We start from the raw sequence: 53986 nt of genomic DNA on the forward strand, positions 1-53986 counted from the left end.
AAGCAGTCCAAGATCCGCGTGCGTCGCATCAGCTGAGCATCGGTGTCCCGCCGCCGCGGGCGCGGGGGCGGGGCCGGTTAAGGTGGGGCGGCGGGGCACGGGGAGGTTGTGGGGGACGGTGTAAGCGCCCCCCCCCCCCCCCGCCACCCCCGGCCCCCCCCCCCCCTTTCTCATGTGCTTGATCGGTATCCTATTATCCACTTGGCCAATAGTGGAGAGTGTGATGCGCAAACTGATCGACACCCCTCATCGACTCGTCGCGGGGATCATGGCCCTGCTGGTCACGAGCTCGGTGGTCGTTGGGACGGCGATGACGGAAGCTGCGACCCCGACGCCGGTACCGGCGTCGGCGCCGGCCGACACGTTCAGCTCCGACCGCGCGTTATCCCGGCTCAAGGAATTCGCCACCGAGCCGCGCCCGCTCGGCAGCGCGGCCAGCGATCGGGCCAAGGACTATCTGGTCGAGCGACTGCGTGCCCAGGGGCTGACCGTTGAGGTCCAGCGAGCCGTCGGCGCCCGCACCGGTGACGGCCTGGCGATCTTCGGAAGGACCGACAACGTGGTGGCCACCCTCCCCGGCACAAATCCTTCCGGAACCGTGCTGGTCGTGGCCCACTACGACTCCGTCCCGACGGGACCGGGCGCCGCGGACGACGCCGCCGCGGTCGCCGCGATGCTGGAGACCACTCGTGCGCTGGCCGTTCAGGGTCCGCTCCGCAACGACGTGGTCCTGCTGATCACCGATGGCGAGGAGGACGGGCTGCTTGGCGCCGACGCGTTCGCCAGAGAACATCCGCTGGGCCGCCGTGGCGGAGTGGTGCTCAACTGGGAGGATCGCGGCGTCAGCGGACCATCGCTCATGTTCCAGACGTCGAAGGACAACGCCCGGCTGATCGAGCTGTTCACCGACGCGGTGCCGCGGCCGCGCGGCGACTCCTCGATGGTCGAGATCTACCGGCTCCTGCCGAACGACACCGACTTCACCGTGCTCGCCAAGGCAGGCTTCAGCGGGCTGAACTCCGCCTTCGTCGAAGAGCCCGCCCGCTACCACACCGCCGACGACTCGATCGCCCGCCTGTCCCGGTCGAGTCTCCAGCACCACGGCACGAACATGCTCGCGCTGACCCGCGCATTCGGTCAGGCCGACCTGCGAACCCTCGCCACGGACCACGACAGCACCTACTTCGCGGTCTTCGGGTTCGTGATCAGCTACTCCAACGTCCTGGTCCTGCCGCTCGCGGCGCTCGCCGTCCTGCTGCTGGCCGGGCTCGTCGCGGTCGCGCGCAGGCAGGCAGTGCTCAGCCTCCCGCGCACGCTCGTCGCGATGGTCTCGGCGGTGGTGCCCGTGGCCGTGTCCGTCGTGCTCGCGCAGGCCATGTGGACGGCGCTGGTCGCGCTGCGTCCGGGCTACGAACCCATGGACGGCCTGCTGTACCGCCCGTTGAGTTATGAACTGGCCATCATGGCGCTGACCGCCCTCGCGCTGCTGTGCTGGTATCTCCCGCTGCGGCGGCGGCTGGGACCGGCGGCGCTGGCTGTCGGCTCGCTGGCCTGGCTCTGCGTCCTGGCCGTGCTCTGCGCGGTGACGGCGCCCGGAGCGGCGTTCGTGTTCACCGTCCCCGCACTGCTCGGCGCGCTGGGCGGCCTCCTCGCGCTGGTGCTGCGGCGGTTCCCGGTGTGGTCGGTTGTCACGATGTGTGCCGGAACCGTGGGTGCGGCGCTGACGCTGCCGTCCCTCGCCTTCGGCTCGCTGGGCGCGACCGGGCTCACGCTGGGCGGCATCGGCGCCGTGCTCTTCACCGGGTACGGCTTCGCCTTGCTCCCGGTCATCGAGCTGCTCTTCCCCGCCGTCGATCGCGGCGTGGGCAGGCTCACGGCCGTGGCCGTACCCTCGACCGCCATGGCGCTGGCGCTGGCCCTCGTCGGCACCGGCCTGGCCGTGGACGGCTTCGATCGCGAGCATCCCGAGAGCGCGCACCTGGCCTACGTGCTCGACGCCGACACCGGCGTGGCGAGCTGGGTCAGCGCGGACGCCGAGCCCGCCGGCTGGACGAGGCGCCACGTCACCGGCCACGACCTCGGCAGGCTTCCCGACGGTTACGCCCGGGGCAACCCGTGGACCGGCCCCGCGCGAGCGATCGACGTCGAGGGGCCGCGGGTGAAGCTGTCGGCCAGGAAGGGCGACGTCCTCACCCTGCACGTGGCCTCGGCGCGTGCCGCCTCGAGTGTGACCCTCCGGCTGGACCAGCCGATCGCCGAGGTGAGCGCGAGCGTCTCCGGTGACGCCCCGGTGGCGGTGCCCGTGACCGGCACGCGCTCGGGCGGCTGGCCAGGCGAGATCCGCCTGCGCGACCTGCCCGCTGGAGGGGCCGACGTCACCGTGCGGGTCGCCCGGACGGGTCAGGTCAGGATCACCGCCATGGACGAGACGCACGGGTTGTCCGCGCTCCCGGGATTCACGCCCAGGCCGCCGGGGCTGCAGGCGTCGATCCGCGCGGACGGCGACCTCGTCGTCGTGACGCGCGCCTACGCCTTCTGAGGATGGTCTTCGGCGGGCTCCAGCCCGGACTCTTCCACCATGTGGCAAGCCAGCATCATGGTCAGCTGCTCGCGGAACTCCGCCTCGTGCGCCGGATCGTCGGGATCGTGTCCCATGCCCGCCAGCCACGACCGGCTGCCGATGGCGAACCCGTAGGCCGCCGACACCCCGGTCAGCGCCACGGCCTCGATGCGGGAGCGGCTCGGAACCGGCCGTCCCGCCAGCGCGGACCGGATCCCCGCCTCGATCGCGTCGATCAGTCCCCGCAGGTCCGGCCGTACGGCTCCCTGGTAGTCGGCGTGCATCTCGGCCCAGACGAACAGCCGCAGGTAGCGCCCGTCCGCCAACGTGTCGAACAGCACGCTCGTGATCCCGTCGGCGGTCGGCACCCCGTGTTCGGCCTGGATCCGTTCGCGGATCCGCTCCTGGATGCGCTTGTCCTCCGACAGCAGAACCTCGCGGACCAGGGCGGCATAGGTGCCGAAATAGTGGGTCACCAGCCCGTGGGCGACGCCCGCGGCCTCGGCGACCTGTCTCAGCCGGACGTTGTCAGGGCCGCGTTCTTCGATCAGCCGGGCCGCCGCCGCCAGGAGTTCCGCGCGCGCCTGCTCGGGGGTACGCCTGCGCCGTTTGGGTTTCACGATCTCACCCTATTGTCGTGTCCCGCCCGAGCCATTGTCGTGTCCCGCCTGAGCCGACCGGCTCAGGCGGGATGTTCGGCCCAGGCGCGTGACAGGGCGGCTGCCGCGTGGTCGAGCAGCGCAGGGGGCAGGGCGAACCGGACAGCCCGAGGGCGGGGTCTGGCGCAGTCGGCGAGGGGTTCTCTCAGTCTTCGGCGGCGGCGGGCGGTAGCTTCATCCAATCGGGGACGTCCTGGCGGGCGAGCTCGCGAAAGTTCTCGCTTCCCCCGTCGGTGTCCCCGCCATAGGCGCGGCGCAGCAGATCGACGTTGGCGCCGATGAGGTCCTGCGCGTACTCGGGCAGTTGCTGCCCGGCGATGAGCGCCTCGACCAAGGGGGTGATCGCCTCACGGAATCGGGCTCCTTCGGCCAGCACATACCCCAGGACGGTGAGGCTCTGAACATAGTCGGGGAGGTAGCGTCGCGGTTGAGTTCGGCCAGCTCCCGGCGCAGGCCGAGGGCTTCCGCGCTGATCGGCACCGCCGCCTGGCGCTGCCCGCTCTCGGCCAGCCGAAGGGCGTGGTTGGTCAACCTCGCGGTCCAGTCAGAGAGCCGACGGCGGGCGGCAGACCGTGCCCGTCGGCGGCAGCTTCAGCTGTGTCAGATACCTGTTGGCGTGGGCGATCGTGCAGCTGTCGCCGGTGAGGTAGAGGCCGTGTCCTGGGCCGTCGAACCGGACGGTCCCCGAGCCCGGCACCCGCATCGCGAGGTCGGCGGTGCCGTCGTAGTCGGTCCAGGTGCCCGCGCCCAGGAACGGCGGCAGCTTGGTGGTGGGCATGGCGGTGGGCGGGTTGGTGGTCGGGGCAGGCCAGCCCACGCAGCCCAGCGGGTGCCAGAGTCTGTTGCCTGCGAAGTGCGGCGAGAGCCGCTCGCCTAGGGCACGGTTGCGCTCGTACTCGGCGTAGTCCGCGAAGCGCATGCCGTCGGCGCAGTGAACCATGTTCACGCCGCTCGTCGAGCGCGCTTTAAGGCTGCCCGTTCCCACCTTGATGTAGTCGGCGAACCCAGAGGCGTCGCCGCGCTCGGCCTGCTTGATGGCCTCTGCCAGCTGCCGCCACCGGGGGTACTCGGACGCCGCGCCAGGGCCGAACAGGTTCGGGCCGACCGCGAGCTTCAGGTCGAAGCCGCTGTAGGCGGCCCGCTGAGACTCGCCTCTGACCGGAATGGGTGACCTGTCGGCTCTGGCGATGAGCTCGCGCCAGGTCGCGCCCACGTCCCGCCCGTGCAACGGGCTGGTCGCCGTAGCGTCGGACCAGGCGATGAAACGGGCGAACATCGCTTCGGTCTCCGCGTACGTCTTGCGGGCGTCCGCTTCGGGGTCGAGGAGCTGGTTGACGATGCCATCGAGGTACATGGCCCGGATTCGGCCGGGGAACAGCCGGGAGTAGGCGACGGCGGGCACCCCGCCGTAGGAGGTGGCGATGAAGCTCAGCCGCTCCTCGCCGAGAGCTGCGCGGATCGTGTCGATGTCCCTGGCGACGGAGGCGGAGTCCATGTGGTCGAAGAACGCGGGGTCGAGGTTTCGGCAGCGCTCGGCGGCCTTCTGGTTGGTCTCGGCCAGTCTGCCGTACTCGGAGCTGTTCTTGGGCGGGACGATCCACGGGCCGGAGAGGAAGCAGTCTTTCGTCAGCACGCCCAGGTTCCAGCCATTGCGAGGGACGAAGCTGACCACGTCGAAGCGGTCGCGCAGGGCTGTGAAGTTGCCGGCGTGGTTTTTGAGGTCCTCGACGCCCGATCCGCCAGGCCCGCCGGGGATGGCGAACACTGTGCCGATCCGGTGTCCCGTACCGTTCGTGGCGAGTCTGGCGAGCGGCAGGGTGATCGTGCGGCCTTCCGGCTTGGCCCAGTCGACGGGCACCTGGATGACGGCGCACTCCAGGCCTTGCGTACCGCACGCCTTCCACCGCAGCGTGGAGGTGGTCGCGGCGGTCGGTGCGGCCACCACCGCTCCCAGTAGGGCGGTCACGACCAGACCTGCGGCCAGGGGCCTGATCCTGCGCCCGCGCGCGGCGATCGCGACCGCTCCGGCGGCCAGCGCCGCGACCGGGTAGGCGAGCAGCAGCGCAGCGGCCGCAAGTGGGGAGAGCAGGCCGTTCCCGGCGATCTGGCCCGGCAGGTTCTCGATCATGAAGGCGCCGATGCGCGCGCTACCCGGACTCGGCAAGGTCTTGGTCGCGACCGGCAGAACGAACAGGATCATGATCAGCACGACCAGCGACCCGGCCGTGGAACGGATCACCGCGCCCAGGCCGAGCCCGATCAGGGCGACCAGCGGCACCGACGCTCCGGCGATCAGGACGCCTGCCAGAACCCCGGGCTCGGACAGGGACGCGCCCATCGTCTGCCCGTTGAGAAGCACCAGGCCCGCGTGCCCGCCGAGGATGGCCTGGCTCGCGAAGTGCATCGCGAAGGCCAGCACCTGCCCGGCGACCAGGCCCACGACCAGGAGGGTGGGGATCTTGGAGAACAGCAGGATCTGGCGTCGCGGCACGGCGGTCAGGCTCGTGCGAATCTGCCCGGAGGCGTGTTCGGAGGTGATGGACAGCGCGCCGAGCGCGCCGACGATGAAGTAGGCGACCGACAGCCCGGTGCCCAGCCCGTCACCGACACCGGTGAACGTCAGCCTGTCCTCGGCCGCGTTGCTGTCCAGACCGCGGCCGATCATGAACGCCAGGCCTGCGCTGATCAGTACGGCCAGCACCGAGACAGCCAGCAAAAAGAGGTTCGAGCGGAGCGAGCGGAACTTCAGCCACTCCGAGGCGATCACGTCAATCATCTGAACTCCACACTCTGCCTGGTCAGTTCCATGAATGCCTCTTCCAGCGAGGCACCGCGCGGGGTCAGCTCGTGCAGCACGATCCCGTTCGCGTACGCCAGGTCGCCGATCTCCGAGGCGTCGAGCCCGGTCACCGAGAGCCCGATTCCTTCCTCATCCACACCCGCGCCCTGCTCCCGCAACACCCTCGTGAGCGAGGCCGGGTCGGTGGCGCGCACGAGTACGCCCCGCTGGAAACGTTCGATCAGCGCGGACATCCTCGTGTCGAGGATCAACTGCCCGCGCCCGACGACCACGACCTGATCGGCGGTGAGCGCCATTTCGCCCATGAGGTGGCTGGAGACCAGGACCGTGCGGCCCTCCCCGGCGAGCGAGCGCATCAGCTCGCGAATCCACCGGACCCCCTCGGGGTCCAGCCCGTTGACCGGTTCGTCGAAGATCAGCACTCCGGGGTCGCCGAGCAGCGCCACCGCGATGCCGAGCCGCTGTTTCATGCCGAGGGAGAACCCGCCGATCCTCTTGTGCGCGACTCTGGCGAGTCCCACCAGCTCCAGCACCTCCGCCACCCGGCCTGAGCCGATGCCGTTGCTCCGTGCGACCCAGGCCAGCATCGCCTGAGCGCTCCGCCCGCCATGCACCGCACCGGCGTCGAGCAGCGCCCCTACCCGATGGATCGGCCGGTGCAAGGAGGCGTAGAGGCGGCCCTCGATCAACGCGGTCCCCGCGTTCGGGACGTCCAGGCCGAGGATCGCCCGCATGGTGGTGGACTTGCCCGCGCCGTTGGGGCCGAGGAAGCCGGTCACCAACCCTGGCTTCACGGTGAACGTCAAATCGTCGACGGCGAGGGTGTCGCCGTACCACATGGTCAATCCGGTCACTTCGATCATGGGTCTCAGGTTTCCGGCCCGCGTGTCTTGCCTCCATGGGCGTGCGCCCCCCACGGGGGTAGGGCTGGGCCTACCCCCGTGGGAGCGTTGATCGGACACAATGCGGGAGTGCCCAGGTTGAGACGCGCACTCGTCGCCGCTGCCAAACTGCCGCTGAACGCCGTCACCGGCCTGGCCGCGCTGGTGCTGCTGATCGTCGCGGCGCCCTGCCTACTCCTGGCCCCCGGCCTTTTCCGCGCGGCGGCCCGCAGACTGGCCCGCTCCGACCAGGGAGACCTGCGCCTGCTCGGCTGGCTGGCCGTTCAGTGCGTCTTCGGGCTCGGCGGCCTGGCCGTGGTCACGGCCATGTTCTCCACCCTTGAGGTCATCCTGCACCTGGGCCCCTTGCCGGGGAGCCTGGCGGTGACGCTCACCCTGAGCCTGGCGATGCTGGCCATCGCGGCGTTGTGCGTGGTCGCCGCCGCCCTGGCAGGGCTCGCCCAGGCCCGCCTGTCCGAGCTGGTCCTGCACCCCGCCACCTCCCTGGCCCAGCGCGTCAGGGATCTGTCGGCCTCCAGGGCCGCCGCCGTGGACGCGCAGGCGGCCGAGCTGCGCAGGATCGAACGCGACCTGCACGATGGCGCCCAGGCGCGGCTGATCTCCGTGCGGATGAACCTCGGCCTGGCCAGGAGCACCACCGACCCGGCTATGAGCAAGGAGCTGATCGAGGACGCGTGGGAGTCGGTCGGGCAGGCCCTGACCGACCTGCGCGACCTGGTGCGCGGCATCCACCCGCCGGTGCTCGCCGACCGGGGCCTGGCCGGCGCGATCCAGGCGGCGGCCCTGCTCTGCCCGGTCCCAGTGACCGTCGAGGTGGACCTGCCGGGACGGCCCGAGGCGCCGGTGGAGTCGGCGCTGTACTTCGCCGCGGCCGAGGCTCTGGCCAACGTGACCAAGCACAGCGCCGCCCACACCGCCTGGGTCCGCCTGAGTCACGTCGATGGCGTATTACGTCTGGTCGTGGGCGATGATGGACGCGGCGGCGCGGACCCCGAGGCCGGGAGCGGCCTGCGCGGCATCCGGCACCGCCTGTCCGCCTTCGACGGCACACTCACCGTGCGCAGCCCGGTCGGCGGGCACACCGAACTCTTGATGGAGCTGCCTTGCGTGTTGTCATCGCCGAAGATCTAGCCCTCCTCAGAGACGGCCTGATCCGCCTGCTGTCCGCCCACGGATTCGAGGTGGTCGAGGCGGTCGACAACGGCCCGATGCTCTTGTCCGCCCTGATCCGGCACCGCCCCGACGTGGCCGTCATCGATGTACGGCTGCCGCCGACCCTCACCGACGAGGGCATCCGCATCGCCCTGGAGGCGCGTCGGCAGGTGCCGGGGCTGCCCGTGTTGATCCTGTCGCAGTATGTGGAGCAGCTCTACGCCCGCGAACTCCTGTCCGACCGCTCCGGCGGCGTGGGCTACCTGCTCAAGGACCGCGTGGGCGACGTCGAGCAGTTCGTCGACTCTGTCCGCAGGGTGGCGGCGGGCGGCACCGCGATGGACGCCGAGGTGATCTCGCAGCTCCTCACCCGCCGAAGCAGGGACGAGCCCCTCGGTGAGCTCACCCCCAGGGAGCGGGAGGTGCTCAACCTGATGGCGGAGGGCCTGTCCAACGGGGCGATCGCCGCCCGCCTGCTGGTCACGGACAAGGCGATCGGCAAACACACCAACAACATCTTCGCCAAGCTCGGCCTGCCACCGTCAGATGATCACAACAGGCGGGTCATGGCGGTCCTCACCTACCTGGAAGCCTAGGCCAGGTTGCTGCCGCATGATCCGCCAGTGCCCTCGAGATGTTCGAAGCCCGACATCAAGGTCCTTCTCACCGCTAATGGCTGTTCACCTGCCGCACACGGCCGCCCCGGCCCGGCCCGCAACCCGGCGATCGCCACCCCGAGCCCCGCCACCGCGACGAACAGGCCGAGCACACCGGCCCACTGATCAGCCCGCTCCAGCCCCACCTTCACGAAATAGGCACCCACCCCTGCCAGCGCCGCCATCGCGACCACGGCCCCGCCCCATATCAGCCCACGCCCGCGCATACCGGCATCATCGATCCCCAGGCAGGGTCCACGCAACGCGGTTACGGGATCACGCATCGAACGTGCCCGAACATCCGGAAAGCAAACAGTCCCGGACACCAGCAGGAGTACCCGATCACCCGGCCACGCCCACGGGACACCGCAGTCGACCCGGCCAGATACAGCCGGAACTTCCCGGCCACGACCGGGGTCTGGCGAACTGGATGGGGAGTGATCACACAGCGCGACTTCAGAGCAGCCAGTGAGCCCGTGGTAACGGTGGTGTCGATCGCGATCTGGCAACTCGTCGCGCATGAACACGACCGCCCTGTCACGATCTGGATCGCCAAGATCAGGATCATGAAGAGCGGCCGTGGAGGTCATTGTGCTGCACGAGCTCAGCGACAGGGAAGTCAATCTGCTGCACACGCTGTTCCCGCACCTGGCGGGACTGGTCCTCTCCCAGGTCGTGGACCAGGGAGAGAGCGTGACGATCGTGGCCCGCACCGGACCGGGGCCGGTGGCGCCTGCCGCGGGTGTGGAAGGCCACCGGCGCGGGTGCACGATCGGTACCGGCGTGCTGGACGCCGGTGGGCGGCGACTGGGACTTGGTGGCGAACAAGTCCGGCTCGACGCGGCTCGGCCTCGTGCTCACTGGGTCCAGGGCTACTTTGGACTTGGGCGCAGCTTCGGGAGTAGAGGGCCGTCTCCATGAGTTCGCGCCCGATCCCGGGGGGCGGCGGACGGTTCGCGTCGACCTGTGCGGCCGCTCGGGGCCTGGGCACGCCGTGGCACCGGCCCCGTGGTGCTGATGTTCACGCAGCTCAGGCCGCGCACCGAGCGGCTGGCCTGGTTCCCCAACTACACGGTGTGCCCCGGGTGGCCGGTGGCTCATTGAACTCCGGAGCGTCGCCCCCGGCGGCCAGACCCGGTCGTGCCGCTCACACCGGCGCGAGGCGGGCGACGGTGGCGGCCGGCCCCTGGTCGTGCCGCTCACACCGGTGCGGCGAGGCGGGCGACGGTGGCGGCGAAGGCGTCGGGGTTGTCCAGCATGATGTTGTGGCCGGAGTCCGGGATCTCGACCACATCGACGCCCGCCTCGCGCAGGCCCTCGGCGTCGTGCGGCGGATCGGCGTCCGGGTACAGGTAGGCCCGCGGGATGGACATCCGCACCAGCATCTCGCGCATGGTGGGCACCGTCGCCCTGGCCAGGCTCGCGGCGGAGCGGTACAGGCCCACCGGGTGGGCCAGGCGCATCGTGGCCCACCAGTGTTCGCCCACGCGGTCGCGCACCTCATGCCGGCCGTACGCCAGGAATTCCTGCTCGGTGTAGCCGGCGATGCCGCTGCCGGAGGGGGCGCCGGGTGTCGGCGGGCGGGGGTCGAGGTTGCCGTCGACGATGACCAGGCGGGACACAACCTCGGGATGGCGGGCCGCCAGGACGATGGCGACCGCGCCGCCCATGCTGTGGCCGATCACGTCTGCGCCGGCGACGCCGGCCTGGCCGAGCGCGTCGGCGAGGGTGTCGGCGTGGTCCTCGAGCGTGTAGCCGAAGTCGGCGGGATGGTCGCTGATGCCGAACCCGAGCAGGTCGACCAGCAGCGAGCGGCGCCCGGCCAGCAGAGGGTGGGTGGCGACGCCGGCGAAGTACGGCGCGGCGCAGGCACCAAGCCCGTGGATGTAGACCCGGGCGGGGCCGGGGCCGGTGCCGGGCAACTCGACCCAGCGGATCTTGGCACCACTTGGATGGACGATCGTGGTCTGCATGACAACCTCCCGATGTATCGGAGGCAAGGTATATCGATACCGAGGTATCTCGCAAGCGAGGTATATTGACGGCATGCTGGAGCTGGCGATCCTCGGGTTTCTGTACGATCGGCCGTCACACGGGTACGACCTGCGCAGGCGGGTGGCGGCATTGCTGGGACACGTACGCCCCGTGGCCGACGGGACGCTCTATCCGGCGATCAAACGGATGGAGTCGGCAGGATGGCTGGTGCGCCAGGACGAGCCGGGCGTGACCGCGGCGCCCCGGCGCACACTCCACCTGACCGACGCGGGCCGCGCGGAATTGCTGCGGCGGCTGCGGGAGCCTGGCGACCTGGAGACCAGCGACGAGAACAAGTGGTTCGTGCTGCTGGCATTCCTGCGCCACCTGGACGACCCGGCGGCGCAGGCGGCGGTGCTGCGGCGGCGGCTGGAGTTCCTCGCCCAGCCGAGCAGCTTCTTCTACGAGGGTGATCGGCCGGTCAGGGCCGAGGAGTTCGACGACCCGTTCAGGCGGGGGCTGCTGTCCATAGCCAGGGCCACCAGCCTGGCGGAACTGGCATGGCTACGGGAAACCCTCGGCTCCCTGGAAACCTAGCCAGGCCGTCACCGGTGCCCGCCTTCCTGGAGGGCACGGCCAGGCCGCCGCCACCGGTGCCCGGTTGTCTGGAGGGCACGGCCAGGCCGCCGCCACCGGTGCTGGAGTGGCCATGCGAAAGGGGGCATGAGCGCCGTCGGAACGGCCAGAGTGCGACAGCGGGCTGAAGATCGCTGGGTTAGCGCCGCCGGCCGTACGGATGCGGGTGGCTGGGATTCGGGTCGTTCCGCTGGTCGCCGCCGTCTTCTGTGGGTCGGTTGGACGGCACTCGGGTTCCGGAGACGGAAGCGCGGGGCTCCTTGGGCGCGGATGTCTCAGGTGGTCAGGTGCAGCGCGCGGGCGACGTCGGTGGTGTCGGCCGAGGTCGGGGTTGAGGTGTAGCCGTCGCGCAGGGATGCGTCGAGGTCTTTGAGTCCGTTGCCGCTGAGGGTGATCACGATCGTCTGCCCTGGGGCGAGGTGGCCTCGTCGCCGTTGGTCGAGGATGCCGGCGATGCCGGCGGCTGAGGCGGGCTCGGCGAAGATACCGTCGTGGCGAGCGACCATGCGGTAAGCGTCAAAGATCTGGTCGTCGGTGACGGCAGAGATCAATCCTTGGGAGTCGTCGCGGGCGGCGATGGCGCCGTTCCAGGTCGCGGGGTTGCCGACCCGGATCGCGCTTGCGGCGGTCTCGGGCGCGGCGACGGGTGTGCCGTGGACGAGTGGTGCCGCGCCCGCCGCCTGGAAACCCCAGATCCGCGGCAGGCGGGTGGCGAGACCCGCGGCGGCGTAGGCCTGGTAGCCGCTCCAGGTGGCGGTGATGTTCCCGCCGTTGCCCACCGGCAGACAGTGGATGTCCGGGGCATCGCCCAAGGCGTCCACGACCTCATAGGCGACTGTCCTCTGCCCGGCCAGCCGCAACTCGTTGTTGACGGAGTTGACCAGCGCCACGGGGTGGTGAGCGGCAAGGTCGCGGGCGATCCGCAAACAGTCGTCGAAGGTTCCGGCGATCTCGATGATCTCGGCTCCGTATCGCACGACCTGGGCCAGCTTGCCGAGCGCGACAGCTCCCTTGGGCACCAGCACGGCGGCCGTGATGCCGGCGCGGGCCGCGTAGGCGGCTGCTGAGGCGCTGGTGTTTCCGGTCGAGGCGCAGACGATCGCCTCGGCCCCGCGCCCGGCCGCATGGCTCACGGCCACGGTCATCCCCCGGTCCTTGAACGAACCTGTGGGATTGGCGCCCTCCACCTTCAGCCAGATCTCGCAGTCCGTCAGGGACGACAGGTGATCCGAGCGGAGCAAGGGAGTGTTGCCCTCGTGGAGGGACACCACCGGGGTGCTGTCGGTGACCGGCAGCCAGCGCCGGTAGGCGCTGTTGATCAGACCATGCCAGATGCTCATGGCATGCACCGTAACATTCGTTTCACTTTCCTCGCTAACCGGCAGAAGGTGTAACGTTCGTTATCATGGAGCCCCTTGAGACCCGTCTCAGCGCGATCTATTCGGAGTTGCCGTCTGGTGAGCGCGCGGTCGTCCGCGTCCTGCTGGACGACTATCCGTTCGCGGCACTCGGCTCGCTCCGGGCGCTCGCGGAGCGTGCCGGGGTCAGCCCGCCGACCGCCTCACGCTTGGTCAGCCGCCTGGGCTTCGACGGCTTCGCCGACTTCCAGGCCGCGGTGCGGGCCACCGCGCGTGAGCAGGACCGATCACGGCTCCGCGAGTTCGTCACCCAGCACAGTGATACCGATCGCGCGGCGGAGAATCTGAAGGCTGGCCTGGAAAGCGCCCTCACCAGCGCGACCGGGCCCCTGCTCGCCGCAGCAGCCACCCGACTGGCCGAGGCAAAGGAAGTCTGGGCTCTCGGCGGCCCGTTGAGCGAGCTTGCCGCCGAGTACCTGATCCGGCAACTGGCAGGCCTGCGCCCCGGAGCGCACCGCGTCCCCGACTCCCCGCACGCGCGTGCCCGCACGTTGCTCGACATGAGCCCGTCCGATGTGGTCGTCGCCTACGATTTCCGCCGCTACTCCGCCGACACCGCGCGCTATGTCCACGCGGCCCGGTCTCGGGGCGCCCGCCTGGTCCTGGTCACCGACGCCTGGGAGTCACCCCTCGCAGACCAAGCCGACGTACTGATCCGGCTCCCGCGCGAGGCCGCGGGACCCATCGCACCCCTCACCCACGAAATCGCCGTCACCGAACTGCTCCTGGTCGCCATCGCCGCACAGCTCGCCCCCGCCACCCGCCTCGCAGAACTCGACGCTCTCACGCACGATCTGTTGCCGCCTACGTCATGAATCCAGAAGCGGCTCGCCGTCCCGGGAACGACCGCCGGCACCCGCGGCGCCCGGCCGAGGCTGCGCGCCGCGTTGGACATGCAGAAGCCGGGCGAAACTCTAGTGATCCACAAGCCGGGCCCGATCGCCCAGCTCCCGGTCCCCTTGGAGGGCAAGCCGCACGCGTGAACCTGGAGATCCGCCACCGGCTGGTGCCGCCGGTCGATGACGGGGCTCAGCCGGGTTGGCGCCCCAGACCGAGGACGTGGTCGACCAGGGCGTGGATGCGCTCGGCGGAATGCGCCCCCAGGTGCAGCAGGCGCCGGTAGTAGATGGGGCCGTACAGCAGCTCGATGATCAGCTGCAGGTCCGCGTCGGCCGGCAACTGCCCCTGCTGTTGCGCCTGGCGTAGCCGCTCGGTCGCGGCCGAGACCCGCGGCTTGACCAGTTGCTTGGCCAGGGCCTTGGCGAGCTCCTCGTCGTGCTGGCTTTCCGCGATGAGCCCCGTATAGGCCGATCCGGTCAGTGGGCTGGCCAGGAAGTCCAGCACCGCCGTCATCTGCGTGCGCAGGTCGGTGGCGAGATCGCCGGTGTCGGGGAAGGGGGTGCTGGACTCGGCGATCTCCCCCATCGCCTCGAGGATGACCGCTCCCTTGGCGGGCCACCAGCGGTAGATCGTCTTCTTGCTCACCCCGGCGCGATCGGCGATGGCCTCCACGGTCACGTTGCCCGGCCTGCTGCTCCTGTCGGGCCGGCTCGGCGACCTCATCGGCAGCAAGAAGGTGTTCCTGGCCGGGCTTGCCGTCTTCACCCTCGCCTCGCTGCTGTGCGGCGTGGCGACCGGCCAGGACATGCTGATCGCCGGACGCTTCCTGCAGGGAGTCGGCGCCGCGATGGCATCGGCAGTCGTCCTCAGCATGATCGTGGGCCTCTTTCCCCAGCCGGACGAGCAGGCCAAAGCCATGGGCGTCTACAGCTTCGTCTCGGCGGGCGGCGCCTCGGCGGGGCTGATCGCCGGCGGGCTCATCACCGAGGTGCTCGGCTGGCACTGGGTCTTTCTGATCAACCTGCCGATCGGCGCGATGGCTCTGGCCGCAGGCGCCCGGCTGCTCGCGCCGCAGAGCGGCCTCGGCCTGCGCGCCGGCGCCGACACCGTCGGCGCGGTCCTGGTCACGGCGGGCCTGTCCCTCGCGGTGTTCACCATCTCCCAGATCGCCGAGTCAGGACTCAACCTGTGGTACGGCGCCACCGCCGTCGTGCTGCTGACCGCCTTCGTCGTGCGCCAGGCGACGGCGACCAGACCCCTGCTGGCACTGCGCATCTTCCGCAGCAAGGAGATCGTCGGCGCCAACCTCGTGGTGGTGCTGGTCTTCGCCGCCGGATTCGGCTTCCAGTTCCTCAACGCGCTGTACCCGCAACGCGTCCTCGGCTTCGACTCGATGCAGACCGGCCTGGCCTTCCTGCCCGCGCCGCTGGTCATCGGCGCCATGTCGCTGTACTTCTCGGCCAGGCTCACCGCGCGGTACGGCACCCGCCGCGTGCTGCTGACCGGGCTGCTGGCGCTGGGCGCGGGCCTGATGTTGCTCAGCCGGGCACCGGTCGGCGGCGACTACTGGGCCGACATCGCACCCTCGCTGCTCATCCAGGGCCTCGGCATGGGCCTCACGATCCCAGCGGTGATCATGCGTGCCATGTCGGGCGCCGAACCCGCCGACGCCGGGCTGGCCTCCGGCCTGAACAACACCGCCCAGCAGGCCGGCGCCGCGGTCGGCCTCGCGGTACTGGCGACGGTCGCCACCGCGCGCACCGGCTCACTGCTGGGCCAGGGCACGGCTGCCATCACCGCACTGCGTGACGGCTACAGCCTCGCCTTCCAGATCGCGGCCGGGTTCGTGTTCCTGGGCTGGGCCGTCACCTACGTCGTCCTCAAGGACACCCGCGCGCGGGAAGAGGTCGCGGCATGAGCTGCGCGCACGCGTCACGCGCTCCGCCTGTCATCGCTGCCGGTTCCATCCACCGGCGAGCCTCGCCGAAGCGGGCGCCGACCAGGAGACCGTCCCTGCGCTGTCCCGTGACTTCGATGATGGGAGGTCCCTGCCGCGCATCGCCCATCACGCTCGAACCAGCATCATCCGATCGGATGATGCTGGTTATCCGACCCGCCCGAACCCCGGTCAGTCCGGGTCTCGTACGGCAGGCACGACGTCATCGGGTGGTGTGGGCAGCGTGGCGAGCGGGGCCGAGCAGGCGGATGAGGTGGCGGGATCAGCCGGTCAGTCGGGACGAACGGGGGGCGGGGGCGAGCGGCCTGCCCACCCTGGCCACGTGCAGGAGGGTCTCCGGGTCCGCGACGCCCAGCTTCGCGGCCAGGCGTTCGCGGGTTGCGGCGCAGTCGATGATCTGGCTGAGCGGGTGGGTGGTGTAGCCGAGCGCCGTCAGCGCCAGCCACTGCCGCATCAGCACCCGGCCCAGCTCGACCTGCTCCTCCACCGGCTCCTCCACTGGGCCGACCAGCACGAGCACGTCGCCGTCGTAGTCGAGCAGACCCCGGGCTGCGCCCGCCAGCAGCCTGGGCAGGCCGAGACGGCGAAGCGCAGGGTAGGCGGCGAGCGCGGCGCGCAGGCCCACAGTCTCCGCCCCGCTCAGCGCCAGCGTCTTGTGGGTGAGGCCGTCGAGCGGGTAGCGGGGGTGGCGCGGGGTCAGCCGCAGCCATGCGCGCAGCTCGCCGGTGACGGCGGGGTCGTCCCACTGGTGCAGGTCGGCCGCGTGCAGCAGGTCCGCCAGGTCGCGGCAGGCCAGGCGGCGAACCTCAGCCTGCCCGTGGGGATCGTGGCCGCGCAGCCGCTCCACGACGTCGCCGGGCAGGCGTCCCGGATGGTAGCCGCCGCGGTTCGTGCCGCGCCGCCGTACGTCGTCGGTGGTGAAGGGCGTCTGGTACGGCTGGGCGGCGCCGTACAGGACGCCCACTCTGCCGGGGCCCGGATCGGGCCGGAAAGCGACGCGCAGACCCGCGGAGGCGCAGACGATCAGGCAGCACTCGACGAACGCGCCCAGGCTGAGGCGCAGGTCACGGCCGGTGGGGTCGCTCGTCGGCAGGCAGCGGTCCTGATCCCAGCCGATCACCGCCTCCGTGTCGGCGTAGGTGAGGGTCCACGGCTGAGTGTTGTGCGCGCTGGGCGCGCGCCAGAAGTCCGGTTCGAGGGCCCGAAGCTCGTTCACCGGGTTTCTCCGAGGAAACCCCAGCCTTCAGCAGGTCGGAGAGGAATCGGACTCCTGCGGAGCGGGGCACGAACAGCTGATTCGCCCCCTGGGCGGATCAGAGTCCAGTAGGGTCGCGTCCGCGGGTTGCGAGAACCAAGCCTCCCGCGCGTGCTGATCGAGAACCAAGACAGCACATGCACCTCCAGGCTTGCCGTACCAAACCGGGCAGGTTCCGTCCCGGCTGGTGTTGAGGGTGTAAGACCTTGCTGGTCGCTGACCTGCGGGGCTTCCTGAGCCAGGAATTCCCCTGTTTCAGCTGGGGGAGGGTTCAAGTGAGGGTCTTCTCGTAGAAGGTGTAGCCGTGCAGGGGACGGCCGCCCATGGCGACGTACTGGGCGGCCGAGCCCGGGTTGGCGCGTTCGACGTAGGTGCTGCGCAGCGCCTGGTAGCAGCCTCGGCGCAGGCCCGCGTGCAGTTCGCGCGACAGCAGGCGCATGTAGCCGTGGCCCTGCTCGCCCGGGACGGTGCCCTTGATGATGAGGACGGCTTCGCGGCGGTGGTGTGCGCGGGTGGCCAGCAGCCTGAGCTGGTTAACGAGGTGCAGGTTGCCACCAATTTTCGCGATAAATCGGGAAATGTCAGGTAGGCAGAGGACGAAGGCCACCGGCCGGCCCGCCTTCGTCAGGTACAGCAGCAGCGACTCATCCAGCAGGAAGGCCAGGCCGTCGGTCTGCTCGGCCAGTTGCTCGGCGGAGATCTCGGTGTAGTAGCCGAGCTGGGCGAAGCTGGCGTTGAGCATCTCGCGCAGGATCGGCAGCTGCTGGGCGATGCGCCGCCTGTCGCCGTGGTGGATCTGGAGCCGCTCGGCGGCCAGGCGCTTCTCGTCGAAGGCGAAGACCGGCTCCTCGGGCACGGGGCAGATCCAGGTGTCGGCCTCGAACCTGCGGGTGAAGCCATACATGTCGTAAATTTCGGGATAGTACGGGTGGTTCCAGGCGCTGTCGATGAACCCGCGCTCCTCGAAGCCCGACGTGATGACCCCGCCCGACTGGTTGGGCAGCAGCGACACCGGCCCGAACGCGACCCGCCTGCCCGCCGCCCGCCCCGCCGCGCAGATCGCCTCCAGCAGCTCCTCCCCCGCCTCCTTGGTGAACTCGGTCAGCCCGAACAGCTGCGCGGCCGTGCCCAGCTTGGCGTCCAGCGCCGCGTCGGTGTGCAGGGTGGTCCGCCCGACCACCTCTCCCCCACGTCCCCCGCGTTCGAGCAGGCACAGCCGTACCCCGCGCCGATGCCACGCGCGGACCGTCGCGTGCAGCGGCGGGACGAAGCGCGCATCGCCGCCGTAGATCCGGTCGGTGAGCGCGAGGAAGGCGCGCAGGTCGCGCCTGGACTCGACGGGCCGCAAGCTCACCTACGGCTCACCTTCGGCCCCTCGCCTTCCTCCCCCGACAGCGGCGTGAACGTCTCGATGTGCGCCATCGGCCCGCCCTCCGCCCGCCAGACGCCGTTGGAGTAGCCCTCAGGCTCGGCGTTGTACAGGCGGATGTATCCGCCCGTGGCGTTCTTCGTCCCGTCGGTCACCCACCGCATGAGCTCGCGGTGATGGCGGCTGCGGGCGAAGCGCAGGAGCGCGTCGCGGTCGTCGAAGAAGGCCAGCGTGCCGAGCGTGAAGGGGAACTCCCAGTACACCTTGTGCCAGCGGTAGCCGCGCATCCGCCTCATGTCGCGCACCATCCGGAACCAGGTGAAGGTCAGCGTCAGGATCGACAGCGGCCCCCGGTAGCGGGTGGCGCCGACGAACATGGCGGTGGCCTGCCCCTGGGGCGGCGCCTTGCTGAAGTCGCTGGTCCTCATGCGTGCTCCACCAGGTAGACGTTCTTCATCTTGGTCAGCGCCGCGAACGGCCCGCCGTCGCCGTCGAAGATCCTGACGCGCAGGTCGGCGGCGGACGGGTCCTCCTTGAGCGACTCGGCGAAGTCGCGCGAGACCCGCCCCAGGTGGGCCACGACGCCCTCACGGCAGATGCGGGCCAGCTCGTCACGGTCGACGTCGGCCTCTTCACGCAACTCGACGTTGATCACCGGCCGGTACTCCAGTCCCGGCAGCTCCTCCAGCGACAGGCAGAACCTGGCGATGCTCGCGGCGTACGGGTTGCCCTGGTAAAGGCCGTACTCGACGTCCTGCGGGTAGAGGTTGGCGCCCATGTAGGAGATCGTGGAGTCCTTGCGGCCGAACAGGAACAGCAGCGGCAGGTTCATCCGCTCGTCGGTCCAGGTGGCGGCGTAGTCGGCGCCCAGCGCGCGCCTCACCTCGGCCAGCGTGTGCAGCCTGGCCTCGTCGCCGACGTTGTAGCGCAGCTTCGGCTGCAGGCAGCTCTTGGTGTTGATCGTGCACAGCAGCTCGCCGGAGCCGTTGACCTCCAGGAACGTCTCCAGCGGGTTGTAGTGGAAGATCATCGGCAGCCGCTGCTCGCCCGGGCCGAGCAGGATGTCGCGCAGCCGCTGGTCGGTGGCCAGCCGCTTGCGCAGCCGTACGGTGAACCCGCTCTCCGCGCCCATGCCGATCGTCAGATCGCTGGCGCCGTAGCCCGAACGCACCTCCTCGAAGCGCTCCTCCAGATAGTCGCGCAGCGCCTCGGTCATGCCCTCACCGCCGACCATGCCGCGGATGCGGTAGTCGTGCCAGCGGAAACCCGCCGCGTCGAGCCGGTCGCGCAGGTGCTTGAGGAACGGCGGGTAGGCGGCCACGACGTAGTCGTATCCGGGGCCGAAGTGCTCCAGCGTGTCAGCGATCTTCTCCAGGTCGGGGCCGGTGTTCTTGACCATCGCGATGCGGGCCATGGCCGCGCCGGTGGTCGTGCCGGTCGCCCAGGCGCCCATCGAGTAGGCGTTGATGACGAACAGCCGCTCGCCCGGGAAGACCAGCTCGATGTATCCGGCCGCGTTGCGGTAGATGCCCTGCAGCTCCCGCGGCCCGCGCACCCAGTTGTACGGCTTGCCGCTCGAACCCGACGACTCGTCCACGATCACCCCCGGCCGGTGCAGCCTGCCCTCCTGGCAGCGGCTCTGCTCGTCGTAGACGGAGGCGTAGTTCTGCTTGGTCGTCTCGGGGAAGTCCTCCAGCCGTCTGGCGTGCTCGGCGCCGTTCTCGCGAAGGAAGTCCCGGTAGGCGGGCACGTCCACGGCGGCGAACTGGCAGGCCACGCGGGCATGCCTGCGGGCCAGCCGGTCGAGGACCGGATGGTAGGAGCGGGCCATGAACCGCCACACGGCCGGGCGCGTGGCGCCCAGCCGGTAGGCGCCCGTCAGCAGCCACGAGTAGGCCTGCAGCCGGGCCCTGCGCCAGTGCTGGCGCGGGGTGAGCGGCCCCATGCCGGGACTCTTACGCGTCATAGTCGCGTAACTTAGCGAACACCAATCAAAAACCGCTCAATGACCGTCAATCGGACGGCGAGCCGACTCCATCTCGCCGAGCGGCGACCAGTCCTGCTGCGGCACGTTCGCGTTCACGATCCGCGGCGTCTGCGCCAGGTGGCCGGGAAGCGTCCGCTGAGCCTGCCTGAAATGCTCGGAGCGAACGTGCGCGCCTCCGGCCTCCTCATCGCGGAACGCCTCGACCAGGACGTACTCGGCAGGATCCTCGACGCTGCGCGACCAGTCGAACCACAGGCACCCGGGTTCGGCGCGCGTCGCGTCGGTGAACTCCCGCGTGATCTCGGGCCACCGGTCGGCATGCTCGGGCAGGACACGGAACTTCGCGGCAATGAAGATCATGTGATGCTCGCTCCTTCACGCTCGGTAAGTCGTGCTGTCCTACCCGCCGCGGCCTGGCCGTACTCCGCGTGCGCGGGGATGTATGGGCTGCTGAAGTGGGCTATGGTCACGAGTATGTCGATCCGGGGTGTGCGCAGCCCCGCCGCCTTCAAGGCGGCGGTGGGCCTGATGCTGCTTGCCCTGGTCATGTTCGCCGCAGCGCCGGGCTGGGCCGGCGACTCCGGCCAGCGGGCCCGCGCCTACACCGGCGACATCATCACCCCCGTGACCCAGGCGGCGACCGTCTCGACGTTGCCGCCGCCGTCGGCCAGGATCCCCGAGCACCTGTCGCGGGCGTGGGCGACCGTCGTGCGCACCGCGTCGGTACCCCAGCGGCCGGAATCCGGCTGGGCGGATGCGGGCTCGGCCGCCTTCCGCACTCCTCAGCGGTACGGGCATCACGCCCCGGGCTCGCGCAGCCCGCCGCAGGCGTAGAGATTCCTCTCCTCAACCCCTGTGCCGCGCCGTGAAGGCGACGGCACCAGGGGCTCATCGGTCTGCCCGCCGCCCATAGCCGCGGGCGACCGCTTGGATTCTCCACGCTAGGAGCGATGCCGTCATGGCTTCTTTGCATGCCCTCATCCAGGACTACTACCGGCACCACGCCCAGCTCGACGGGCTCCGCACGGTGCTGCACGAGCACCTGGCCGAAGCCCGGGCCGAACTGGAGCGTGCCACCCGGCGGGCGGCCACCCGCCAGGCCGGCCGGGCCCAGCGGCGCATCACCGTCATCGAGGCCGCCATCGAGCGGATGGACCGCGGGCTGTACGGCACCTGCCGCAGGTGCGGCTCGCTCATCCCGCTCGCCCTGCTGCGGCGCGCCCCGCACGAGCAGCACTGCGCCCGCTGCGCCGACCTCTGCGCGGCAAGGACCGCGGCATGAACGGCGGCATGAACGCCGCCACGGCCCTGCGCGAGCGGGGTGGCCGAAGCGCCGCACTCGACCTGGGCACGGCCCGGATCCGGATGGTGGGCCTGACCCACCCGGTGATCATCGACCAGCCGTCCCGCCTGACCTCGGCGGCCGGCAGCCGCCGGCCGGTCAGGCACGGCATGGTGGCCGACACCACGGCCTGCGCCCAACTGGTGGGCACGCTGCTGCGCAGCGCCTTTCCCGAGACGGCGCACCCCTGGGAGCAGGTGCTGCTGGGCGTGCCGGTGACAGCCTCGCCCGCCCAGCGCACCGCGGCCGCCGACGCCGTCACCCGCGCCACCGGCTGCCCCGTGACACTCGTCGAGGAGCCGCTGGCCGCGGCGATCGGCGGCGGCATGGACGTCACCGACCCGCGACCCCAACTCCTGATCGACGTCGGCGCGGGCATCGTCGAGGCCGTCGTCATCCACCAGGGCACCATCACCGACGCGCTCGCCGTACAGATCGCCGAAGCCGCCCAGCCCGGCCTGCCGCCACACGCGCAACAACGGGTCGTCGCCATGACGGCCGAGCTGCTCACGCGTGTCCCCGCCCGGCTGCGCGCGAGCGTACGCGAGCGCGGGCTGCTGCTGACCGGCGGCGGCGCCGGCCACCCGCGCCTGGCCTCGCACCTGTGTTCCCGTCTCGACCTCACGGTCAGCACGGCCAACGATCCGGCGCACGCGACGATCCGCGGGCTGACCCGCCTGTGCCTGTCAACTGACGGCTCCATGCCGTACGGCCGGCCGGCGACCAGCGTTTCCACCCAAGCCAAGAAGGAGGTCCACCGATGAAGCAGGACCAGCGCACCCCGCTCAGCGACACCCAGGCCGACGCCATCACCGAGGACCTGCAGGCGCTGCTCATGTGGCGCACCTCCCGGCTCGCGGAACTGGAAGGGGTGCTGCAGTCCGTCGACGGGGACGGCGACACCCGCCGCAGCGTCATGGCCGATCTGGCCGCCAACGAGCGCGCCATCGCCGAGATCCGCAACAGCCTGGACCGGCTGTCGGAGCGGACGTACGGCCGATGCGTCGGCTGCGGCACGCCCATCCCGTTCGAGCGGCTGAAGATCCGGCCGCTGACCCGGCACTGCATGCCCTGCCGCCGACAGCACGAGGCCGCCTGAAACCCCCTCCCGCGTGCCCCCGGAGGGCACGCGGGACTTCACGCTCTCGTCATGCCAGGCCCGCCGGGGCGGCGGGTTGGAGCGCAAGGCCGGGCAGTTCGGCCGGGGCCTGCCGTAGCTCACGGCTTCAGGTGGTGGCCCGCCACTCCGGCGTACGGTCCCTGTTCGCCTGGGCCAGGCCGGTCCTGACGCCTTCGGTGTCCAGGTCGGTCGTGTAGACGGGGGTGCCGGGCTGCTGCCGCCAGGACTCGTCGAGGCCGCCGGCGTCGACCGGGTCGAAACCGAGCGCCTCCACGAGTTCCATGACGACCGCCTTGGCCGCCTCGTCGTCCCCGGCGACGGGCAGGGCGATCCGCCCGGGGGCTCCGGCCGGGCGTCCGCCGTCGGCCAGGTGGTCGGCGTAGATGTTGTTGAACGCCTTGATCACCGGATGGCGGAGCTGCCTTTCGACCCACCGGCTCTCCGTCATGCCGGCCTCGATCTCCTCGATCCGGCCGTCACGCTGCTGCGGATAGTAGTTGCCGGTGTCGACCACGACCAGATCGTCGGGAGCGCCGTCGAAGAGTCCCGCGGGCAGGTCGGGCACCTTGCCCTCAGGGATGGTCACCACGACGAGATCGGCTCCCCTGGGCGCCTCCTCGACGCTCACCGCCCGCGCCCCGGTCTGCGCGGCCAGGTCGGTGAGCGTCTGCGGGCCCCGGGAGTTGGCCACGGCCACCTGGTGTCCGAGCGCGGACAGCCGCCGGGTGAGCGTGCCGCCGATGTTGCCTGCGCCGATGATGCCGATGTTCATGAGGCGTTCCTCACAGGTCTGTTACTGGTTGATGCGGGCGGTGACCAGGTCGGTGAACCCGTTGGCGAGCAGGATGACGGCGATGGCGGTGAGCAGGATGCCCGCCACCCGGTCCAGGAGCATGGCGCCCCTGAGCGAGATACGCCGTTCGACGTGCCCGGACAGGTAGAGGGTCAGCCCGGTCACCGCCGCGAAACACACGGCGGCGAGCGACAGGGCGAGTTTGTCGCGGATCGTCGTCGCTGCCGCGGAGGCGGCGACGCCGAAGGCGAAGGTGGTGCCGCCGAAGGTGAGCGGGAAGCTCAGCGGGGTGAACAGGACCGACTTGGGCTCGGCGGGAGGATCGGGTGCCGCCGCGGCCACCGGTTGCCGCCCCTCCTGCTGCCGGCTGTCCTGCTGCCGGAGTTTCTCCACCTCCTCGACGGCTCCCGCCTTGCCACGCATGAGCGGAATGGACGCATACGCCAGCGCGATGCCGCCGGTGGCGGTCAGCGCCGCCGTACTGATGCCGAGGAGTTTCAGCAGCGGCTCGCCGACCCACAATGCCGCCAGGATGAAGACGGCGGTGTTGAGGGCCAGTCCCAGCGCCAGCCCGTTGACCTGTTTGTGGCTGAACGGGCGGACGATCGGCAGGTAGGAGGCCAGCGCGGCGATCGGGCTGTAGAGCCCGAACAACGCCAAGAACAGGATCAGTGCTGGATGCGTCATCGTGGTGCTCCCGGTTGGTCACTGGGGGAGTTTCACGACACCGGTACGGCGGCGCGCGCCTCAGACGGGGTCGCGCAGGATCGGGCAGGTCATGCAGTGCCCGCCGCCCCTGCCCTTGCCCAGCTCGAAGCCCTCGATCTCGACGACGTCCACCCCGTGCTCGCGCAGCTTCCTGTTGGTGAACTCGTTCTTGTGGTAGCCGACCACCACCCCCGGCTCCAGGGCGACGAAGTTGCTGCCGCTGTCCCACTGCTCCCTGGCCCGCTGGTAGTCGTCGCCGCCGGTCGGGATGATGTCGAGCTTGCCGATGCCGAGCGCGTCCTCGAACGCCGCGGCCAGGTTCGGCTCACGCCGTACGTCCACGACGCCCTCCTTGTCGCCCGGCCGCAGCGAGTAGACCTCCGCGTTCTCCACCACCGGCGGGTAGCCGGTGGCCTTGTCCACGTCCAGCAGTGTGAACACGGTGTCGAGATGCATGTACGAGCGGTGCGGCGGGATGTTGACCGCGAGCACCCTGGTGGCGGCCCCGGCCGCGAACAGCTCCCTGGCCAGATGCTCGATCATGATCGGGCTGGAGCGCTCGCTGACGCCGATCGCGACGGCGCCGCCGCCGATGGGCATCATGTCGCCGCCCTCCAGCGAAGCGCGGCCGAAATCCTCCTCGTCGAAGCTGCCGTCGTCGCCCATCGGCGGATACCAGTAGGCGAAGCCGTCGTCGGCGAACATCGGGTGGAAGTGGTAGATGATGCTCTGGTTGAGCGTCTCCAGGCGGCGGGCGTGGTAGTAGAGCGGGTTCAGCGAGACCCCGCCGTACAGCCAGGCCGAGGGGTCACGCTGGTAGAGCGAGTTCGGCAGCGGCGGCAGGATGAACGAGCCGGTCCTGGCCATGGCGGTGACCAGCGAGCGGGCGTCGAAGCCCTCGCGGCTGGCCTGGGTGGCCGAGACGAACTCCTCCTTGGTCAGCCCGCCGATCAGATGCTCGGCCAGCTTGTCGCCGCTCCAGGAGGCGAGCTCGGCGCGGACCTCGTCGACCAGCGAGGGGCCCACCGTCAGGTGGGTGACCGTACGCTCCACCGCGTGCCGCTTGGCCTCGGGGGCGGCCTCGAGCGCCTCGGCGAGCAGCTGCTGGTGGTAGAACACCTCGATGCCGCGCCCGCGCATCATCGCCACGAACGCGTCGTGCTCGAGCTGGGCGCGGCTGACCCACAGCACGTCGTCGTAGAGCAGCTCGTCCTTGTTGGCCGGGGTGAGCCGCTTCAGGCTGAGATCGGGCCGGTGCACGATCACCTTTCGCAGCGTGCCCACCTCGGAATGCACTCCGTACTTCGTGCTCACAACACCCTCCTATGCCGGTCGATCACTTTCGGGGAGAGGGACTGCCCGCGCCCCGCTCCAGCGGCAGCACCGGGATGCGGAGGGTCAGGGTGCCCGCGGTCGGCGAGCGGAAGGTGACGTCCACGGGCGTTGCGCCCATCGGGCGGTGGATGCCCACGAGCTCCAGGTGCGGACGGTCGTGGCCTTCCTGGAGGCTGACCGTGCCGCGGGGAGGGACCGCGACATGGATGGCCTGGTTCGCAGGCGCGTCGCCCTCGCGGTAGACGACCTGGTCGGCGTGCACGGTGCTGGCCCCGTCGAGGATCTGCTCCCTGTCGCCGTTGTTGACCAGCGTCAGGTACAGGCCGAGGTCGTCACCCGCCTTCTGCTCGTCCTTGGGCGGGGCCAGGATGTGCACGTGGACCAGCCGCAGCATGCCGACCTGCCCGTCCACCAGTCCCCCGCGATCCCACGCCTCGGGCCCGCGCCCCGAGGCGCAACCCCCGCACGCCAGGATCAGGCAGGCGGCCAGGAAGGCGTGCAGCGTCCGCCTCTTGGTGCTCATGTGTCGCTACTGGCCCGCGGCGGCCTGGACGTGGAAGACGGCCTCCCGCAGGTCGGCCTCGGCTTCCTGGCTCAGCGACGTCTGCATGATCTCCCCGCCGAACGGGGCGATCTGCGCGATCACCTTGTCCGGGGTGCTCTGCGTGACCAGCAGGAACAGCGCGGCTCCGCCGGGTTGCAGCCGCTGGCCCAGATTCCGCATGAAGTCGTCGTTGACGCCGATGTCCGTGCTCGCCCCCGCGCCCGCCACCGCTCCGACCGCCATCCCCAGCAGCGGCGCCAGGAACAGCAGGCCGATCAGTCCGCCCCACAGCGTGCCCGACGCCGCGCCGCCCCCGGCCGTGCTGCGCAACTGGTGCAGCTTGATCTTGCCGTCGGGCTTCTTCTCCGCGACCGCGGCGTCGGCGAGCGTGATGAGCTTTTCGCGCTGCAACTCCAGCAGCCGGTCGCGCGCACGGGTCGCGGTGGCGACGTCCGGATAGGCGATGGCGATCAGATTACTCATGGAATCCCCCGATTCCCGCTATGCCGAGACAGACCAGGAGCGGCCATAGCGGCACATAGCACATCGTTCCACTGCGGTCGTCGCACGAAACGCGGACCTGCGAGAACGGCACCTCGACGCGACCAAGGAAGCATGGCCGTACATCGATGGGTGTAGGGCCCTTTTCGCTCACGGGGACGAGATCGGCGAGGGTAGGCGCCGCCAGGCTTGAGGGGTGACGAAACGTATAGCCGCCCTGGACGTTCTGCGCGGCGTGGCGATCATGGGCACGCTCGGGACGAACATCTGGATCTTCACCCATCCCGGCGGCCCGGCGCAGCTGATGGGGCTCGGCGGCGACAGAGGAGCGGTGGAGACGTTCCTGACCTTCCTCACCAACGGCAAGTTCCTCGGCCTGCTGACCCTGCTGTTCGGCATCGGCCTCGAACTGCAGTACCGCAGCGCCGTACGCAAGGGCCTGACCTGGCCCGGCAGGTACCTGTGGCGCGCGGCCCTGCTGTTCGCCGAGGGCGCGCTGCACTACGTCCTGATCTTCGAGTTCGACGTGCTGATGGGTTATGCGGTCATCGCCGTGATCGTCGCCTACCTGATCGGCCGCAGCGACCGCGTGATCAGGAGCTGGATGGTCGCGGCGGGCGCGCTCCACGTGAGCCTGGTCGGCCTGTTGACCCTGGCCATGCTGACCACCGGCGACATCGACTCACCCACCTCCGCAACCGCCCTCTACACCGAGGGCAGCTGGCTCGACCAGGTCGTCACCCGGCTGCGCGACCTTCCCCTCTACCGGTCAGAGCTGATCTTCATCATCCCCATGGGGATCGTGCTGTTCCTGCTCGGCGCCCGGCTGCTGCGCGCCGGCGTCTTCGACGAGCGCGGCGCCGCCCTGCGCAGCAGGTTGATCGTCATCGGGCTCGGGGTCGCCGCGCCGCTGAACCTGGCCACCTCGTTCGCGGGCCCGGCCTGGTTCGCCGTCGACCGCTACATCCTGCCGCCGCTGGTCGCACTCGGCCTGCTCGGGCTGATCAGCTCGATCACGCTCGGCCTGCGCGGCACGCCCGGCCCGGTCCGTACGGCTCTGGCGAACGTGGGGCGGACGGCACTGTCCTGCTACGTGCTGCAGAACCTGGTCGCCGGCGTGCTCTGCTACGGCTGGGGCCTCGGCCTGGCCGCCGAACTCGACTGGCTGCGCCCCTGGTGGGTGCCCGTCGCGTGGGCCGGCATCTGCCTGCTGTTCATGACGCTCGCCTCGCTGTGGCTGCGCCGCTTCCACCGCGGGCCGCTCGAACTGGCCTGGCAATGGGCCTACCAGGCGCCATGGACCAAGCGCGGGAGCATGCACACCTGAGCCTTCCTATCGGGTGCCAACTCTTCCCGGGTACGGCCTGGCCCGCTCTTCCTCGCCGAACACCGCCCCGTACCGAACCCGAGAGCGTGGCAGGCCGCCTACGCCGTACCCGTCAGGCGCAGTCGGGTGCGGGCCGGCGCCGACGGCGGCAGGGTGGCCAGGACGTCAGCGAGGGAGACCCCGGCAAGGCTGCCTCGCCACGCCTGGTGCGCCTCGGCCATCTTCGCGGCCAGGACGCACGTGCTCCGGCACTCCTCGGGCGGCAGCGCGCCCCGTCCCTGCTGGCGGATCTCACGGCACTCATACGGGGAGGACGTGCCGGCGACGGCCTCGACGATCTGCAGGAGCGTGATCTCGGAGGCGGCCCGCGCCAGCCGGAACCCTCCCCGCGGACCCGTGGTCGCGGCCAGCACGCCGGCCCGCACGAGCGCCTGCAGCTGCTTGGCGAGATAGGCCTGCGGGACGTCGTAGTACTGCGCGAGCTGCGTCGCCGACGCGGTGGCTCCCGGGTCGAGCTGCGCCAGCGACGTGGCGCAGTGCAGAACCCACTCAGTACTCACAGGTGTCGAAGGCAACGCCCACTACGCCGGCAAACGGGAACAGGAGCGCCTGGTGGCCGCCGGACCAGTGCCGTGGACGATCGTCCCCGCCACACAGTTCCACGACTTCGCCGCGATGGTCACAAGCTGGACCGAGCAGGACGGCGTCGCCACCGTCGCGCCACTGCTCGTCCAACCGATCGCCCCCGCCGACGTGGCCGACATCCTCGCCGAACTCGCCACGGGCAACCCGCAGGGACGTCACGCCGACGTCGCCGGGCCCGAACCGCAGGACCTCGTCGACATGGCCCGGCGCACCAACCAGGCGCGCGGCCGTACGGTGAAACTCGTGCCGACCTGGTCAGCGCTGTTCGGCCCGGCGATGGCCGGCAACGTGCTACTGCCCGGCAAGGACGCCCGCATCGCGCCGACCACCTTCGACGACTGGCTCGCCGAACAGCGATAGAACCCCGCCATCGTGCGGAGGATCCACCATGAGATGATCCCAAGCCATGGAAATCATCGACAGCGGCCGATTCCAGCCCGCGGCGGACGGATCCGCCCACTACGCGGAGCACCTGGCGGTCCCCGCGCTCAGCTTCGGAACGTACTCCATTCCGGCCGGCGCGACAGATGGGCAATCACCGCACAACGAAGACGAGATCTACGTCGTGACCAGCGGGCGCGGCTCCTTCACCTCAGGCGGCCACACCATCGAGGTCGGCCCCGGCACCATGCTGTTCATCCCCGCCCGCGAGGAGCACCGCTTCCACGACATCACCGAAGACCTGGTGACGCTGGTGTTCTTCGCCCCCGCATACAGCGGCATCCCCGAGTCCTAGGAAGATCCCCTCGTGGGCGACGTCGGCCAGCCTGCGGGCTCCGCCGCCGAGGCCACCCCTCGGCCCTCGCCCGCGGGGTTGGCGACCCGCGGATCGAGACGGCCCTGCCAGGCGGTCACGCAGTGGTGGACGGCCCGGAACGTCCCACCGGGTCTGCCGACGTGGGCGTCAGGTGCGTGGCGATGACAACGGCGACGATGACAACAGCGATCAGCGGCAGCGGCAGACGGGTGAGCGGCGTCAGCATCACCAGCGCCGCACCGGCCGGCAACGCCGCGTTGAGCAACGGGCCGGGGCGGTGCGGCCTGATGTGCACCGCCCAGAGGCTGATCAGGAACACCGCCACCGGTACGGCGACCGCGGCCCCCGCGGCGAACGCCGTGACGTGCGAGGCGTGCCTGCCGTAGTCGATCGCCACCGCCAGCCCGGCACCGATCGCGGCAGCCGAAGAGTAGATGAAGTAGTGGCCGTAACCCCACCGGAACGCCGCCTTGCTGGAGGTGAGGATCCGATGTGCGGGCCGGGCGAAGTACAGCCACCACATGGAAAAGACGATGACCGTCCCGCTCAGCGCCACCGACAGCAGCGCCCCGGTGGCGATTCCCGCCGCCAGCCCCGACTGGATGGCGCGCGTCGCGGCCAGAATCGACTCGCCGAGCACGATGATGAAGAACAGGCCGTACCGCTCGGCGATGTGGTGCGGATGCCAGGTCGTCTGCCGGGCGCGCTCGGCCCAGCGCGGTACGGCCAGCTCGCCCAGCACCAGCACGAAGAAGCCCACCAGCCCGGCGCGTTCCGGCAGAGCCAGCCGCAGGATCCAGCCGGCCTGGACGACGGTGATGCCGATCGCGTAACGCAGCGCACAGGCCCTCCCGTCGGGATGCTCACGGGCCGCACGCAACCACAACGCCACCAGGGCCAGGCGCATGATCGCGTACCCCAGCGTCACCAGCCCGAAATCCTTCCCCGGTCCGAACGCGGCGGGCACGCCGGCGGCCAGCACGAGCACGCCGACGATCTGGACCAGGATCAGCAGCCGGTACACCACGTCGTCGGGGTCATAAGCGGACGCGAACCAGGTGAAATTCATCCACGCCCACCAAATGGCGAAGAACACCATCGCGTACCCCAGAACGCCCGTACCGAAGTGCCCCTCGGACACGGCATGATGCAGGACCGCCGCCGCCTGCGCCACGGCGACCACGAAGCACAGATCGAACAGCAACTCCAGCGGGGTGGAGACGCGATGCCCTTCCCGCGGGTCACGTCCGGTCATCCGGTTCCACACCGGCTGCCGGCCGGTGCCAGTCGGAGCGCTCATTGCCCCTCCGCGGCTGAGTCGGTCATCTCAGCGGGTGGTGTAGCCGCCGTTGACGAAGAACGTCTGGCCGGTGGCCCACCAGCCGTCGGTGAGCAGGAACCGCACCCAGGGCACGATGTCCTCGATCTTGGTGAGCTCGCCGTTCATGGATGAGGACTTGTGATAGGCGATGGAGTCCTCATCCTCCGCCGGGTAGAAGAACGGCGTGTCCATGGGCCCGGGCGCGATGTTGTTGACGGAGATCCTGCGGCCGAACAACTCCCTGGCGAGCGCACGGGTGAAGTCCTCCACCGGAGCCTTGGCCCCGGCGTAGATCGAGTAGTTGCCGGTGAAGGCCGCCAGCAGGGACGTGACGACGGTCAGGATCTTGCCGCCGTCCTCCACGCGCCGGGCGGCCTCCTGCATGACGAAGTAGGCGCTCTTGGCGTTGACCGCCATCATGGCGTCGTACTCGGCCTCGGTGATCTCCACCATCGGCTTCTTGACGACCATGCCGGCGGTGTTGACGCTGGCGTACAGGGAGCCGTAGGCGTTGAGCGTCTCGTCGAAGACGCGCTTGACCTCCGGCACCCGCGTCAGGTCGGCCTGGATGGCGAACGCCTCGCCGCCTGCCGCCTTGCAGGCCTCCACGGTCTGCTCGGCCCCCTCCTTGGAGGACGGGCTGTTGTAGTGCACCACGAGACGCGCGCCGTCGGCCGCGAGTGTGCGGCAGATCAGCGAGCCGAGATTACGGGACGCTCCGCCGACGAAAACGGCTTTGCCGTTCAGGCTGGTGCCGGGTCGCTCGGGCATGATGTCCTCCTGGTTCCTCGTCTTGGTGTTCTTGGCATCTGAATGCCGCCGGCGCGGCCGGATGACGGCCTGGTCGCCGTACGGCAGGCCTGGCCGCGCAACCTTCCCGTCCCGAACCGCGAAGCCTGGACCGCAGGGATCACGCCGCCGGGTGCAACCCCCGGCGATCTACCGCCTCTTCGGCGCCATGCAAGACCTCCTGACGGCCGTCGCAGCCGACGGATTCGCCCAGCACCTGGCCCGCAAAACCAACCGCCCCCCACGACCTTCGGCCTCGAACCCCCCGCGCACTACCGGCTGATGTACCCACAGCAGCCGACCGGCACATCCACCAACTCCTGCACAGCCATCACACCCACCGCTGACCCGCGTGGCGGCCATCGCCCGGATCAGGCCCGGGCCACGGTCAGCACCGCCTCATACTCCGAAGCGTTCGTCGAGCTGGCGTGCTGGCCGTCGATGACGGCATCCTGGCCGGCCCCGCACCCCCACACCACCCGCATGACCGGCGGCTGGGAACCGAATTCCACCACCGTTCAACCGTCAGCGCCCGCTCCATCAGCGACCTGGAACGCGCCATCTACCGCACGGTCCGTAAGGAGACCGCACGGCTGCTGGCCGACGCGTTGGAGCTGTCCGCCGACGTACGGATGAGGTTCGAGGCCGCCGCCGGTGAGGCGGATGAGGTCTCTGCGGAGTTGTGCGGGACCCGGTCCGCTGAGCGGGGCTGATCACGCTGTTTCGGAGCTGAGGACCTGCGCCACGGGTCGGCGCGCCGCCAGGCGTGCGGGCAGGGCGGTAAGTGCCGCCGTCGCCAAGAGAGTCGCGAGTGCGGCGCCGAGCAGCCAGGAGGAGGGGGCTTCCACCGAATTCCTGGCGGCGAAGAGCGAGAGCAGGCCGATGCCCAGAGGGACGCCGATGATGGCGCCGGGCAGGCTGGGCAAGAGCTGGGCGGTGGACAGTCCCGCGGAGATCTGCCCCGGGGTGGCGCCGAGCGTACGTGCGATGGCCATGCTCGCCCGAGCCTCCATGGCAGTGGTCCAGGTGAGCGTGATGGTGTTCACGACGGCGAGTGCGATCAGCAGGATGGTGACGGCGAGCATCAGCTGGCGGTCGTGCTCGCCCCGCAGGTTGGGCAGAGCGGACGAGCCGTTCAGGCCGTAGCCCCTCTCCGGCTGGGCGTAGAGGGTCAGCAGGGCGACGATCATGATCACTGTGGTGGCGGCGGAGCACGCCTGCAGCACGGCGCGGCCCGGCCGGCGGGCGGTCAGCCGCAGCCCGAGCAGAAGCGGCGTGGGCAGCAGCGACGACAGCGCGGTGAGCCAGGGTCGGTGACGGGGCTGGTGCGCGGTGGCGGTCAGCGCCGTGACGGTCGCCGTACGCATGGCCCGCAGCGTGGGACGCAGCGTGGACAGCACCGCCACCGCCACGGCCAGGACGGTCGCCGTGGCAACGGTGGCGCCGCCCGGCCCGACCGCGTCGCCGATCCGGCTGGCGGTGGGGCTGGCGATGGCGGGCACGGCCAGACGGGCGATCACCAGCCCCAGCGCGTCGCCGACCAGCGCCAGCGCCAGGTACTCGGTGAGCAGGACGGCGGCGATCAGGCCGGGGCCGGCGCCGACGGCCTTGAGCAGCCCGGCCCGGCGCGTCTGCTCGGCGGCGCGTCCCGCCGCCAGCGCCGCCACTCCGGTGACGGCCAGGAAGCTCAGCAGCCAACTGCCGACGACCAGGATCGGCTGGCTGTCCTTGAGGACGACCAAGTCCTGTTGGGCTTTGAACTGCCAGGAGTGAAAGTTGATCCTTACGGTGGAGTCGCGGTGGGCGTCGCGGAAGACCTCAGTGGCGGCAGGGTCGCGCAGCTTCAGGTCCAGGGCCAACGTCACCGGGAGATCTTGGGACGACGCCAGTGTCCGGGCATCTGATCGGGTCATCCAGGCCAGACCGCTGTAGTCGCTGGGACCACCGCCCGGGCCGATCTGCGCCGCCCAAGGGTAGATCGAGGTGGCCGCGGTCACGGCGATCCCGACAACGGGGTACGACCGGCCGGCGATGGTGACGCGGTCGCCGACGCCGACGCCCAGCGCGGTGGCGAAACCGCGTTCGAGGACCGTGCCGCCGGAGCGTACCCAATGACCCGAGGTCACCAGCGGCCGGTTGACCACGCCGGGCGTCTCGACGAAGCCGTGCACCACCACCGGAGACGACGTGGAATCGCGCGTGGTGAGGCCGGCGTAGACGATGCGATAAGGGCCATGGTGGGCGACTACTTCGGGAGCGTCCGCCAGCGAGGCCAGGGCCGAGGTCACGGCGGGGCCCGTGTCGCCGGACAGCGCCACCACGTCCGGCCCGGCGGTGGCCGCGCGGGTCTGCTCGTACAGCGCGTCGCTCACGCCGCGCAGGGACAGGCCCAGGGCCATCGTGGCGGTGGTCACGGTCACCGCGAGCAGGAGCATCGCGGCCTGGGCCTGGTGCCTGCGAAGGTCGGCCAGCACGAGGCGCACGACGAGCACGATGGAGCCCATGACGTTCAGCCCTCCAGCCCGATCAGCCCGCCGAGCCCGCGCGCGTGGGAGCCGGCCAGCAGGGTGTCGTCGACGAACATCCCGTCGCGCATCGAGACCAGACGGTCCGCCGTGGCCGCCACCCGCTCGTCATGCGTGACGATCACGAAGGTCTGCCCCGCGGAACGCAGCTCCTGGAAGATCCTCAGCACCTCGAGGGTCGCCGCGGTGTCGAGGTTGCCGGTCGGCTCGTCGGCCAGGACGACCAGCGGGTCGTTGGCCAGCGCGCGAGCGACGGCCACCCGCTGACGCTGCCCACCCGACAGTTGCGACGGCAGGTGCCGGGCGCGGCCGGAAAGCCCGACCCGTTCCAGCAGCAGGCTCGCGCGCCGTCTGGCCTGGCGGCGCGAACGCCCGGCCAGCAGCGCGGGCAGCTCCACGTTCTCGGCCGCCGACAACTCCTCCACCAGATGGAAGGCCTGGAAGATGAACCCCACCGACCGGCGCCGCATGCGCGCCAGAGCTCGCTCGCTCAGCGTGTCGATGCGCCGCCCGGCCACCCACACCTCTCCATCAGTAGGCCGCTCCAGGCCACCCAGCAGGTGCAGCAGAGTGGATTTCCCACAGCCGCTGGGCCCCATCACCGCCAGCATCTGTCCCTGAGGCACCTCCAGGTCGACCTCGTCCACCGCGCGGACCCGGCTCTGCCCCTGACCATGCGTCTTCACCAGGCCGCAGGCCCGGACCGCGGCACTTGACATGTTCATCCACCCTCGACTTCGTCATCGACCTTGGACCAGGCCCGCTCACAGGCATCCAGCCAGCGCAGGTCCGCCTGCAACCGCAGCACAACCCCTTCCAGCAGCAGACCGGCGCCCGACCCCACCGGCTCGGCCAGCGCCGCCTGCTGCGCCTCGCGCAAGCGGCGCAGCAACTCTCGGCGCTGCGCCGCCACCAGCTCCACCGGGTCGGCCAGCCGGGCCGCGGCGGCAGCGGCGAGCTTGAGATGGAACTCCGCCAGGTCCGGTTTCGGCCAGCCCACCTCGGCCAGCCAGGCGGACACCCGCTGCTGCCCGGCCGGTGTCAGCGCGTAGATCTTGCGCTCCGGCCGTTCGGGCAGGCCGTCGGCCCGTTCGCAGACAACGAGCCCCGCTCGCTCCAACCGGGTCAACGTCACATAGATCTGACCGCGGTTCATCGACTCGCCCAGCGGGCCAAGACTGCGCCGCAGCCGAGCGTGCAAGTGGTACCCGTGCGACGGCTCCTTGGCGAGCATCGCCAGCACTGCGTCCTGCACTCCATCCCCCTAACGGTTGGCTAATAGATAGCGGTTACCCATGAGAGGTGTCAAAGCCGGGCCGCGCTGGGCGAGTCAGAGCAGCCCGCCTGGCTGCTCGGACACGCTGACCCATGCGCTCACCCCCGGCGCGCCCGAAGCCCTCGCCTTCAACTTCCCCCAAGCCGCCCCCCGGCCCAGACAAGGCGCTCGGTCCGCGCGACGGCCGTCCCGACACCAGGTGCGCGCGACCGTCCTACCGGCAGCCCGGCACTCGGTGGTCCGGGCAGAGCCGGAGGCGGCACCAACCTGCTCACCCCGCTAGGAGTACGTACCCCGGCCAATCCCCGGGCCGAATCGATGGCGATACTCCAATGGAGTGAGCCCGATCTTCCGACGCATCAACGCGCGCAAATTCGCAGCGGTGCCCAGCCCACTGCGCCGCGCGACCGCCTCCACGCCCGACTCACCCCGCTCGATCAGCCGGCACGCCAGCGCAAGCCGTTCCCCCGTGAGCCACACCAACGGCGTGCAGCCCAACTGCGCCTGAAACCGGCGATGCAACGTCGCCGCACTGACCGAAGCACGCGCGGCGAGATCAGACACCGCCAGCGGAGCGTCCAGCCGTTCCAAAGCCCAAGCCAAGACCGGCGCCAAAGACTCATCCGGCACCCTGGGCACCGGCCGCTCCACGAACTGCCGCTGCCCGCCATCGCGGTGCGCGGCGAAGACGAGCCGCCGGCTCACCGAATTGGCCACCTCAGCACCATGATCGCGACGGACGACGTACAGGCCGAGATCGAGCGCGGCCGCGCTCCCCGCAGCCGTGAGGATGTCGCCGTCGTCCACGAACAACACGTCAGTCTCCAGCCGGACAGAAGGGAAGCGAGCCCGGAACGAATCCGCCCACTGCCAGTGCGCGGTGGCCCGGCGCCCATCGAGAACCCCCGCCTCCGCCAGGGTGAAAGCACCACTGCAGAAGCCGACCAGGCGCGCGCCGCGCGCATGCGCCCGCCGGACGGCATCAAGTACGACCGGACGGCGCGGCACCTCCACATCAGGACGATTCGGAACGATCAACGTATCCGCCGATTCCACCGCCTCCAGATCGGCGACGCCCGTGAGCGTGAAGAACCCGTCCCGCATCAGCGTGCGCGGCTCGGGAGAGCACAGACGGAAGTCGTAGAGATCGCGCCCGAGCTCCGGCCTGCGCAGGCCGAACACCTCGGTCGCGCAGCCCAGCTCGAAAGGGTTGGAGTTCTCGTCCACGATCACGACAACCCGGTGCGGGCCCGCCGCACGAACGACATGCGAGGATTCTTGCGCCATGTGCTATTCCTAGCACTCACAGGGATGATGCCCAGTGGGGCAGGATCCCAGCGTGAGCAATGAACCCATCACCCTCGGCAAGGCCCTGGCCTCCTTCGACGCCCTGTGGAGCCCCCGCATCGTCACCCGCGTCAACGACTACGACGTACGCGTCGCCAAGGTCGAGGGCGAGCACATCTGGCACGTCCACGACGACACCGACGAGTTCTTCCTGGTGCTCGACGGCGAGTTGCACATCTCCTTGCGCGAACCCGGCGGAGAGCGCACGGTCCGGCTCCCCCAAGGCGCTGTGTTCACCGTCCCCCGCGGCACGGAGCACAAGCCGGCCGCCCCCACCGGAGCTTCGATCCTCATGTTCGAGCCCACCGGGACACCGACCGTCGGTGACCACCATGCCGAGATCCCCGACCACATCGACGCGACGACGGGGCACCCGCTCGGCTCCTGAAAACTCGCAGACGGCGTCCCACGAAACCCATCCGCCCACCACCCCCGCTCCGAACTCCACGCGAAAGGGGAAAGGGGGCACGGCCGCCGCGGCGACGGATTGACTGGTGTCCGCCGCCGCGGCCCGCAACCGGTTCTCACCCGGGCGCGGCTCTCACGGGTACCCGCGACCGGGTGAAACCGCCGAGCGCTTGCCGTTTGGTGAGTCTTTAGTCCTTGAATGACGGATGGCCGGTAGGCCACCCCGCCCAGCGCCTTTACAATGTAGATCAGGAATAGTAGCCCTCTACAGGAATCCTGGCCTCGTCGAACAACGCGGGCCCCTCCAGCACCGGCTGTGGGAAGCCGCCGCCGGGCTTGAGCCCGGCCAGTTGCTCGCTGGACAGCGCGAACACCACCCGCCCCAACCCCGACCGCTCGATCGCGCCCGCGCACATCCCGCACGGCTGGCAACTGGTGTACATGGTGGTCCCCGCCGCCGTGTCCGGGTCCAGCTCGCGCGCCGCCCACCGGGCCAGCTTCAGCTCGGGATGCGCGGTGATGTCGGAGTCGGTGACGGAGGTGTTGTGGTCCTCGGCCAGCACGTCACCGTCCGGGCCGACCAGGAGCGAGCCGAACGGCGGGTTACCGCCCCGGCGCGAGATCGCGGCGAGCTCGATGGCCCGGCGCAGGAAGTCATCGTGCGTCATGGATACTGCCTCTCGTGTGGGCCGCGACGGCGGCCAGTGCGTGCCAGGCCCGTTCGGGATGGCGCGTGTCTTCAGGGTCGATGTCGAACGGGTCGAGCACCACGGTGTCCGCGCCCATGGCCCGCAGCCGTTCGAGGTCGTCGACGATCTGCCCTATGGTGCCCTCCCCCGCGCGCCGTCCGGCGCCGGTGACTGGCTCGTCGGTCATCCGCAGCACGATGCGCGGCACCAGCGCGGGTACGGCACGGCCCTCGGCGGCGGCCACGGCCGTCAACCGGTCCAGCGCCTCACCCAGCCACGACATCGTGAACCGCAGCGGATGCCAGGCCGCGCCGTGCCGTACCGCTCGGCGCATGCCGGCGTCACTGTTGCCGCCCGCCCAGATCGGGATCCGCCCCTGACCGTAGTCGGCCTCGTTCTCCCAGGCCGCGCGTACGGCGTGCAGGTAGTCGTCGGTCAGCCTGCCACGCCGCTCGTACGGCACGCCGAGCGCCTCGAACTCCTGGCGCGCCCAGCCGGCGGCCACGCCGAGCACGAGGCGGCGCCCGCTGAGCTGGTGCAGGTTCGCGGCCATGCGCGCGATGAGCAGCGGATGCCGGTAAGGGACGACGAGCACCGTGGTGCCCAGCCGGACCCGGCTCGTGATGCCCGCCAGCCACGCGAGCGTGGTGAACGGCTCGTAGAAGGGAGGCGGGTACTGCTCGGCCACGTCCGGCGTGATCACGACGTGGTCGGAGACCATCAGCAGGTCGAACCCGAGGCCCTCCACCGTCTGCGCCCACTGCCGGAGCGTGGCGGGATCGGTACCAGGGCCGAAGTTCGGCACGTTAACGCCCAGTTGCATCGCTTCAGCCTATTGACCGGATCAGCCCGGCCGGAAGCGAAACTTCCCGGCATTACCGTCATTCGACCGGGGATCCCTCGGTAGTGTGGGCGAATGACCGTGAGTCTCGACGGGACCGACTGGATCATCCTGGCCGAGCTGCAGCGTGACGGCCGCGTTCCCCTGACGGAGCTGGGCCGGCGAGTCAGCCTCAGCGCCTCCGCGGTGACCGAGCGCGTCAGGCGGCTGGAGTCGGCAGGGGTCATCACCGGCTATCGGGCGCAGGTGGATGTGGAGAAGGTCGGGTTCGCCGTGCTCGCGGTGGTGCGCCTGAAGTACCCGGGCAACCGGCACGAGCCTCTGCACCGGCTTCTGAGTGAGCGCGCCGAGATCCTGGAGTGCCTGCGGACCACCGGCGACGACTGCTACATGCTCAAGGTGGCCGCGACGTCGATGGGCCATCTCGAACAGCTGGTCAACGCGCTGACGGAGTTCGGCAGCACCACCACCAACCTCGTCTACAGCCAGCCCTTGCCGTACCGCGGACCACAGGCGCCCTGACCTGCTGAACCAGCAGGAGATCGTTTACGTGGTGCTTTCATGAGGAATCTACTGGCTCCGGCCGCCGCCTTCCTCATGATCGTGAGTTGTGGCGGCACACCCGAGCAGCGCATCGACGCACATCCCGCGGCCTACCCGGTCGTGGCGACACCCGTAGAAGCGGCCACGGTCCGCATCGCGTCGTCCAGCATCGGCAAGATCCTGGTCGACGACAAGGGCATGACGCTCTACCTGTTCGAGAAGGACAAGAACGGCAAGTCCGACTGCTACGACGAGTGCGCCAAGGAGTGGCCGCCCTTCCTGACCGAGGGCGAGCCGCAGGCGGAGCAGGGCGCCAAGGCCGACCTGCTCAAGACCGTCAAGCGGACCGACGGCGACACCCAGGTCGTCTACGGCCAGTGGCCGCTGTACTACTACCACGACGACAAGAAGCCCGGCGACGTCACCGGGCACGACAAGGAGGAGTTCGGCGCCGAGTGGTATGCCCTGAACGCCCAGGGCGAGAAGGCGCACTGACCACGGATCATCCGAGCCCCGACGAGGCGCGGGCGCGCGGCCGTCATTAGGCCGACGCGAGGTCCGCGCCGGGGTGAGTGACGCCCTACGTGTGGGTACGGCCGGGCAGGCCCAGAGGCCCGCGGAGACGGCCGAACGCGACCAGCTTCGACCTCGACACCCGGCTCACCGCGACCACTCCCGCCCCCGCCAGCGCCGTCACGCTCGCCACCAGCAGGACACCGGAGAGCACTGTGAGGTCCGCCGGGGCCAACCCCTGGGCCGCCTGCAGCACGCTGACCAGCACCACCCCGCCGTAGCCCGCGGCCGCCACGGCGACCAGCCGTACCCTGGCGGCCTCGCTCCAGCCGGTCAGCATGAGCACCGCGGCCAGCAGCGGCAGCGCCTGCACCGCGTGCAGGGTCACCGCGTGCGGCACCTTGAGCTGCCCGGCCGCGCCGAAGATCGACAGGTCGGTCGCCTGCGGCGGCAGCCCGATGGCGCGGCCGTTGGCGATGAGCGCGCCACCGGCGACCAGACTGAGCAGCAGCACCGCCAACCCCGCCCATACCGCCAGTCTCATGCTGGGCGAACCGTCGAAGCGCCGCCACGCCAGCACGGCGATCGCGATGATCGTCGGGATCAGCCCCACGATCGCGACGGCCGCCAGCGCCGCCGACACGGCGGCGTCGACGGGTGTGCCGAAGTTGAGGTGCGAGGGCACTCCTCGCCACCGCTGCAGGTCGATCAGCGCCGTCTCCACCAGGCTCGCCACCGTCAGCGTGCCCACGAGCCATCGCTCCTGCCGCTCCCCCAGCCCTGACCGCCCGGCGATCCAGACCAGGCTGAGCAGCGTCACCCCGAAGGAGAAGCCGAACAGAATGGGCTTGCGCCACGACACGGGGCCGCCCCATCCGCCACCGTCGACGGCATACACGACAAGGTGGAAGGCGCTGCTGGCGAGCAGCAGCATCGCCACGCCGTACCCGAGGCGCTGGTATCCGGACACGGCACCAGCCTGGCCGGGCGCCGCCCGCGGGAACATCCGCCTGCGGGAGGCGGCCGGACTACACCCGCCGTGGTAGCCGAAGCGGGGGCTATGCGCTGGCCCGCCGTGATTTGACCAGATAGTACAAGCCCGTCGCCAGCCCGGTGATCAGCAGCACGAGCCCGATGCCGATCATGGACAGGATCGTCGGCCAGCGCAGGCCGTCCGGCAGGTGCAGCGCCAGGAACCACGAACGGTTGTCCGCTCCGGTGGAGAGCATGATCGCGGGGACGACGCCCTGGGCGACCAGGGGCACCCAGCACAGCGTCAGGCTGGCGATGACATAGGCCCGTCGTCCGGCGGGAGCGAGGTCGAGACCGAGCCGCCGCAGGCCCAGGTCGGGGCGGGGCAGAGCGACCTCGGGGCTGCGGTGCCTGGCCGGGGCGAGCTGCGGGCGCCTGCGTACGGGCCGGGAGCCGGAGCGGAAGTGGTGGAGGAGCTCAGGGGCGGTGCTCTGCAGCCTGGCCGCTGCGATCCGGCCGAGCAGCCACGCCAGCACCGCGCCGCTGACCACACCTGCCACCGGGCCTGCCCACATCGGGCCCAGCCGTACGGCGAGGAAGGCGGGAGCGGCGGTGGCCGCGGTCAGGATCAGCATCAGCAGAACCTGGGTGAAATCGGTGCCGTTGTCCAGCAGGTTGCCGCCCCTGCGGTGCGGGTCGGGCAGCGGAACCGGACGCAGCACCGACACCAGCACGGTCACGCCCGCGCCGCCGCCCAGGACGGCGGGGACGAGCGCGGCGAGCCAGGGCCACTGCTCGTACTGGCCGGAGACGGTGAGCAGGCCGGCCGTGAGGATCACGGTGGGTGGCGCGGCGATCAGGAGCCAGCCGCGCTGCCGGCCGCGCACATCGTGCCGGACAGCGCCGGGAACCATCAGCTTGCCCCACAGTTCGGTGCCGTCGTCGCCGTACAGGTTGGCGCAGATCGCCGACATCCACAGCGCGAACAGCAGCCCGGTCCACGGCAGGAAGACAGAGGCGCCGACGGCCAACGGCAGCAGGCAGAACACCAGCGCGTAGCCCAGGGCGAAGCAGACGAGGTGAAAGCGGTGCAGGTCGCGGGTGTAGGTACGCAGTTCCCTGGCGGCGACCGCGGTGACCGGGCCGCGCACCCACCGGTCGGCGGAGACCCTGGCCGGGCGGCCATGGGCGCGGCGGGTGGTCAGGCGCCGCCGCATCAGGACGGCCCAGCCGTACAGGCACCCGGCCCCGAGCAGCGCCAGACCGGCCAGGGCGGCGACCGCGAGGGCCCAGTCACCGCGCCCGGCCGCCTCGACCGCCGTCAGGCCCCAGCCGGACGGCAGGAGGTGCACCCACGTGGTGAACAGGCCGGGAAAGCCCGTGGTCAGGGCCGCGCTGACCAGGGGCGACAGCACCCAGCCCGAGTGGAGAGCGGCCAGGACGGCCGCGCTGACGAACCCCGCCAGCGCGGCCCCCAGCCGCGACCGCATGACCTGGCCCAGCACGGCGGTGACCAACCGGGAGGCCAGCACGCTGAAGACCAGCTGAAGCGCGACCGCGGCAACGCCGACGGCGATCGCGCCCGGCCCGAGTCCGGCGGCGACGGCCACGACCACCAGCCCGGTGAACGCCACCACCGTCACCACCGGGGCGACACCGACGAAGGCCGCCGCGGCCAGGCCGGCCATCAGCGCGCGCGGGGTCAGCCCGTAGAGGGCGAAGTGCTCGGGGCGCAGAGTCTCGTCCCCGCCGCCGAACAGCGCCGGCCCCAGCAGCCACCCTGCCGTCCAGCCGGCCAGCGCGGCGCCGAGCAGGTCGAACCGCAGCGACGCGACCGGGTAGTCACGACCGGCGAGCACGAGCACGGCGGCCGCCAGAGCCAGACCGACCAGGCCGCCGACGATCATCTGGGCGGCACGCTGCCCGGTCATGGAGTTGTGCTGGACGGCCAGCTTCATCCGGATCAGGATGCCAACCACGCCAGCTCCTCCACCCGGGGCAGCTGGCCGCCGACCAGGCTCACGAACCGTTCCTCCAGGCTCAGACCGGCCCGGACCTCCGGCAGGGACCCGGCAGCCGCGACCCGGCCGGAATCGATCACGGCCACGTGGTCGCACAGCTGTTCCACCAGCGCCATCACATGGCTGGACAACACCACGGTCCCGCCGCCGCCGACGAACCGCTTCAGGATCTCCTTGATGGTCGCCGCCGAGACCGGATCCACCGCCTCCAGCGGCTCATCAAGCACCAGCAGCCTCGGGGCGTGCAGCAGGGCGGAGGCCAGGCCGATCTTCTTGCGCATGCCGGTGGAGTACTCCATCACCAAGGTGCGCTCGGCCGTCTGCAGGCCCAGGGTCTCCAGCAGTTCCCCGGCGCGACGCTCGACGTCGGCCCGGTCCATGCCGCGCAGCAGACCGGTGAAGCGCAGCAGCTCACGCCCGGTCAGCCGTTCGGGCATGGCCAGCCCGTCGGGCAGCACGCCGATCAGATCCTTGGCGCGGGCGGGGTCCGCCCATACGTCGATGCCGAAGATCTCGGCCCGGCCGGAATCCGGCCGGAGCAGGCCGACCGCCATCGACAACGTGGTGGTCTTGCCCGCTCCGTTGGGGCCGACCAGACCGAAGAACGATCCGTTCGGCACCTCCAGCTCGATGCGGTCGACGACGCGGTTGCAGCCGAACGTCTTGGTCAGACCGGTCAGGCGAAGTCCCGGCCCTGTGGTTGGTGATCTCACGAGAACCCTTCCGATTCTGTACGGCACGTGCCGTGCCGTGAGCATGGCGAAAGGGAATCCGATCTGTCAATACGGCACGTGCCGTGCCACTATCGTGATGGCATGACCGACAAGCGCAGCCGTCGCACCGCCGACCGGACCGAGGCCATCATGCGGACCACACTGGAGCTGGTCCAGGAGATCGGCTACGCCAAGCTCAGCATCGAAGCGGTCGCGGCCCGCGCCGGAGCCGGCAAACACACGATCTACCGGCGCTGGCCGTCCAAGGGGGCCCTGTTCCTGGACTCGCTGCTGTCGTTGAACGCTCCCGGCCTGGACTACCCCGACACCGGCGACATCGTCGCCGACCTGCGCGAGCAGATCTACGCTGCCGTCGACCTGTTGGGCAGGCCGCCTGTGGGCCCCTTGTTCCAGGCCCTGGTCGGCGAGGCCCAGCATGATCCCCAGGTCGCAGCCGCGCTCAACGAGCGCTTCATCATCCCGCAGGCAGAGAAGACCGCCGTCCGGCTGAAGGCGGCCCGCGACCAGGGCCAGCTGTCACCCGACTTCGACCTGGACCTGGCGATGGCGATCCTGTCCGGTCCGCTGTACTTCCAGTTTCTGATCATCCAGGAGCCGGTGACCCACGAGTACGTCGACCGGATTCTCGATGCCCTCTTCATCGGGATGCGGCCACGGCAGTGAAGCGTGGTTTGTCCGGGTAAGAACCCATTTATGAAGGTGACTGCGGAGGACACGGGGATCCTGCTGCTGCGCGTCCCGGCGGGGCTGCTGCTCATGGGGCACGGCGCGCAGAAGCTGTTCGGCTGGTTCGGCGGAGGAGGTCCCGACAAGACCGGCGAGCTGATGACCGCGCTCGGCTACCCGCAGGGCAGGACGATGGGCCTGGCCGCCGGACTGGGCGAGCTCGGCTCCGGTGCGGGGATCGTCCTGGGCGCGGCCACGCCGGCCTCCGCCGCCGGTCTCATCGCGACGATGACCAACGCGATCGTCTCTGCCCACCTGCCCCAGGGGCTGTGGGCGCAGCACGGCGGGTTCGAGTACCCGCTGGTGCTCGGCGCGGGCGCGGCGGCGCTGGCGGTGCACGGGCCGGGCAAGCTGTCGGTCGACGCGCTGCTCGGCTGCGAGCGCAAGGGGCTCGGCTGGGGGCTGGGCGCGCTGGCGCTCGGACTCCTCGGCGCGGCGGCCGTCCTCTCCCTGCGCCAGCGCGACGACGGCGACGCGGCCCATTAAATTAACCACGTGGTAGATTTTGCGGAACGATCGCCGCAACCACGTGAAGGGCAGGCGGGATGGACCGCGCATTCCCGAAAGGGTTTCTGTGGGGCGCTGCGGGCAGCGCTCACCAGACCGAGGGCAACAACGTCGCCAGCGACATCTGGGCCCTGGAGCACCGCCCCGGCTCCCCGATGAGCGAGCGCAGCGGCGATGCCTGCGACAGCTACCACCGCTGGCGCGAAGACCTCGACATCGTGCGGTCGCTGGGCTTGACCTCATGTCGCTTCGGCATCGAGTGGGCGCGGGTGGAGCCGGTGGAGGGGCACATCTCGCACGCCGCGCTGGCGCACTACCGGCGGGTGATCGAGGGATGCCTGGAGCGCGGCCTTACCCCGGTGGTCACGCTCCACCATTTCTCCAGCCCGCTGTGGTTCCAGCAGGAGGGCGGCTGGCTCGCCGACGCGGCGGTGGCGCGCTTTCGCCGCTATGTGCGCGCGGTGCTGCCGATCCTGGACGGCGTGCGGTGGGTGTGCACCATCAACGAGCCCAACCTGGTGGCGATGATGGCGGGCCTGACGAAGGACGACAGGCAGACCGGCGGCGTCGCGGGCGCGCTGCCGCCACCCGACCAGGCGACGGCCGACGCGCTGACGGCGGCGCACCGCGCGGCCCGCGAGGAGCTGACCGGCTTCCTGTCGGGCTGGACGATCGCCAACCAGAACTTCGAGGCGCTCGACGGGGCGCACGACGAACGTGACGCGTGGGCGTGGCCACGCGAGGACCGGTTCATCGAGGCGGCCAAGGACGACGACTTCGTCGGCGTGCAGGCCTACACCCGGGTCCTGGTCGGCCGTGAGGGCGCGCTGCCAGTGCCGGAGGCGGCCCGCCGTACGCTCACCGGCTGGGAGTTCTACCCGGCGGCGCTGGGCAACGCCGTACGGTACACCGCCGCGCGGGCGCCCGGCGTGCCGATCCTGGTGACGGAGAACGGCATCGCCACTGCCGACGACGCCGCGCGGGTCGAATACACCCGCGGCGCCCTGGCCGGGCTGCACGCCGCCATGGCCGAGGGCGCCGACGTCCGCGGCTACCTGCACTGGTCGCTGCTGGACAACTACGAGTGGGGCTCCTACACCCCCACCTTCGGGCTGGTGTCAGTCGACCGGGTCACCTTCGCCCGCACCGTCAAGCCGAGCGCCCGCTGGCTGGGCGAGATCGCCCGCACCGGGATCCTCGGCTAGGGCGGCGACGAGGCTGTCCACCACCTCGGTGGACAGCCCCACGCCGAAGGTGGCGAACTTGGCCAGCGGCACGCCGAGCGCCATCCGCATGAGGGCGGGGTCGGCGGGCGCCGCGCCGGGGTCTATCACCTGCCTCAGCGCCCGGCTTCCGGCCGGGTGGGCCAGCCACTCGCCGAGAGTGGACATCCTGCCGAGTGGGGCCCGGTGGCCGTCGCCGGGGGTGGACAGTTCGGCGCGCAGGCGGATGTCGCGCGAGGAGGCGCCGACCTCGACGGTGAAGGCGCCCGCGTCGACCTGCCAGTCGTGCCGGCTGACCGACCAGCGCGCCAGGTCGCGCGGGGTGAGGGTGAAACGGACCCGCTCGCTCCGGCCCGGCTCCAGACCGACCTTGGCGAAGCCGCGCAGCTCGCGGCGCGGCCGGTGGTTGCCGTCGAAGGCCACGTAGAGCTGGACGACCTCGTGCGCGAAGCGCTCGCCGGTGTTGGTGACGGTGACCTCGACGCCGCGCTCATCGGCCTTCAGGTCGGTGTACTCGAAGCGGGTGTAGGTCAGCCCGTGGCCGAAGGGGTAGGCGACCTCGACGTCGGCCGTGTCGTAGTAGCGGTAGCCGACGTAGCGGCCCTCGCCGTACACCACCCGGCCGTCCTCTCCGGGAAAGTGCAGGTAGGAGGGGACGTCGGCGAGCCTGAGGGGGATGGTCTCGGCGAGCCTGCCCGACGGGCTGTGCGCCCCCGTCAGCAGGTCGGCGACGGCCGAGCCGCCCGCCTGGCCGAGCAGCCAGCCCTCCAGGACGGCCGCGGCGCAGTCCTGCCACTCGGCGACCGACACGACACCGCCGTTGGACAGCACGACGACGACCTTCTCGCACACCTCGGCCACCGCGCGCAGCAGGGAGATCTGCGGCTCGGGCAGGTCGATGGCGGTGCGGTCGAACCCCTCCGACTCGGCCGGCTCGGGCAGGCCGAGGAAGACCAGCGCCACCTCGGCCTCGGCCGCGACGGCGACGGCCTGGCGGGCGAGCTCGTCGTCCTGCTCGCCGTCCAGCCGGTAGCCGCCGGCGAAGGCGGGCTCGCCCAGGGCCTGCCAGGCGTTGTCCAGCCGGGTGGGCACCACGTGGGAGCTGCCGCCGCCCTGGTAGCGCGGCGTACGGGCGAGCTCGCCGATCACACACACGCGCCGGCCAGGCCGCAGCGGCAGCACCTCGTCGTCGTTCTTCAGCAGGACGGCCGACGCCCTGGCCGCCTCGCGGGCCAGCTCGTGGTGGGCGTCGACGTCCCAGTCGGCGAAGCGCGCCCTGCCCTCGACGCGGCGCGCCAGCCCGACGACGCGCTCCACCGCCCGGTCGAGCGCCTTCTCAGCCAGCCGGCCCTCGCGTACCGCCCTGACGATCTGCTCGTCGGTGCCGGTCGGCGGCATCTCCAGGTCGAGCCCGGCCTCCAGCGCGGCGACGCGGTCGTTGACCGCGCCCCAGTCGGAGACCACCAGCCCGTCGAAACCCCACTCCTCGCGCAGCACCTCGGTCAGCAGCCACCGGTTCTGGCTGGCGTGCACGCCGTTGATCCGGTTGTAGGAGCACATGACGGTGTACGGCCTGGCCTCGCGCACGATGTGCTCGAAGGCGGGCAGGTAGATCTCGCGCAGCGTCCGCTCGTCGACCTCGGCGCTGACCCGCATCCGGTCGGTCTCCTGGTTGTTGACCGCGAAGTGCTTGACCGAGGCGCCGACGCCCAGCGACTGGATGCCGGTGACGACGGCCGCGCCCATCACCCCGGTCAGGTGCGGGTCCTCGGAGAAGTACTCGAAGTTGCGCCCGCACAGCGGCGAGCGCTTGATGTTGACACCGGGCCCGAGCAGCACGTCCACCCCGAGCGCGCACGCCTCACGGGCCAGCGCCTGCCCGACCCGGCGGGCCAGCGGCGCGTCCCATGAGGAGCCGAGCGCGACGGCAGGCGGGAAGCAGGTGGCCGGCTCGCTGTCGTTCAGGCCGAGGGCGTCGCCGGTCCGCTTCTGCCTGCGCAGGCCGTGCGGCCCGTCGGACAGCGTCAGGGCCGGCACGTCGCCGACCGCGGTGGTGTGCCAGGTGTCGCCGCCCGAGGTGAGCGACGCCTTCTCCTCAAGGCTGAGGTCGGTCATCGAGGTCCAATCCGAGCTGGGTGAGGTAGGTGACGACCGAGGCCCGCATGTCGACCTCGTCGGGGTCCAGCAGCCACTGGGTCTGCAGGCCGTCGACCAGGGCGAGCAACTGCTGGGCGACGGCGTCGGGGTCGTGCGCTATGGGCGGTGAGGCGCGCTCGAACAGCACGCGCAGCAGCCGGGCCGTGCCCTTGCGCAGGCGGCGGTAGCGCTGGACGAAGTAGTCGTGCGCCGGATGGGCCGGGTCGCTCGCCTCACCGGAGACCTTCACGAACAGGCCGACCAGACCGGGCGTGCGCATGTTCCACGTCAGCTGGTCCAGGTGCCGTTCGAGCAGCCTCTCCGGATCGGAGTCCCCTGTGAGTGTCTGCTCTGCCGCCAGTTCCTCGCGGCGGGTGAGCACCTGGATGAGCAGTTCGTCCTTTCCTGGGAAGTGATGCAACAGCCCGGCATGGGTCATCCCGGCGTGTGCTGCGATGTCACGCAGGGACACGGCGTAGAAGCCCGAGCGGGAGAACAGCTCCATGGCCGAGTCGAGGATGCGCTCGCGGGTGCGCGCCCCCTTGGTTCCCCGGCGCGGTTTCGGCGTCGTCTGCACATCGCTAAATCTACCATCTGGTTAGTTTTATCTGTATGCTCGCCCGAAAATCTGAGACGGAGTGAGCGCCATGAAGAGATCCGCCGCGCTGGCCGCCCTGCTGGCCATCGCGCTCGCCGGCTGTTCCGACACCGTGGACGCAGGGCCGGCCGCCACCAAGGCGCTGACCATCGCGACGATGACCCTGCCGCAGAGCCTGGATCCCAAGGACGCCAACGGCAGCGCCATGCCGTACTTCCAGGCGGTCTACGACACTCTGGTCAGGCGCGCCCCCGACGGCACCTACAGCCCGAAGCTCGCCTCGGCGTGGACCTTCAGCAAGGACCGCACCGAGCTCTCCCTCACCCTGCGCGGCGATGTGAAGTTCGACGACGGCAGCCCGTTCGACGCCGCGGCCGTCAAGGCGAACATGGAGCGCTTCCGCAAGGGCGGCGGCGCCCAGGCCAAGACGCTCAACGACGTCAAGGACATCGAGGTCGTCGACGACACGCACGTGACGCTCAAGCTCTCCCAGCCCAACTCCGCGCTGCTGTTCTACCTCAGCGACGCGGCCGGCCTCATGGCCAACCCCGCCGACTTCGCCAAGGGCGAGGCGCTCAGGACCAGGCCCAGCGGCACCGGCCCGTACGACCTGGACCAGAAGCAGACCGTCATCGGCACCAAGTGGGTCTTCACCAGGGCGCCCGGCTACTGGGGCGACAAGCTGCCCTACGACTCGGTCACCATCAGCTACTTCGACAACGAGACCGCCATCGTCAACGGCGTCAAGACCGGGCAGATCAACGCGGCCCTCATCCAGGACGCCGACCAGCAGATCAGCATCGAGGCCGACCCGAACGTCAAGACGACCAAGCAGGACTTCGACTTCCAGGGCATCCTGCTGTTCGACCGGGCCGGCGCGGTCACCCCGCAGCTGAAGGACCCGCGCGTGCGCCAGGCGCTCAACCACGCCATCGACCGCCAGACGATGCTGGCCAAGATCCGCCAGGGCCGCGGTACGGTCACCAGCCAGATCTTCGGCCCCTCCACCGCCGCCTACAAGCCGGAGCTGGACGGCTACTACGCCTTCGACCAGGACAAGGCCCGCCGCCTGCTCAAGGAGGCGGGGCTGGAGGGCGGCTTCACCCTCGAGCTGCCGCGCATCCCGGCGATCGTGTCCGACGCGCTGGCCGCCTCGCTGCGGACCGACCTCGGCGCCGTCGGCGTGAAGCTGGTCTGGGAGGACGTGGACGCCGGCTCGGCCGTCCAGCGCATCTTCCGCGACCGCGCCTACTCCGGCATGGTCATGAACATGGGCCAGTCCTCCGCCGACTGGGTCGTCGTCGGCGAGCTGGTCCTGCCCGGCGCGTTCAACATGTTCGGCTACACCGACGACACCGTGAAGGCACTGCTGCCCAAGATCCAGAAGAACGGCGCGAAGGAGGACCTGCAGGCCCTCAACGAACACCTCGTCAAGGACGGCTGGTTCCTGCCGTTCTACCGGATGACCTACCTGCACGTCTCCGACGGCAGCGTGACCATCGTCCCGCAGGACGGCATGGCCGTCCCCTCGATCTACAACTACTCCCCCGCCCGCTGACCATGCTCGGCTTCATCGCGCGCAGGATCGCGGCAGGGGTGTTCCTGCTGCTGGTGATCTCCCTGCTCTCCTACACGCTGCTGTCGATCCCGCACCTCGACGTGGGCAGGCAGCTGCTCGGCCAGGGCGCCGCCCAGGACCTCGTCGACGCCAAGAACGCCGAGCTCGGCCTGGACCGCCCCGCCGTCGTGCAGTACCTCGACTGGCTGGCGGGCGCCCTGCGCGGCGACTTCGGCACCTCCTGGTTCACCAGCGAGAACGTGCTCCAGGCGGTCGCCAACCGGCTGCCGGTCACGCTCAGCCTGATGATCGGCGTGACCGTCGTCACCGCGGTGGCGGCGTTCCTGCTGGGGATCTGGGCAGGCGTGCGCCGCGGCGCCGTCGACCGGTTCGTGCAGGTGTTCGCCGTGGTGGGCTACGCGCTGCCCGGCTTCCTGGTCACGCTGGTCATCGTCCTGGTCTTCGCCGTACGGCTGCGCTGGTTTCCCGCCATCGGCTACGTGAGCCTCGGCAGGTCCTTCACCGGCTGGCTGTCCACGATCACGCTGCCGATCATCTCACTGTCGATCGGCTCGATCGCGGGCGTCGCCCAGCAGGTCAGGGGGTCTGTCATCGACGTCATGCGCCAGGACTTCGTGCGCACGCTGCGCGCCCGCGGGCTGCCGCCGTGGCGGATCGTCTTCCTGCACGTGGTGCGCAACGCCTCGGCTCCGGCGCTCGCGGTGCTCGGGATGCAGTTCGTCGGCCTGCTCGGCGGAGCCGTATTGGTGGAGCAGATCTTCGGGCTGCCCGGCATCGGCAGCATGACCGTCAGCTACACCACCCGCGGCGACATCCCCGTCATCATGGCGCTGGTCATGTTCACCGTGGTCGGGGTGATCCTGATCAACCTCGTCGTCGACATCCTGATCGGGTGGCTCAATCCGAAGGCGAGAATCGCATGAGGCATTCGCTGGGGCTGGTCTCCGGGCTGCTGCTGGCCGTGATCGTGCTGGCCGTGCTGGCGGCCCCGCTGCTCAGCGCGCACGCGCCGGAGGTGTCGAGCCTGCGCCACGCCTTCGAGGGCCCGGCGGCAGGGCACCCGCTCGGCTTCGACTCGGCCGGCCGCGACGTGCTGGCCAGGCTGCTGTACGGCGGGCGCAACACCCTGGGCGGCGCCGTCATCGCGCTCGCGGTCGCCCTGCTCCTCGGGGTGCCGGCGGGACTGCTGGCCGGATACCACGGCGGCTGGTTCGACTCCACCGCGTCGTGGCTGGTCAACCTGGTGATGGCGTTGCCCGCGATGGTGGTGCTGCTGGCCTCGCGGGCCATCCTCGGCTCGGCCGTCTGGGTGCTCATGGTGGTGCTCGGCTTCCTGGTGGCGCCCAGTTTCTACCGGCTGGTGCGCGGCATCGTCGCCAACGTGCGCGGGGAGCTGTACGTCGACGCCGCCAGGGTGTCCGGCCTGAGCGACGCCCGCATCATGGCCCGCCACATCCTGATCGTCGTGCGGGCGCCGATCATCATCCAGGTGGCGCTGGTCGCAGGCATCGCCATCGGGCTGCAGGCGGGCCTGGAGTTCCTCGGCATCGGCAGCGGCGACGCCCCCACCTGGGGCGCGATGCTCAACGAGGCCTTCAAGAACATCCAGCGCGAGCCGCTGCTGATGCTCTGGCCCGGGCTGGCGCTCGGCCTCACCAGCGGCGCCCTCGTCCTGCTCGCCGCCGCCCTGCGCGACCTGCTCGAAGATCGCGGAACGGCTCCCGCCAAGCCGCCCGCCGCGCGGGCCGTACCCGCCGAAGGGGCCGCCACCGGCGCGGCGGGTGAGCGCGCCGAACTGCTGTCGGTGCGCGACCTGACCGTCTCCTATGCCTCGGGCGAGGTGGTGCACGGAGTCGACCTCGACGTACGCGCCGGGGAGATCGTGGGACTGGTCGGCGAGTCCGGCTCGGGCAAGACCCAGACCGCCTTCTCCATCCTCGGCATCCTGCCCGAAGGCGGTCGCGTCTCGCGCGGCAGCATCACCATCGGCGGCCGGGAGATCGTCGGCCTGCCCGAGCGCGAGCATCGCGAGCTGCGCGGCACAGTCGTCGCCTACGTGCCGCAGGAGCCGATGAGCAACCTGGATCCGGCCTTCACCATCGGCCACCAGCTCGTCGAACCCCTGCGCTACAAGCTCGGCCTGTCCAGGGCTGCGGCCCGGGAGCGGGCGCTGGAGCTGCTGCGGCTGGTCGAGATCACCGACCCGCGGCGCACCTTCGACTCCTATCCGCACGAGGTGTCCGGCGGCATGGCCCAGCGCGTCCTGATCGCCGGAGCCATGTCGTGCGAGCCGCAGCTGCTCATCGCCGACGAGCCCACCACCGCGCTGGACGTCAGGGTCCAGGCGGAGGTCCTCGACCTGCTGCGCAGGCTGCAGCGCGAACGCGATCTCGGCGTGCTGCTGGTCACCCACAACCTCGGCGTGGTCGCCGACCTGTGCGACCGGGTGGCCGTGATGCGCGAGGGCCGCATCGTCGAGAGCGGCGCCGCCGACCAGGTGCTGGCCGCGCCGCGCGACCCCTATACCCGCAAGCTGCTCGCCGCCGTGCTCCCCCTGGAGGTCGCGTGAACGCCCTGCTCACGGTCGAGGACCTGCACGTGTCCTTCCCCGGCAAGGGGTGGCGCGCGCCGCGGGTGGAGGTGCTGCGCGGCGTGAGCCTGGACATCGAGCCCGGCCAGACGCTGGGGCTGGTCGGCGAGTCGGGCTCGGGCAAGACCACGATCGGGCGGGCGATCCTCGGGCTCGTGCCCATCCAGTCGGGTACGGTCACCTTCGCCGGTGAGCGCCTCGACCAGGTCGGGCGCGGGCGCAGGAGACAGCTGAGCCGCGACCTCCAGGTGATCTTCCAGGACCCCTACACCTCGCTGAACCCGTCGAGGACGATCGGCGACACGCTGTCGGAGCCGCTGCTCGGGCAGGGACGGTCGGCGCACGAGGCCCGTCAGCGGGTCGGCGGGCTCCTCGACCGCGTGCACCTGCCGGCCGATGCCGCCGGGCGGCTGCCCCGCGAGTTCTCCGGCGGTCAGCGGCAGCGGGTGGCGATCGCCCGCGCGCTGGCCATCGACCCCCGGCTGATCGTCTGCGACGAGCCGGTCTCCGCGCTCGACCTCACCACCCAGAAGACCGTCCTCGACCTGCTGCTGGAGATCCAGCAGCAGACGGGGGTCGCCTACCTGTTCGTCTCGCACGACCTGGCGGTGGTGCGCTTCATGAGCCACCGGATCGCCGTCATCCACCACGGGCAGATCGTGGAGAACGGCGACGCCGCGAGCGTGACGGCCCAGCCGCAGCACCCCTACAGCAGGGGGCTGCTGCGGGCCGCCCGCCGCTTTCAGCTGAACAGCTCCTCGGAACGGTAGTAGCCGCCCCAGCCGAGCCGCTGCCACCATCCGGCGTGAAGGGCCACGCGAGCGCGGTAGTCGTCCCAGGCGGTGGCCCGCCGCGTCCAGGCCTTCTCCGCGATGCCCGGCAGGCGGGGAAGCAGCAGGAAGGCCAGATCGTCGAAGCCGGTGACGCTCTCACACCAGATCGCCGCCTCCACCCCGGCCAGCCGCGCGCCCTCGGGGATCTCGTTCAGCTCGTCCGGATGCCAGTCGAACAGCTGCCTGCTGGTGCGCGGGGTGTAGGCGGCCATGCCCACCTGCGTGCGCCTGGCCGTCTGCTCGGCCAGCGTCGACTCCTCGGCGTAGCGGCGGTCGAGGTAGAGCACCCTGCTGGGCGAGGCGAGCACCCATGCGCCGGCGGCCACGGCGGCCGGCGCGTCGTGCGGCGCCTGCGCGAAGGACGCGGCCACGACCTCCAGGAGCGGGTGGTACTCGGCGGGGACGGCCTCGCGCGCCTTGTCGGGGTCGAAAGCGTCGCCGTCGCCGACCCAGCACTGGGCCACGTCCCGCGGCGTGAGCGCGCCCGACCTGGCCGCCTCCTGCCAGGCGACCACCCGCTTGCCCGTGGCTCTGCCCAGCTCCATCGAGCGTGCCGTGAACGCCGCGTACAGCTCGTG

Annotated in this window: 57 protein-coding genes (1 of these 57 cut by a window edge); 24 read left to right on the top strand and 33 right to left on the bottom strand. The window is 70.6% G+C overall.

The features are described from left to right. Window positions 1-223: 223 nt before the first annotated feature. Window positions 224-2539 carry a M20/M25/M40 family metallo-hydrolase gene (locus ACFXJ8_RS26700; protein WP_379646698.1) on the top strand — a complete coding sequence of 772 codons (2316 nt, stop codon included), beginning with the start codon at window positions 224-226 and terminating at the stop codon, window positions 2537-2539. Here the strand turns inward: ACFXJ8_RS26700 and ACFXJ8_RS26705 are convergent. The 4 genes from ACFXJ8_RS26705 to ACFXJ8_RS26720 all read right to left on the bottom strand — a co-directional run bounded on the left by ACFXJ8_RS26705 (window position 2527) and on the right by ACFXJ8_RS26720 (window position 6882). Further along, window positions 2527-3180, bottom strand: coding sequence for a TetR family transcriptional regulator (locus ACFXJ8_RS26705; protein WP_379646699.1), 654 nt, complete (start codon window positions 3178-3180; stop codon window positions 2527-2529). The genes ACFXJ8_RS26700 and ACFXJ8_RS26705 overlap by 13 nt on opposite strands. A 184-nt stretch (window positions 3181-3364) precedes the next feature. Continuing rightward, window positions 3365-3595, bottom strand: coding sequence for a hypothetical protein (locus ACFXJ8_RS26710; RefSeq protein ID WP_379646700.1), 231 nt, complete (start codon window positions 3593-3595; stop codon window positions 3365-3367). Between the two features lie 168 nt (window positions 3596-3763). After that, complete coding sequence (locus ACFXJ8_RS26715; RefSeq protein WP_379646701.1) at window positions 3764-5995, bottom strand: alpha/beta fold hydrolase; 2232 nt, start codon at window positions 5993-5995, stop codon at window positions 3764-3766. Beyond that, the gene (locus ACFXJ8_RS26720; protein WP_379646702.1) at window positions 5992-6882 is read right to left on the bottom strand and encodes an ABC transporter ATP-binding protein; all 891 of its coding nucleotides are present in this window, start codon (window positions 6880-6882) and stop codon (window positions 5992-5994) included. The genes ACFXJ8_RS26715 and ACFXJ8_RS26720 overlap by 4 nt, the downstream gene beginning before the upstream one ends. Window positions 6883-6990: 108 nt before the next feature. Between ACFXJ8_RS26720 and ACFXJ8_RS26725 the strand changes: the two genes are divergently transcribed. Beyond that, window positions 6991-8052 carry a sensor histidine kinase gene (locus tag ACFXJ8_RS26725; protein ID WP_379646703.1) on the top strand — a complete coding sequence of 354 codons (1062 nt, stop codon included), beginning with the start codon at window positions 6991-6993 and terminating at the stop codon, window positions 8050-8052. After that, the gene (locus ACFXJ8_RS26730; RefSeq protein WP_379646704.1) at window positions 8025-8669 is read left to right on the top strand and encodes a response regulator; all 645 of its coding nucleotides are present in this window, start codon (window positions 8025-8027) and stop codon (window positions 8667-8669) included. Before ACFXJ8_RS26725 ends, ACFXJ8_RS26730 begins: the two co-directional genes overlap by 28 nt. Here ACFXJ8_RS26730 and ACFXJ8_RS26735 read toward each other — a convergent pair. Together ACFXJ8_RS26735 and ACFXJ8_RS26740 are read right to left on the bottom strand one after the other, a co-directional pair. Then, a complete protein-coding gene (locus ACFXJ8_RS26735; RefSeq protein WP_379646705.1) occupies window positions 8666-8923 on the bottom strand; it encodes a hypothetical protein in 258 nt (85 codons plus the stop codon). The genes ACFXJ8_RS26730 and ACFXJ8_RS26735 overlap by 4 nt on opposite strands. Before the next feature lie 1005 nt (window positions 8924-9928). Beyond that, window positions 9929-10702, bottom strand: coding sequence for an alpha/beta fold hydrolase (locus tag ACFXJ8_RS26740; RefSeq protein ID WP_379646706.1), 774 nt, complete (start codon window positions 10700-10702; stop codon window positions 9929-9931). Between the two features lie 73 nt (window positions 10703-10775). On the opposite strand from ACFXJ8_RS26740, the gene ACFXJ8_RS26745 reads away from it, so the two are divergent. Continuing rightward, on the top strand, window positions 10776-11300 hold the full coding sequence (locus ACFXJ8_RS26745; RefSeq protein ID WP_379646707.1) for a PadR family transcriptional regulator: 525 nt from the start codon (window positions 10776-10778) through the stop codon (window positions 11298-11300). A 314-nt stretch (window positions 11301-11614) separates the two neighbouring features. On the opposite strand, the gene thrC is transcribed toward ACFXJ8_RS26745, so the two are convergent. Continuing rightward, window positions 11615-12679: a threonine synthase gene (thrC, locus tag ACFXJ8_RS26750; RefSeq protein WP_379646708.1), complete on the bottom strand. Its 1065-nt coding sequence runs from the start codon at window positions 12677-12679 to the stop codon at window positions 11615-11617. A 65-nt stretch (window positions 12680-12744) separates the two neighbouring features. Between thrC and ACFXJ8_RS26755 the strand changes: the two genes are divergently transcribed. After that, complete coding sequence (locus ACFXJ8_RS26755; RefSeq protein ID WP_379646709.1) at window positions 12745-13572, top strand: MurR/RpiR family transcriptional regulator; 828 nt, start codon at window positions 12745-12747, stop codon at window positions 13570-13572. A 214-nt stretch (window positions 13573-13786) separates the two neighbouring features. Here the strand turns inward: ACFXJ8_RS26755 and ACFXJ8_RS26760 are convergent, their stop codons facing one another. After that, window positions 13787-14275, bottom strand: coding sequence for a TetR/AcrR family transcriptional regulator (locus tag ACFXJ8_RS26760; RefSeq protein ID WP_379646710.1), 489 nt, complete (start codon window positions 14273-14275; stop codon window positions 13787-13789). Here ACFXJ8_RS26760 and ACFXJ8_RS26765 point away from each other — a divergent pair. After that, window positions 14259-15515, top strand: a complete 1257-nt coding sequence (locus ACFXJ8_RS26765) for an MFS transporter (protein WP_379646711.1) — start codon at window positions 14259-14261, stop codon at window positions 15513-15515. The genes ACFXJ8_RS26760 and ACFXJ8_RS26765 overlap by 17 nt on opposite strands. Before the next feature lie 301 nt (window positions 15516-15816). Here ACFXJ8_RS26765 and ACFXJ8_RS26770 read toward each other — a convergent pair whose 3' ends face one another. The 5 genes from ACFXJ8_RS26770 to ACFXJ8_RS26790 all read right to left on the bottom strand — a co-directional run bounded on the left by ACFXJ8_RS26770 (window position 15817) and on the right by ACFXJ8_RS26790 (window position 20525). Continuing rightward, complete coding sequence (locus tag ACFXJ8_RS26770) at window positions 15817-16770, bottom strand: hypothetical protein (protein WP_379646712.1); 954 nt, start codon at window positions 16768-16770, stop codon at window positions 15817-15819. Between the two features lie 310 nt (window positions 16771-17080). Beyond that, window positions 17081-18163 carry a hypothetical protein gene (locus ACFXJ8_RS26775; protein ID WP_379646713.1) on the bottom strand — a complete coding sequence of 361 codons (1083 nt, stop codon included), beginning with the start codon at window positions 18161-18163 and terminating at the stop codon, window positions 17081-17083. Then, a complete protein-coding gene (locus ACFXJ8_RS26780) occupies window positions 18160-18606 on the bottom strand; it encodes a DUF4188 domain-containing protein (protein ID WP_379646714.1) in 447 nt (148 codons plus the stop codon). Before ACFXJ8_RS26780 ends, ACFXJ8_RS26775 begins: the two co-directional genes overlap by 4 nt. Next, a complete protein-coding gene (locus ACFXJ8_RS26785) occupies window positions 18603-20144 on the bottom strand; it encodes a phenylacetate--CoA ligase family protein (protein ID WP_379646715.1) in 1542 nt (513 codons plus the stop codon). The genes ACFXJ8_RS26780 and ACFXJ8_RS26785 overlap by 4 nt, the downstream gene beginning before the upstream one ends. Before the next feature lie 36 nt (window positions 20145-20180). Next, complete coding sequence (locus ACFXJ8_RS26790) at window positions 20181-20525, bottom strand: putative quinol monooxygenase (RefSeq protein WP_379646716.1); 345 nt, start codon at window positions 20523-20525, stop codon at window positions 20181-20183. A gap of 114 nt (window positions 20526-20639) precedes the next feature. On the opposite strand from ACFXJ8_RS26790, the gene ACFXJ8_RS26795 reads away from it, so the two are divergent. The 4 genes from ACFXJ8_RS26795 (at window position 20640) to ACFXJ8_RS26810 (ending at window position 22606) form a co-directional block, all read left to right on the top strand. Next, window positions 20640-20999, top strand: coding sequence for a hypothetical protein (locus ACFXJ8_RS26795; RefSeq protein WP_379646717.1), 360 nt, complete (start codon window positions 20640-20642; stop codon window positions 20997-20999). A gap of 124 nt (window positions 21000-21123) precedes the next feature. Next, window positions 21124-21447: a TraR/DksA family transcriptional regulator gene (locus tag ACFXJ8_RS26800; RefSeq protein ID WP_379646718.1), complete on the top strand. Its 324-nt coding sequence runs from the start codon at window positions 21124-21126 to the stop codon at window positions 21445-21447. Next, a complete protein-coding gene (locus ACFXJ8_RS26805) occupies window positions 21444-22271 on the top strand; it encodes a rod shape-determining protein (protein WP_379646719.1) in 828 nt (275 codons plus the stop codon). Before ACFXJ8_RS26800 ends, ACFXJ8_RS26805 begins: the two co-directional genes overlap by 4 nt. Further along, the gene (locus ACFXJ8_RS26810; RefSeq protein ID WP_379646720.1) at window positions 22268-22606 is read left to right on the top strand and encodes a TraR/DksA family transcriptional regulator; all 339 of its coding nucleotides are present in this window, start codon (window positions 22268-22270) and stop codon (window positions 22604-22606) included. Before ACFXJ8_RS26805 ends, ACFXJ8_RS26810 begins: the two co-directional genes overlap by 4 nt. A gap of 127 nt (window positions 22607-22733) precedes the next feature. Here the strand turns inward: ACFXJ8_RS26810 and ACFXJ8_RS26815 are convergent, their stop codons facing one another. From ACFXJ8_RS26815 to ACFXJ8_RS26835, 5 genes are read right to left on the bottom strand one after another with little or no spacing between them, the layout of a single operon-like run. Further along, a complete protein-coding gene (locus ACFXJ8_RS26815; protein WP_379646721.1) occupies window positions 22734-23399 on the bottom strand; it encodes an NADPH-dependent F420 reductase in 666 nt (221 codons plus the stop codon). A gap of 21 nt (window positions 23400-23420) precedes the next feature. Next, window positions 23421-24107 carry a MarC family protein gene (locus ACFXJ8_RS26820; protein WP_379646722.1) on the bottom strand — a complete coding sequence of 229 codons (687 nt, stop codon included), beginning with the start codon at window positions 24105-24107 and terminating at the stop codon, window positions 23421-23423. Between the two features lie 60 nt (window positions 24108-24167). Then, entirely contained in the window at window positions 24168-25442 is a 1275-nt protein-coding gene (locus ACFXJ8_RS26825) for an arginine deiminase (protein WP_379646723.1), read from the bottom strand. 22 nt (window positions 25443-25464) lie between these two features. Further along, window positions 25465-25986 carry a hypothetical protein gene (locus tag ACFXJ8_RS26830; protein WP_379646724.1) on the bottom strand — a complete coding sequence of 174 codons (522 nt, stop codon included), beginning with the start codon at window positions 25984-25986 and terminating at the stop codon, window positions 25465-25467. Between the two features lie 6 nt (window positions 25987-25992). Then, window positions 25993-26490, bottom strand: a complete 498-nt coding sequence (locus tag ACFXJ8_RS26835) for a DUF1269 domain-containing protein (protein ID WP_379646725.1) — start codon at window positions 26488-26490, stop codon at window positions 25993-25995. A gap of 214 nt (window positions 26491-26704) precedes the next feature. Between ACFXJ8_RS26835 and ACFXJ8_RS26840 the strand changes: the two genes are divergently transcribed. Beyond that, window positions 26705-27835, top strand: a complete 1131-nt coding sequence (locus ACFXJ8_RS26840) for a DUF418 domain-containing protein (RefSeq protein WP_379646726.1) — start codon at window positions 26705-26707, stop codon at window positions 27833-27835. Between the two features lie 98 nt (window positions 27836-27933). Here the strand turns inward: ACFXJ8_RS26840 and ACFXJ8_RS26845 are convergent, their stop codons facing one another. Beyond that, window positions 27934-28395, bottom strand: coding sequence for an RrF2 family transcriptional regulator (locus tag ACFXJ8_RS26845; RefSeq protein WP_379646727.1), 462 nt, complete (start codon window positions 28393-28395; stop codon window positions 27934-27936). 52 nt (window positions 28396-28447) lie between these two features. On the opposite strand from ACFXJ8_RS26845, the gene ACFXJ8_RS26850 reads away from it, so the two are divergent. Together ACFXJ8_RS26850 and ACFXJ8_RS26855 are read left to right on the top strand one after the other, a co-directional pair. After that, entirely contained in the window at window positions 28448-28840 is a 393-nt protein-coding gene (locus ACFXJ8_RS26850) for a hypothetical protein (protein WP_379646728.1), read from the top strand. A 46-nt stretch (window positions 28841-28886) separates the two neighbouring features. Beyond that, a complete protein-coding gene (locus ACFXJ8_RS26855) occupies window positions 28887-29216 on the top strand; it encodes a cupin domain-containing protein (protein WP_379646729.1) in 330 nt (109 codons plus the stop codon). A gap of 115 nt (window positions 29217-29331) precedes the next feature. Here the strand turns inward: ACFXJ8_RS26855 and ACFXJ8_RS26860 are convergent, their stop codons facing one another. Then, on the bottom strand, window positions 29332-30537 hold the full coding sequence (locus ACFXJ8_RS26860; protein WP_379646730.1) for a low temperature requirement protein A: 1206 nt from the start codon (window positions 30535-30537) through the stop codon (window positions 29332-29334). A gap of 27 nt (window positions 30538-30564) precedes the next feature. Next, entirely contained in the window at window positions 30565-31329 is a 765-nt protein-coding gene (locus tag ACFXJ8_RS26865; RefSeq protein ID WP_379646731.1) for an SDR family oxidoreductase, read from the bottom strand. A 446-nt stretch (window positions 31330-31775) separates the two neighbouring features. Between ACFXJ8_RS26865 and ACFXJ8_RS26870 the strand changes: the two genes are divergently transcribed. Beyond that, on the top strand, window positions 31776-32060 hold the full coding sequence (locus tag ACFXJ8_RS26870) for a hypothetical protein (protein WP_379646732.1): 285 nt from the start codon (window positions 31776-31778) through the stop codon (window positions 32058-32060). Here the strand turns inward: ACFXJ8_RS26870 and ACFXJ8_RS26875 are convergent, their stop codons facing one another. The 4 genes from ACFXJ8_RS26875 to ACFXJ8_RS26890 all read right to left on the bottom strand — a co-directional run bounded on the left by ACFXJ8_RS26875 (window position 32061) and on the right by ACFXJ8_RS26890 (window position 36435). After that, entirely contained in the window at window positions 32061-33851 is a 1791-nt protein-coding gene (locus ACFXJ8_RS26875) for an FtsX-like permease family protein (RefSeq protein ID WP_379646733.1), read from the bottom strand. It abuts the gene before it with no gap. Window positions 33852-33856: 5 nt separating this feature from the next. Beyond that, window positions 33857-34597: an ABC transporter ATP-binding protein gene (locus ACFXJ8_RS26880; protein WP_379646734.1), complete on the bottom strand. Its 741-nt coding sequence runs from the start codon at window positions 34595-34597 to the stop codon at window positions 33857-33859. After that, window positions 34594-35106, bottom strand: coding sequence for a PadR family transcriptional regulator (locus ACFXJ8_RS26885; RefSeq protein WP_379646825.1), 513 nt, complete (start codon window positions 35104-35106; stop codon window positions 34594-34596). The genes ACFXJ8_RS26880 and ACFXJ8_RS26885 overlap by 4 nt, the downstream gene beginning before the upstream one ends. A gap of 321 nt (window positions 35107-35427) precedes the next feature. Further along, complete coding sequence (locus tag ACFXJ8_RS26890; protein WP_379646735.1) at window positions 35428-36435, bottom strand: GlxA family transcriptional regulator; 1008 nt, start codon at window positions 36433-36435, stop codon at window positions 35428-35430. Between the two features lie 52 nt (window positions 36436-36487). Between ACFXJ8_RS26890 and ACFXJ8_RS26895 the strand changes: the two genes are divergently transcribed. Then, window positions 36488-36883, top strand: coding sequence for a cupin domain-containing protein (locus tag ACFXJ8_RS26895; protein ID WP_379646736.1), 396 nt, complete (start codon window positions 36488-36490; stop codon window positions 36881-36883). A gap of 268 nt (window positions 36884-37151) precedes the next feature. On the opposite strand, the gene ACFXJ8_RS26900 is transcribed toward ACFXJ8_RS26895, so the two are convergent. Continuing rightward, window positions 37152-37571, bottom strand: a complete 420-nt coding sequence (locus ACFXJ8_RS26900) for a nucleoside deaminase (RefSeq protein ID WP_379646737.1) — start codon at window positions 37569-37571, stop codon at window positions 37152-37154. Continuing rightward, the gene (locus ACFXJ8_RS26905; RefSeq protein WP_379646738.1) at window positions 37558-38415 is read right to left on the bottom strand and encodes an LLM class flavin-dependent oxidoreductase; all 858 of its coding nucleotides are present in this window, start codon (window positions 38413-38415) and stop codon (window positions 37558-37560) included. Before ACFXJ8_RS26905 ends, ACFXJ8_RS26900 begins: the two co-directional genes overlap by 14 nt. Before the next feature lie 93 nt (window positions 38416-38508). On the opposite strand from ACFXJ8_RS26905, the gene ACFXJ8_RS26910 reads away from it, so the two are divergent. Both ACFXJ8_RS26910 and ACFXJ8_RS26915 read left to right on the top strand, forming a co-directional pair. Continuing rightward, window positions 38509-38955, top strand: coding sequence for an Lrp/AsnC family transcriptional regulator (locus tag ACFXJ8_RS26910; RefSeq protein WP_379646739.1), 447 nt, complete (start codon window positions 38509-38511; stop codon window positions 38953-38955). A 39-nt stretch (window positions 38956-38994) separates the two neighbouring features. After that, on the top strand, window positions 38995-39471 hold the full coding sequence (locus ACFXJ8_RS26915) for a hypothetical protein (protein WP_379646740.1): 477 nt from the start codon (window positions 38995-38997) through the stop codon (window positions 39469-39471). Window positions 39472-39556: 85 nt separating this feature from the next. Here ACFXJ8_RS26915 and ACFXJ8_RS26920 read toward each other — a convergent pair whose 3' ends face one another. From ACFXJ8_RS26920 to ACFXJ8_RS26930, 3 genes are all read right to left on the bottom strand, one after another. Further along, window positions 39557-40459 (bottom strand): hypothetical protein, encoded by a 903-nt coding sequence (locus ACFXJ8_RS26920; protein ID WP_379646741.1) that lies wholly within the window; start codon window positions 40457-40459, stop codon window positions 39557-39559. Between the two features lie 88 nt (window positions 40460-40547). Beyond that, complete coding sequence (locus ACFXJ8_RS26925) at window positions 40548-42440, bottom strand: hypothetical protein (protein ID WP_379646742.1); 1893 nt, start codon at window positions 42438-42440, stop codon at window positions 40548-40550. Further along, entirely contained in the window at window positions 42425-43195 is a 771-nt protein-coding gene (locus tag ACFXJ8_RS26930; RefSeq protein WP_379646743.1) for an ABC transporter ATP-binding protein, read from the bottom strand. Before ACFXJ8_RS26930 ends, ACFXJ8_RS26925 begins: the two co-directional genes overlap by 16 nt. A gap of 102 nt (window positions 43196-43297) precedes the next feature. Between ACFXJ8_RS26930 and ACFXJ8_RS26935 the strand changes: the two genes are divergently transcribed. The 3 genes from ACFXJ8_RS26935 to ACFXJ8_RS26945 are packed head-to-tail and all read left to right on the top strand — an operon-like array spanning window position 43298 to window position 45654. After that, window positions 43298-43879: a TetR/AcrR family transcriptional regulator gene (locus ACFXJ8_RS26935; RefSeq protein WP_379646744.1), complete on the top strand. Its 582-nt coding sequence runs from the start codon at window positions 43298-43300 to the stop codon at window positions 43877-43879. 30 nt (window positions 43880-43909) lie between these two features. Next, window positions 43910-44428 (top strand): DoxX family protein, encoded by a 519-nt coding sequence (locus ACFXJ8_RS26940; protein ID WP_379646745.1) that lies wholly within the window; start codon window positions 43910-43912, stop codon window positions 44426-44428. Between the two features lie 59 nt (window positions 44429-44487). Beyond that, window positions 44488-45654 carry a glycoside hydrolase family 1 protein gene (locus tag ACFXJ8_RS26945; protein WP_379646746.1) on the top strand — a complete coding sequence of 389 codons (1167 nt, stop codon included), beginning with the start codon at window positions 44488-44490 and terminating at the stop codon, window positions 45652-45654. Here ACFXJ8_RS26945 and ACFXJ8_RS26950 read toward each other — a convergent pair. Both ACFXJ8_RS26950 and ACFXJ8_RS26955 read right to left on the bottom strand, forming a co-directional pair. Further along, window positions 45568-47787, bottom strand: a complete 2220-nt coding sequence (locus ACFXJ8_RS26950) for a glycoside hydrolase family 3 C-terminal domain-containing protein (RefSeq protein WP_379646747.1) — start codon at window positions 47785-47787, stop codon at window positions 45568-45570. The two genes, ACFXJ8_RS26945 and ACFXJ8_RS26950, sit on opposite strands and share 87 nt — an antisense overlap. After that, window positions 47768-48385 (bottom strand): TetR/AcrR family transcriptional regulator, encoded by a 618-nt coding sequence (locus ACFXJ8_RS26955; RefSeq protein WP_379646748.1) that lies wholly within the window; start codon window positions 48383-48385, stop codon window positions 47768-47770. The genes ACFXJ8_RS26950 and ACFXJ8_RS26955 overlap by 20 nt, the downstream gene beginning before the upstream one ends. Window positions 48386-48455: 70 nt before the next feature. Between ACFXJ8_RS26955 and ACFXJ8_RS26960 the strand changes: the two genes are divergently transcribed. Genes ACFXJ8_RS26960 through ACFXJ8_RS26975 form a run of 4 tightly spaced genes read left to right on the top strand, consistent with a single transcriptional unit; the run spans window position 48456 to window position 53345 of the window. Beyond that, window positions 48456-49964, top strand: coding sequence for an ABC transporter substrate-binding protein (locus tag ACFXJ8_RS26960; RefSeq protein ID WP_379646749.1), 1509 nt, complete (start codon window positions 48456-48458; stop codon window positions 49962-49964). Window positions 49965-49966: 2 nt separating this feature from the next. After that, complete coding sequence (locus ACFXJ8_RS26965; protein ID WP_379646750.1) at window positions 49967-50908, top strand: ABC transporter permease; 942 nt, start codon at window positions 49967-49969, stop codon at window positions 50906-50908. Beyond that, window positions 50905-52554, top strand: coding sequence for a dipeptide/oligopeptide/nickel ABC transporter permease/ATP-binding protein (locus ACFXJ8_RS26970; RefSeq protein WP_379646751.1), 1650 nt, complete (start codon window positions 50905-50907; stop codon window positions 52552-52554). Before ACFXJ8_RS26965 ends, ACFXJ8_RS26970 begins: the two co-directional genes overlap by 4 nt. Beyond that, on the top strand, window positions 52551-53345 hold the full coding sequence (locus ACFXJ8_RS26975) for an ABC transporter ATP-binding protein (RefSeq protein ID WP_379646752.1): 795 nt from the start codon (window positions 52551-52553) through the stop codon (window positions 53343-53345). Before ACFXJ8_RS26970 ends, ACFXJ8_RS26975 begins: the two co-directional genes overlap by 4 nt. On the opposite strand, the gene ACFXJ8_RS26980 is transcribed toward ACFXJ8_RS26975, so the two are convergent. Continuing rightward, window positions 53318-53986 carry the 3' portion of a family 20 glycosylhydrolase gene (locus tag ACFXJ8_RS26980; protein ID WP_379646753.1) on the bottom strand. Its footprint extends 915 nt past the window's final position, so only the last 669 of its 1584 coding nucleotides appear in the window; the start codon falls outside the window, past its right edge; its stop codon occupies window positions 53318-53320. The genes ACFXJ8_RS26975 and ACFXJ8_RS26980 overlap by 28 nt on opposite strands.

This window comes from Nonomuraea sp. NPDC059194 (genome assembly GCF_042754765.1).
Taxonomy (GTDB): Bacteria; Actinomycetota; Actinomycetes; order Streptosporangiales; family Streptosporangiaceae; genus Nonomuraea.

What these genes read in the sequence shown, in the direction of transcription:
- ACFXJ8_RS26820 (WP_379646722.1), bottom strand. Translation starts at nt 24,107, where the DNA reads ATGACGCATCCAGCACTGATCCTGTTCTTGGCGTTGTTCGGGCTCTAC.
- ACFXJ8_RS26810 (WP_379646720.1), top strand. Translation starts at nt 22,268, where the DNA reads ATGAAGCAGGACCAGCGCACCCCGCTCAGCGACACCCAGGCCGACGCC.
- ACFXJ8_RS26745 (WP_379646707.1), top strand. Translation starts at nt 10,776, where the DNA reads ATGCTGGAGCTGGCGATCCTCGGGTTTCTGTACGATCGGCCGTCACAC.
- ACFXJ8_RS26700 (WP_379646698.1), top strand. Translation starts at nt 224, where the DNA reads ATGCGCAAACTGATCGACACCCCTCATCGACTCGTCGCGGGGATCATG.
- thrC (WP_379646708.1), bottom strand. Translation starts at nt 12,679, where the DNA reads ATGAGCATCTGGCATGGTCTGATCAACAGCGCCTACCGGCGCTGGCTG.
- ACFXJ8_RS26815 (WP_379646721.1), bottom strand. Translation starts at nt 23,399, where the DNA reads ATGAACATCGGCATCATCGGCGCAGGCAACATCGGCGGCACGCTCACC.
- ACFXJ8_RS26800 (WP_379646718.1), top strand. Translation starts at nt 21,124, where the DNA reads ATGGCTTCTTTGCATGCCCTCATCCAGGACTACTACCGGCACCACGCC.
- ACFXJ8_RS26960 (WP_379646749.1), top strand. Translation starts at nt 48,456, where the DNA reads ATGAAGAGATCCGCCGCGCTGGCCGCCCTGCTGGCCATCGCGCTCGCC.
- ACFXJ8_RS26965 (WP_379646750.1), top strand. Translation starts at nt 49,967, where the DNA reads ATGCTCGGCTTCATCGCGCGCAGGATCGCGGCAGGGGTGTTCCTGCTG.
- ACFXJ8_RS26970 (WP_379646751.1), top strand. Translation starts at nt 50,905, where the DNA reads ATGAGGCATTCGCTGGGGCTGGTCTCCGGGCTGCTGCTGGCCGTGATC.
- ACFXJ8_RS26885 (WP_379646825.1), bottom strand. Translation starts at nt 35,106, where the DNA reads ATGCTCGCCAAGGAGCCGTCGCACGGGTACCACTTGCACGCTCGGCTG.
- ACFXJ8_RS26875 (WP_379646733.1), bottom strand. Translation starts at nt 33,851, where the DNA reads ATGGGCTCCATCGTGCTCGTCGTGCGCCTCGTGCTGGCCGACCTTCGC.
- ACFXJ8_RS26835 (WP_379646725.1), bottom strand. Translation starts at nt 26,490, where the DNA reads ATGAGTAATCTGATCGCCATCGCCTATCCGGACGTCGCCACCGCGACC.
- ACFXJ8_RS26715 (WP_379646701.1), bottom strand. Translation starts at nt 5,995, where the DNA reads ATGATTGACGTGATCGCCTCGGAGTGGCTGAAGTTCCGCTCGCTCCGC.
- ACFXJ8_RS26860 (WP_379646730.1), bottom strand. Translation starts at nt 30,537, where the DNA reads ATGAGCGCTCCGACTGGCACCGGCCGGCAGCCGGTGTGGAACCGGATG.
- ACFXJ8_RS26905 (WP_379646738.1), bottom strand. Translation starts at nt 38,415, where the DNA reads ATGCAACTGGGCGTTAACGTGCCGAACTTCGGCCCTGGTACCGATCCC.
- ACFXJ8_RS26785 (WP_379646715.1), bottom strand. Translation starts at nt 20,144, where the DNA reads ATGACGCGTAAGAGTCCCGGCATGGGGCCGCTCACCCCGCGCCAGCAC.
- ACFXJ8_RS26830 (WP_379646724.1), bottom strand. Translation starts at nt 25,986, where the DNA reads ATGAGCACCAAGAGGCGGACGCTGCACGCCTTCCTGGCCGCCTGCCTG.
- ACFXJ8_RS26780 (WP_379646714.1), bottom strand. Translation starts at nt 18,606, where the DNA reads ATGAGGACCAGCGACTTCAGCAAGGCGCCGCCCCAGGGGCAGGCCACC.
- ACFXJ8_RS26940 (WP_379646745.1), top strand. Translation starts at nt 43,910, where the DNA reads ATGAAGGTGACTGCGGAGGACACGGGGATCCTGCTGCTGCGCGTCCCG.
- ACFXJ8_RS26740 (WP_379646706.1), bottom strand. Translation starts at nt 10,702, where the DNA reads ATGCAGACCACGATCGTCCATCCAAGTGGTGCCAAGATCCGCTGGGTC.
- ACFXJ8_RS26890 (WP_379646735.1), bottom strand. Translation starts at nt 36,435, where the DNA reads ATGGCGCAAGAATCCTCGCATGTCGTTCGTGCGGCGGGCCCGCACCGG.
- ACFXJ8_RS26720 (WP_379646702.1), bottom strand. Translation starts at nt 6,882, where the DNA reads ATGATCGAAGTGACCGGATTGACCATGTGGTACGGCGACACCCTCGCC.
- ACFXJ8_RS26950 (WP_379646747.1), bottom strand. Translation starts at nt 47,787, where the DNA reads ATGACCGACCTCAGCCTTGAGGAGAAGGCGTCGCTCACCTCGGGCGGC.
- ACFXJ8_RS26765 (WP_379646711.1), top strand. Translation starts at nt 14,259, where the DNA reads ATGGCCTCCACGGTCACGTTGCCCGGCCTGCTGCTCCTGTCGGGCCGG.
- ACFXJ8_RS26945 (WP_379646746.1), top strand. Translation starts at nt 44,488, where the DNA reads ATGGACCGCGCATTCCCGAAAGGGTTTCTGTGGGGCGCTGCGGGCAGC.
- ACFXJ8_RS26755 (WP_379646709.1), top strand. Translation starts at nt 12,745, where the DNA reads ATGGAGCCCCTTGAGACCCGTCTCAGCGCGATCTATTCGGAGTTGCCG.
- ACFXJ8_RS26900 (WP_379646737.1), bottom strand. Translation starts at nt 37,571, where the DNA reads ATGACGCACGATGACTTCCTGCGCCGGGCCATCGAGCTCGCCGCGATC.
- ACFXJ8_RS26880 (WP_379646734.1), bottom strand. Translation starts at nt 34,597, where the DNA reads ATGAACATGTCAAGTGCCGCGGTCCGGGCCTGCGGCCTGGTGAAGACG.
- ACFXJ8_RS26805 (WP_379646719.1), top strand. Translation starts at nt 21,444, where the DNA reads ATGAACGGCGGCATGAACGCCGCCACGGCCCTGCGCGAGCGGGGTGGC.
- ACFXJ8_RS26855 (WP_379646729.1), top strand. Translation starts at nt 28,887, where the DNA reads ATGGAAATCATCGACAGCGGCCGATTCCAGCCCGCGGCGGACGGATCC.
- ACFXJ8_RS26790 (WP_379646716.1), bottom strand. Translation starts at nt 20,525, where the DNA reads ATGATCTTCATTGCCGCGAAGTTCCGTGTCCTGCCCGAGCATGCCGAC.
- ACFXJ8_RS26795 (WP_379646717.1), top strand. Translation starts at nt 20,640, where the DNA reads ATGTCGATCCGGGGTGTGCGCAGCCCCGCCGCCTTCAAGGCGGCGGTG.
- ACFXJ8_RS26935 (WP_379646744.1), top strand. Translation starts at nt 43,298, where the DNA reads ATGACCGACAAGCGCAGCCGTCGCACCGCCGACCGGACCGAGGCCATC.
- ACFXJ8_RS26910 (WP_379646739.1), top strand. Translation starts at nt 38,509, where the DNA reads ATGACCGTGAGTCTCGACGGGACCGACTGGATCATCCTGGCCGAGCTG.
- ACFXJ8_RS26865 (WP_379646731.1), bottom strand. Translation starts at nt 31,329, where the DNA reads ATGCCCGAGCGACCCGGCACCAGCCTGAACGGCAAAGCCGTTTTCGTC.
- ACFXJ8_RS26915 (WP_379646740.1), top strand. Translation starts at nt 38,995, where the DNA reads ATGAGGAATCTACTGGCTCCGGCCGCCGCCTTCCTCATGATCGTGAGT.